50 protein-coding genes and 3 pseudogenes (1 of these 53 running past the window's edge) are annotated in these 57,671 nt (G+C 45.8%); 8 read left to right on the forward strand and 45 right to left on the reverse strand.

Annotated elements, in window-relative coordinates; all coding sequences use genetic code 11:
* Positions 1–204: 204 nt before the first annotated feature.
* The 3 genes from GOU96_RS05855 to GOU96_RS05865 all read right to left on the reverse strand — a co-directional run bounded on the left by GOU96_RS05855 (position 205) and on the right by GOU96_RS05865 (position 13,677).
* Positions 205–558: a type II toxin-antitoxin system PemK/MazF family toxin gene (locus GOU96_RS05855; RefSeq protein WP_000257156.1), complete on the reverse strand. Its 354-nt coding sequence runs from the start codon at positions 556–558 to the stop codon at positions 205–207.
* Complete coding sequence (locus tag GOU96_RS05860) at positions 558–812, reverse strand: AbrB/MazE/SpoVT family DNA-binding domain-containing protein (RefSeq protein WP_001260269.1); 255 nt, start codon at positions 810–812, stop codon at positions 558–560. The genes GOU96_RS05855 and GOU96_RS05860 overlap by 1 nt, the downstream gene beginning before the upstream one ends.
* Positions 813–966: 154 nt before the next feature.
* Entirely contained in the window at positions 967–13,677 is a 12,711-nt protein-coding gene (locus tag GOU96_RS05865; protein WP_324701948.1) for a PLxRFG domain-containing protein, read from the reverse strand.
* Positions 13,678–13,906: 229 nt separating this feature from the next.
* Here GOU96_RS05865 and GOU96_RS18610 point away from each other — a divergent pair, with 229 nt between their 5' ends.
* Entirely contained in the window at positions 13,907–14,143 is a 237-nt protein-coding gene (locus tag GOU96_RS18610) for a hypothetical protein (RefSeq protein WP_420719673.1), read from the forward strand.
* Between the two features lie 238 nt (positions 14,144–14,381).
* Positions 14,382–15,292: pseudogene (locus tag GOU96_RS05870) on the forward strand (IS5 family transposase).
* Positions 15,293–15,547: 255 nt separating this feature from the next.
* Here GOU96_RS05870 and GOU96_RS05875 read toward each other — a convergent pair.
* The 5 genes from GOU96_RS05875 to GOU96_RS05895 all read right to left on the reverse strand — a co-directional run bounded on the left by GOU96_RS05875 (position 15,548) and on the right by GOU96_RS05895 (position 21,068).
* Positions 15,548–16,174: a heme-binding beta-barrel domain-containing protein gene (locus tag GOU96_RS05875; RefSeq protein WP_267782650.1), complete on the reverse strand. Its 627-nt coding sequence runs from the start codon at positions 16,172–16,174 to the stop codon at positions 15,548–15,550.
* A 287-nt stretch (positions 16,175–16,461) separates the two neighbouring features.
* Positions 16,462–17,073, reverse strand: a complete 612-nt coding sequence (locus GOU96_RS05880; RefSeq protein WP_267782652.1) for a GGDEF domain-containing protein — start codon at positions 17,071–17,073, stop codon at positions 16,462–16,464.
* Between the two features lie 60 nt (positions 17,074–17,133).
* The gene (locus GOU96_RS05885) at positions 17,134–18,357 is read right to left on the reverse strand and encodes an EAL and HDOD domain-containing protein (RefSeq protein ID WP_267782655.1); all 1,224 of its coding nucleotides are present in this window, start codon (positions 18,355–18,357) and stop codon (positions 17,134–17,136) included.
* Positions 18,358–18,379: 22 nt separating this feature from the next.
* A complete protein-coding gene (locus tag GOU96_RS05890; protein WP_267782657.1) occupies positions 18,380–20,266 on the reverse strand; it encodes a methyl-accepting chemotaxis protein in 1,887 nt (628 codons plus the stop codon).
* 10 nt (positions 20,267–20,276) lie between these two features.
* The gene (locus tag GOU96_RS05895; RefSeq protein WP_267782659.1) at positions 20,277–21,068 is read right to left on the reverse strand and encodes an AraC family transcriptional regulator; all 792 of its coding nucleotides are present in this window, start codon (positions 21,066–21,068) and stop codon (positions 20,277–20,279) included.
* A 643-nt stretch (positions 21,069–21,711) separates the two neighbouring features.
* Between GOU96_RS05895 and GOU96_RS05900 the strand changes: the two are divergent.
* Positions 21,712–22,632, forward strand: a pseudogene (locus tag GOU96_RS05900) (IS5 family transposase).
* A 220-nt stretch (positions 22,633–22,852) separates the two neighbouring features.
* Here the strand turns inward: GOU96_RS05900 and GOU96_RS05905 are convergent.
* The 34 genes from GOU96_RS05905 to GOU96_RS06070 all read right to left on the reverse strand — a co-directional run bounded on the left by GOU96_RS05905 (position 22,853) and on the right by GOU96_RS06070 (position 52,712).
* Positions 22,853–24,307 (reverse strand): ATPase, encoded by a 1,455-nt coding sequence (locus GOU96_RS05905; protein WP_267782661.1) that lies wholly within the window; start codon positions 24,305–24,307, stop codon positions 22,853–22,855.
* Positions 24,307–24,567: a hypothetical protein gene (locus tag GOU96_RS05910; RefSeq protein WP_000331793.1), complete on the reverse strand. Its 261-nt coding sequence runs from the start codon at positions 24,565–24,567 to the stop codon at positions 24,307–24,309. The genes GOU96_RS05905 and GOU96_RS05910 overlap by 1 nt, the downstream gene beginning before the upstream one ends.
* Positions 24,568–24,569: 2 nt before the next feature.
* On the reverse strand, positions 24,570–24,947 hold the full coding sequence (locus GOU96_RS05915; RefSeq protein WP_267782663.1) for a hypothetical protein: 378 nt from the start codon (positions 24,945–24,947) through the stop codon (positions 24,570–24,572).
* 3 nt (positions 24,948–24,950) lie between these two features.
* The gene (locus GOU96_RS05920; protein ID WP_267782665.1) at positions 24,951–25,601 is read right to left on the reverse strand and encodes a hypothetical protein; all 651 of its coding nucleotides are present in this window, start codon (positions 25,599–25,601) and stop codon (positions 24,951–24,953) included.
* A complete protein-coding gene (locus tag GOU96_RS05925) occupies positions 25,601–25,942 on the reverse strand; it encodes a hypothetical protein (RefSeq protein WP_148518024.1) in 342 nt (113 codons plus the stop codon). The genes GOU96_RS05920 and GOU96_RS05925 overlap by 1 nt, the downstream gene beginning before the upstream one ends.
* A 40-nt stretch (positions 25,943–25,982) precedes the next feature.
* Positions 25,983–26,345: a hypothetical protein gene (locus GOU96_RS05930; RefSeq protein ID WP_054104109.1), complete on the reverse strand. Its 363-nt coding sequence runs from the start codon at positions 26,343–26,345 to the stop codon at positions 25,983–25,985.
* Positions 26,346–26,349: 4 nt separating this feature from the next.
* The gene (locus GOU96_RS05935; RefSeq protein ID WP_267782669.1) at positions 26,350–28,326 is read right to left on the reverse strand and encodes a phage tail tip fiber protein; all 1,977 of its coding nucleotides are present in this window, start codon (positions 28,324–28,326) and stop codon (positions 26,350–26,352) included.
* Positions 28,326–29,933 (reverse strand): hypothetical protein, encoded by a 1,608-nt coding sequence (locus tag GOU96_RS05940; protein WP_267782671.1) that lies wholly within the window; start codon positions 29,931–29,933, stop codon positions 28,326–28,328. Before GOU96_RS05940 ends, GOU96_RS05935 begins: the two co-directional genes overlap by 1 nt.
* Positions 29,934–30,005: 72 nt before the next feature.
* Positions 30,006–32,525, reverse strand: a complete 2,520-nt coding sequence (locus GOU96_RS05945; protein WP_267782674.1) for a right-handed parallel beta-helix repeat-containing protein — start codon at positions 32,523–32,525, stop codon at positions 30,006–30,008.
* Positions 32,525–33,154 (reverse strand): DUF6682 family protein, encoded by a 630-nt coding sequence (locus GOU96_RS05950; RefSeq protein WP_000117292.1) that lies wholly within the window; start codon positions 33,152–33,154, stop codon positions 32,525–32,527. The genes GOU96_RS05945 and GOU96_RS05950 overlap by 1 nt, the downstream gene beginning before the upstream one ends.
* Complete coding sequence (locus GOU96_RS05955) at positions 33,154–33,753, reverse strand: hypothetical protein (protein ID WP_148506732.1); 600 nt, start codon at positions 33,751–33,753, stop codon at positions 33,154–33,156. The genes GOU96_RS05950 and GOU96_RS05955 overlap by 1 nt, the downstream gene beginning before the upstream one ends.
* Positions 33,754–33,755: 2 nt before the next feature.
* The gene (locus GOU96_RS05960) at positions 33,756–34,220 is read right to left on the reverse strand and encodes a hypothetical protein (protein ID WP_267782678.1); all 465 of its coding nucleotides are present in this window, start codon (positions 34,218–34,220) and stop codon (positions 33,756–33,758) included.
* A gap of 57 nt (positions 34,221–34,277) precedes the next feature.
* On the reverse strand, positions 34,278–34,658 hold the full coding sequence (locus tag GOU96_RS05965; RefSeq protein WP_061050733.1) for a hypothetical protein: 381 nt from the start codon (positions 34,656–34,658) through the stop codon (positions 34,278–34,280).
* 14 nt (positions 34,659–34,672) lie between these two features.
* Positions 34,673–35,878, reverse strand: a complete 1,206-nt coding sequence (locus GOU96_RS05970; RefSeq protein WP_000207893.1) for a DUF4043 family protein — start codon at positions 35,876–35,878, stop codon at positions 34,673–34,675.
* A 62-nt stretch (positions 35,879–35,940) separates the two neighbouring features.
* Positions 35,941–36,945 (reverse strand): ATPase, encoded by a 1,005-nt coding sequence (locus GOU96_RS05975; protein ID WP_267782564.1) that lies wholly within the window; start codon positions 36,943–36,945, stop codon positions 35,941–35,943.
* A gap of 117 nt (positions 36,946–37,062) precedes the next feature.
* A complete protein-coding gene (locus GOU96_RS05980) occupies positions 37,063–37,323 on the reverse strand; it encodes a hypothetical protein (protein WP_071187004.1) in 261 nt (86 codons plus the stop codon).
* A gap of 11 nt (positions 37,324–37,334) precedes the next feature.
* Positions 37,335–37,913, reverse strand: coding sequence for a hypothetical protein (locus GOU96_RS05985; RefSeq protein ID WP_071186990.1), 579 nt, complete (start codon positions 37,911–37,913; stop codon positions 37,335–37,337).
* Between the two features lie 2 nt (positions 37,914–37,915).
* Positions 37,916–38,137: a hypothetical protein gene (locus tag GOU96_RS05990; protein WP_000835322.1), complete on the reverse strand. Its 222-nt coding sequence runs from the start codon at positions 38,135–38,137 to the stop codon at positions 37,916–37,918.
* A gap of 94 nt (positions 38,138–38,231) precedes the next feature.
* Positions 38,232–38,408 (reverse strand): hypothetical protein, encoded by a 177-nt coding sequence (locus tag GOU96_RS05995; RefSeq protein ID WP_001007095.1) that lies wholly within the window; start codon positions 38,406–38,408, stop codon positions 38,232–38,234.
* A gap of 4 nt (positions 38,409–38,412) precedes the next feature.
* Entirely contained in the window at positions 38,413–38,571 is a 159-nt protein-coding gene (locus GOU96_RS06000) for a hypothetical protein (protein ID WP_267782558.1), read from the reverse strand.
* Between the two features lie 9 nt (positions 38,572–38,580).
* Positions 38,581–39,099 (reverse strand): glycoside hydrolase family 108 protein, encoded by a 519-nt coding sequence (locus GOU96_RS06005; RefSeq protein WP_267782555.1) that lies wholly within the window; start codon positions 39,097–39,099, stop codon positions 38,581–38,583.
* A gap of 68 nt (positions 39,100–39,167) precedes the next feature.
* Positions 39,168–39,479 (reverse strand): phage holin family protein, encoded by a 312-nt coding sequence (locus GOU96_RS06010; protein ID WP_001128531.1) that lies wholly within the window; start codon positions 39,477–39,479, stop codon positions 39,168–39,170.
* Positions 39,480–39,610: 131 nt separating this feature from the next.
* Entirely contained in the window at positions 39,611–40,729 is a 1,119-nt protein-coding gene (locus tag GOU96_RS06015; protein ID WP_005524963.1) for an HNH endonuclease, read from the reverse strand.
* On the reverse strand, positions 40,726–41,433 hold the full coding sequence (locus GOU96_RS06020) for an OmpA family protein (protein ID WP_000413035.1): 708 nt from the start codon (positions 41,431–41,433) through the stop codon (positions 40,726–40,728). Before GOU96_RS06020 ends, GOU96_RS06015 begins: the two co-directional genes overlap by 4 nt.
* Positions 41,434–41,435: 2 nt before the next feature.
* On the reverse strand, positions 41,436–43,190 hold the full coding sequence (locus tag GOU96_RS06025) for a MotA/TolQ/ExbB proton channel family protein (RefSeq protein WP_032470221.1): 1,755 nt from the start codon (positions 43,188–43,190) through the stop codon (positions 41,436–41,438).
* 302 nt (positions 43,191–43,492) lie between these two features.
* Positions 43,493–44,749, reverse strand: coding sequence for a Y-family DNA polymerase (locus GOU96_RS06030; RefSeq protein WP_267782547.1), 1,257 nt, complete (start codon positions 44,747–44,749; stop codon positions 43,493–43,495).
* Positions 44,749–45,156, reverse strand: coding sequence for a LexA family protein (locus tag GOU96_RS06035; RefSeq protein ID WP_000864710.1), 408 nt, complete (start codon positions 45,154–45,156; stop codon positions 44,749–44,751). The genes GOU96_RS06030 and GOU96_RS06035 overlap by 1 nt, the downstream gene beginning before the upstream one ends.
* Before the next feature lie 160 nt (positions 45,157–45,316).
* Positions 45,317–47,404, reverse strand: a complete 2,088-nt coding sequence (locus tag GOU96_RS06040; protein WP_267782545.1) for a portal protein — start codon at positions 47,402–47,404, stop codon at positions 45,317–45,319.
* Positions 47,401–49,098 carry a terminase gene (locus GOU96_RS06045; RefSeq protein ID WP_267782542.1) on the reverse strand — a complete coding sequence of 566 codons (1,698 nt, stop codon included), beginning with the start codon at positions 49,096–49,098 and terminating at the stop codon, positions 47,401–47,403. Before GOU96_RS06045 ends, GOU96_RS06040 begins: the two co-directional genes overlap by 4 nt.
* On the reverse strand, positions 49,091–49,936 hold the full coding sequence (locus GOU96_RS06050) for a hypothetical protein (protein ID WP_095471535.1): 846 nt from the start codon (positions 49,934–49,936) through the stop codon (positions 49,091–49,093). The genes GOU96_RS06045 and GOU96_RS06050 overlap by 8 nt, the downstream gene beginning before the upstream one ends.
* Positions 49,937–50,049: 113 nt before the next feature.
* Positions 50,050–50,868 carry a TIGR02642 family protein gene (locus GOU96_RS06055; protein ID WP_267782538.1) on the reverse strand — a complete coding sequence of 273 codons (819 nt, stop codon included), beginning with the start codon at positions 50,866–50,868 and terminating at the stop codon, positions 50,050–50,052.
* A 63-nt stretch (positions 50,869–50,931) separates the two neighbouring features.
* On the reverse strand, positions 50,932–51,900 hold the full coding sequence (locus GOU96_RS06060; protein ID WP_267782537.1) for a helix-turn-helix domain-containing protein: 969 nt from the start codon (positions 51,898–51,900) through the stop codon (positions 50,932–50,934).
* A 165-nt stretch (positions 51,901–52,065) separates the two neighbouring features.
* The gene (locus GOU96_RS06065; RefSeq protein ID WP_000532438.1) at positions 52,066–52,230 is read right to left on the reverse strand and encodes a hypothetical protein; all 165 of its coding nucleotides are present in this window, start codon (positions 52,228–52,230) and stop codon (positions 52,066–52,068) included.
* Positions 52,231–52,517: 287 nt separating this feature from the next.
* Positions 52,518–52,712, reverse strand: coding sequence for a Cro/CI family transcriptional regulator (locus GOU96_RS06070; RefSeq protein ID WP_000844441.1), 195 nt, complete (start codon positions 52,710–52,712; stop codon positions 52,518–52,520).
* A gap of 75 nt (positions 52,713–52,787) precedes the next feature.
* Here GOU96_RS06070 and GOU96_RS06075 point away from each other — a divergent pair, with 75 nt between their 5' ends.
* From GOU96_RS06075 to GOU96_RS06095, 5 genes and pseudogenes are all read left to right on the forward strand, one after another.
* Complete coding sequence (locus GOU96_RS06075) at positions 52,788–53,501, forward strand: S24 family peptidase (protein ID WP_000196481.1); 714 nt, start codon at positions 52,788–52,790, stop codon at positions 53,499–53,501.
* A 251-nt stretch (positions 53,502–53,752) separates the two neighbouring features.
* Positions 53,753–54,016 (forward strand): hypothetical protein, encoded by a 264-nt coding sequence (locus GOU96_RS06080; protein WP_000741595.1) that lies wholly within the window; start codon positions 53,753–53,755, stop codon positions 54,014–54,016.
* 5 nt (positions 54,017–54,021) lie between these two features.
* A complete protein-coding gene (locus tag GOU96_RS06085; protein ID WP_000083583.1) occupies positions 54,022–54,204 on the forward strand; it encodes a hypothetical protein in 183 nt (60 codons plus the stop codon).
* Positions 54,186–55,409: a site-specific integrase gene (locus GOU96_RS06090; protein ID WP_267782534.1), complete on the forward strand. Its 1,224-nt coding sequence runs from the start codon at positions 54,186–54,188 to the stop codon at positions 55,407–55,409. Before GOU96_RS06085 ends, GOU96_RS06090 begins: the two co-directional genes overlap by 19 nt.
* Before the next feature lie 260 nt (positions 55,410–55,669).
* A pseudogene (locus GOU96_RS06095) lies at positions 55,670–55,981 on the forward strand (phage protein); the annotation flags it as partial.
* On the opposite strand, the gene GOU96_RS06100 reads toward GOU96_RS06095, so the two are convergent.
* The 3 genes in view from GOU96_RS06100 to GOU96_RS06110 are tightly spaced (at most 41 nt apart) and all read right to left on the reverse strand, a layout consistent with a single transcriptional unit that may run on beyond the window.
* Positions 55,978–56,625 (reverse strand): hypothetical protein, encoded by a 648-nt coding sequence (locus tag GOU96_RS06100; protein WP_141239455.1) that lies wholly within the window; start codon positions 56,623–56,625, stop codon positions 55,978–55,980. The pseudogene GOU96_RS06095 and the gene GOU96_RS06100 sit on opposite strands and share 4 nt — an antisense overlap.
* Before the next feature lie 41 nt (positions 56,626–56,666).
* Positions 56,667–57,125, reverse strand: a complete 459-nt coding sequence (locus GOU96_RS06105) for a hypothetical protein (protein ID WP_141239454.1) — start codon at positions 57,123–57,125, stop codon at positions 56,667–56,669.
* A gap of 10 nt (positions 57,126–57,135) precedes the next feature.
* Positions 57,136–57,671: the 3' portion of a hypothetical protein gene (locus tag GOU96_RS06110; protein WP_095463704.1), read on the reverse strand. Its footprint extends 526 nt past the window's final position; only the last 536 of its 1,062 coding nucleotides appear in the window; its start codon lies off the right edge, out of view — the gene reads right to left on this strand; its stop codon occupies positions 57,136–57,138.

The following is a 57,671-nucleotide window of genomic DNA, read 5'->3' on the forward strand; positions in this document are numbered from 1 at the left end:
ATTGCGCACCATTCATTTTTACTTTTTAAAATCAATGCAGTAGCGGCAAGCCCACCATAATTGGGGCTAAAATGGGGCGATTAAAAATATGACTTTTTGAACACAAATTCTGCCATATCAAGCAATACCAGATCTTGAAACTGACGAATAGCCCCCGGCCCTCACCTTCTCGTATTGTCCACTCTATCAACCCATATCACCATGTCAGTCTTCGAATAGCGACTCAGCACCAATCAGTGGAATAAGTCGGAGTAACACATCTTCCATCACGCCATGCTCGGCAGTGGTAATTTTTTTCGCGGCTCGATCTTTCCAAGATAAGGTTTGAATCAAACTCGCAGCCACTACACTCGGCTTATCAAGATTGTTCACTGGAACTTCGAGAGCTTGACCGCGAATACTGGTGCTAATCGGACAGCAAATGAGTAACCCTGTTTGCTGATTGTATTCTTTGCTAGAAAGCACAAGAGCTGGACGATATTTGCCGATCTCTTTCCCTTTCACGGGGTCGAAATCTAACCAGATAATGTCATTACGATGAGGTATGTATGTTGCCATTACTCACCTAGCTCTTTACCGGAAACTACAGCGATTTCATCAGCATGACCTGTGTGAGCGTTCAAACCTTTCAATAGATCTTTCTCACTGAACGGAAAGCGCGTTTTCTGACGTTCTACTGGCTCAATAATGATCCTCTTACCTTCAGTTTTCACTTCAATATCAGCACCTTCAACCAATCCAAGCTGACGAATAAACGTAGCTGGAATGATATTGCCAAGACTGTTACCAATTTTTCGTATTTGAGTACGCATACCTCACCTCTAGCGTAAGCACATTGTTATAACAATTTAGATTGTATAGGCTCCATTCGGAGTGTCAACATTGTTATAGCCTGAGTTCTTAATCTACTAAGCATGGCTCATTAGCATAAGCCCCTCGCAGCGGCATTTGCAGTGAGGTTTTTACTTAGAAGAAATCGTACTCAGCCACCAGCCTTTCAAGTTTCGGGTTCAGTCGAATACCGTTTTGAGTTTTCGATATATTACGCAATCTCATTTTAATGGACTGCTGTAAACCCTCTGTGGTGATGGGATTACGCTTACCATATTGCGATTGATTGAACTTGCGGATCTTCACCATCACCGACTTCATTGCTTCACCATCTTTCAGGCGATAGGCCGTGTAGTAGGCGTTCATCAAGCTTTGGCGGTGCTTAACGATAAAGGTTTCATAGTTCTTAATCGCATTGTTCTCATCATACTGAAGGTTCGCACGGCCAATCGCAAAACCAGACGCTTGGCCAAGCAGCTCAAAGGCCGTTAGATCACTCACAATCTCGTCGCCGTTCTTCGTGTTCACGCCACCTTCATTGATGTATCGAGCGGTTTTAAGCACGTCTTTAATCGCTTTAGGCGGGATACGCTCGATACCGCGAGCAAATTGGTCGTTAGAAATATCGGCCAAGCCTTGCGCCCATGAAACACCAATACCACCAATCACTGGTCCTAACGCTTGCTTCATGTATTCCACATACGCGGTGGAGGCATCCACATCACGGTTAATGCTGCGCACCCACAAATCATTGAGTGAGATACGGCCAGAAATACTTGGTAAAGCGCCATGCCAGATTAACGCCGCGTTCTCTTTACCAAACGCTTCGGCCAGCATACGTTTTAATTCAGTTTCAGTATCAAACGGCTCATCATCATCCCCCGCAATCTCTTGCGCCGCGTCAATCGCCGTGGTGATCGCCCACAATGGCAACGCACCCGCACCACCAATAAAGAAGGTCGAGGCCAGCGTTCCTAAAAGCTGTTTACGTGCCATCGATTTGACTTCGGGCGTCTCCCCTTTTAACGCTTTGGCTAGGTTCGCCCACAAGTAATAAGTCATGTTCTGGCTGTACTGCTTAAACTGTAGGGCGACTGCCGCCATATCGCTTTGCATAAAGCGCGCACGGTTAATCGATGAGTAGTCAAAATGGCTATCCCACGTATCTTTGATAGCATCTGCGATCGCCTTTTCATGGTCGCCGTGTTTCTTCATAGCAAGACGGTAGGCCGCAATATAGGTCACTTCGCGGTTAAACACTTCGGCATGGTGGAAAGCCCAACCAATGATGTTCATCGCTTTGTTCCAAGTCCCTGAATACTTCGCGTTGGGGTTCTCTGCCAAACCAGCTAAGTCTGCCGCTTGCGTAACATCAATCACGCCCTGCGCAACCGCACGGCGCATCGCCTCTTTCTCGCCACCGGTGAGCACGCTTCCCAATATCCCCTGACCTTTCGGGCGGTTTCTGGTAAATGCCGCTTTCAGGTATTGCGCCGTCGCTTGGCTCATCATTTTGGAAGACTCCGCCATACCGTAGCGGGAACCCAAAATAGGCAGGGCGACTTGAAGGTTTTGGGTTAAGTTCACAATTGCTGCGGCAGGCGTTAAACCCAACATCCACACAAAGCCCAAACTGGTAAGCTTTTGCGCCCAACCAGCGCGGGAAGGATTGCGCACCCATTCATGGCGCTTGTTCAGCTCTTCCACTACACGGTCGGCTTCCACATTGTTCGGCAGCTCATGCACGTACTTCTGAATGCTATCGAGGTGGTTATCCAAGATATCCATATGGTCGAGGCGAGCCTGCTGGCGCGATTGTCTAAAGCCTTGGTCAGCCAGTGCTCGCACCGCATCTTGGCTAAAACCGGCCACGCCTTTGCGGTGAATGAAGTTACGGCGCATCGAGCGAGCGGGCAAGGTGCGCAAATACATCTGGTAAATCTCATCACTCAGCGACTCTTTTGCCGGTGTGTGCATGTTCGCTTGCTCTACCAACTGCAACACATCGGCCACAAACGGCAGCGACGCCTTCTGCACCGCATTAAATTGCGCTTTCATACCAGAGTTGAGGGAAAAGCCCGCCTTACGCAGTTTCTCGGCGGCCAGTTCCATTTCGCCTTTGGTTTCAAACATCATAAATTGGCGTTCGCCGTTCTCATCGGCAAAATCAATCCAATAATCACCGTGGCGTGACAATGGGAAGTACAAACCTTTGGCGGCGCGCTCGTGACGTTGGCGCAACTCGGCCAGCATCGCTTTGCGGATCTTGGCATCAAACACCGCTCGTACAATGTTCTCTTCGAGCGCTTTATTCATCCGCTCAGATTGAGCACGATAGTGATCGCGCATTTGTCGATAACGGCGCTTCTGCTCAGCGTTAAGGCGGGCAAATTTGGGGCGTAACTCCACATGGCGCTTGCGGCGGTTTGGCTCTTGTTTCAAAAGCTCTCGCTCTTCTTGAAGGGTTTTCCAAGCCTTAGAGCCACGTTCACTGTTTAAGCCGCCCTCTTCTTTCAAAATCCGCTCTTGCTTAGCAATACTCTCTTTCAGCTCTTCCTCGCGGGATTGGAACGCCTCAGACGGGTCCACATCCGCCAAGGTCGCCTCATGCGCAAAAGCAAAGAGTTCATCCGCCTCTTTCGGGTTCGCCTTAGCCCAATCGCTAAGATCTTCGGCCATCTTAGCCGCCTCTTCGGCCAACATGTTCTGTGTCACCACCATAGAGTTGATTTCATCTTGGTAGGCGTCAATCATCTTGCCCAAAGGCTTATCAATAACGGTGGAGACTTCCCCCATCTGGCGCAGCGTCAACATCGCGTATTTGTTGCGGCCAAGCGCATCGAGCGATTGCCCAATCACCGGCGCACCATACAGCGCCTGTTTGATTTTACTCACCAAAGCGTTTTGCTTTTGAGCCAGCGCCTCATCGGCGCTCATCTGGTTTGACGTAGATGCCGTATACGCTGGCACGCCCAGCGTTCTTGAGCGAGAGAAAAACAGCGTATTATTCTCAGGTCTTGTCACCTTATCTTTTGGCGGCGGCGCTTTTAGCTGCTCCTTAGCTTTGAATACCAGGGTGAGTAATTCATTATTGTTAAACTCAGGAGAGTAAATAAAACCAAATAGCGAGCGCAGCATAGCGCGCACTTTCGCCAATAAACGTTGAATTGGGGTCGCAAACTTTTGCTGCTCAGCAAGATGCGCCACCAGCTCCTGTACCAGAATTTCCTCGGCATCTGCCTTAGTGAGCGTCTGCGCGGAATTTAAGTAAGGTGCTAAATCAACACCATTTTTCTCTGCAAGCCGTTGAATCCCTTTGAGGCCGCCTAACCTTAAGGCTAGGGTATTCATATCCGGTTGCGCCTTACCTTCTTTGAGCAATCGCGCTAATCCAACGTGACCAGCCACTTCGTGGAAAATCGTTTCTTCTACCTCTGAGGCATAATTATGTTTTTCAGCGACCAACCAGACTTTGTGCTCTTTGGTGTCATAAAGCCCGTACACTTCGCCTTGGGCATCATTCTTGGCTATGGCAGTTTTTACATAATCAGGAAGATCCGCCTCCGTATCCACCGTCTCAAAGCGGAGCGTGAAGTCTTTGAGGCCGAGCTTGCCGAGCGCCGTGCGAGTCACCGCATCAATGGCGCTCCGTTTCACAGTGATTCCACCGGCTATCTTTCCGGTTTTCACCCCAGTACGCCCTGCATTCGTACTGGTACGACTAAACAAAACGACGCCATCACTCGCCGCTGAATCCCCCGACGGCTCATCCACTGGCGAGCTAATCTCGCGTTTGGCCTCTTCAATTTGGCGCGCTTCATGGCGCGCTTTAGCCTCAGCTAAAAACGCATACTCCGCTTTGGGCGTTTGAGTCGGTTGCGGTATCACCTCAGACAGTACCGGTGCTTCCCCCACTTTTGAGTTGTGTGAAAGAAGAAGATGCACATAATCCCCGTTAGCATCGAGCGCCGGCATGACTGAATCGTATTGCCAGCCGGGATAAGGAATGCGCACACCCACTGTCTGGTAACGCTGGCCGTTATGCTCAACCGTTTCAGGGCGGATAGAGTTCGGATCAAAGGTAGAGCGCTTCACCTTGCGCAGCGTTTCACGGTCAACAAACTTGTTGGGCGTTTCACTGCGGCGTAGCTCTTCTTTGATATCGGCCATCGAGGCTTCTACCGACAACCACAGGTTGCGGCTTTTCGCCTCATCCAGCTCTTGTTTAAGCGCGGTGATATCCATCTTGGCAATCTGGCGCGAATCCTTGAGCGTACTTTGCAAGCTTTGCAGCTTTCTCTCGAAGCGCTCTTGCTCGCCATTTAACGCCGTGGCAATCGCATTAAGGTGCAGCGCATTCATCAGCTTAGGCGACTGCACAATCGAACTGCTTTGCATCCCTCGCGCCATATAGTCGATGGTCTTACCCTTGCCATCCACCAAGCGCACGTCAATCAGAGGCGTTTTCGTTCCCTCGTGGGTGAAATAATCCACGTCCATCACCAAGCCCAATTGCTTACCCAGCTTGATTTCCCCTTGCCAACGCCGAGATTGCTCGATCGCTGCAATCGCGGGCTGAATGATGGCCTTATTCAGCTCGATAGAATACTCATCATCCAGTTCATGGATCATTGGGCGCTTAGGCTTTTGCGGTTTCTTCAAGCCACGCTCTTTGCGGGTTTTCGCATCCAGCTCAGAGTAAATCGCCATCGCCGCATCGTATTCATTATCCGCCGCTAAATAATCGGCTTGTGCATCACGGTACAGCTCTGTGAACGCTTGTGCATCAAACTCCGTGATATCAGCCTGACGTAGCGTTTCAAGGCGCAATTCAATCGCGGCTTTCTCATCGTCAAAACGCTCAACAAAACGCTTGGCCGCGCCAATCGAGCTGGCTTGCGCCGTGTAAGAGCTGTCTAAATCCAAAAGCTTAGCGTCCGATTCCAGTTTCAAACGGTAAATAGGGTTGCCGGTTGACGCGGCTTTAAACTCCGCGTAGCTATCCGCATCCGAATTGCTGTTTTCAACAAACTCATCTAACTCGCCGTTACGGAACTGCTCAATCGCGCCCGCTTTACGCTCTAGGATTTGCCACATCACAGGGTCACTCGAACCTTGAGTGGTATAAGCAATCAACTCAACCTCAAAGTCTTCCGGTTTACCCGCGTTCGCGGCACGTTGGTAAAACTCATTGCCCTGACGCACAATTCGCCCTTCACGCTGCTCCATATCAGACGGACGCCAAGGCGCATCCATATGATGCAAGGCCACCAAACGATTTTGCACGTTGGTTCCCGCGCCCATCTTCATCGATGAGCCAATCAATACCCGTACCTCACCACGGCGAACGCGATCAAACAGCGCCTCTTTTTTCAACGTAGTGTTGTAGTCGTGGATAAACGCAATCTCATCGTCGGGAATGCCCTTTTCCATCAGCGAGGCTTTCAGGTCATCGTACACACTAAAGCCGGTATCCGCCGTCATGGTAGAGGCGGTCAGTTCGCGGATCTGCTCTTCCAGCTTCTCGTACTGGTCCGCATCAATCTCGCCGGTTTCCGCTTGAGCGTTCACCTTATCAACCAACTCTTTTAGCGTTTGCGAGTAAGGCATTTCCCCCTCGTAGATTTCCAAACGACTGGAAATAAACGCTGCCGCTTTGCCCTTACCTAAGACCGTTTCCGCCAAGCTTTTCAGGTCTGATTTCACCGTTGCAATCGCGTACTTCGCGGGCGTCCCCATATCAGAGAACACCAGTTGTGTACCTTTATCGTCCTGCCACTGGTCGTAAATCGATTTGATCCGCTCGGCGGCGCGAGCCACTTTCCCTGTTGGATCACGCTGTGCGGTCGGGTCCACCAAGCGCACATCGAGCGAGGCTTTTTTCGCATCGGTCAGTACCCACAGTGGGTTATCAATCTTAGCGTAAGCGATTCGCTCCTCTTTGGTTTTGAGCTGGTTAAACGCTTCCATACGGGCAATCAGATAGTCGTTGTACTCGCGCTGAGCTTCGGTCGCTGGTGCGATGTTAAGCTGACGTTTACCGCCTTTGATATTAGGGATAGGGAATCGGGTCGCTTTATTCTCGCCCGTCGCCTTGTTCTTGGCCTCCACATCCTGACGGAAGATGTTCACCATATCTTTTTGGGTGATCACATCGGCAAACTGACGATACAGGGTCGAAAGTTGCTGCATGTTATTGAGTCCCTTCAACACACTGCGCTCTTTCACCGTGCCGGTGGGCGTATATTCCAAGGTGATTTCGGTATTGAAGAACGAGCCGGCGAACGCATCATAGAAAGACATTTTCAGCTCTTTCAGCGTGTCGTGGCCAAGGTAATACATCATGGTGTACACCTCGACCAAGCTGTTAGAAATCGGCGTACCGGTCATAAAGGTCACGCCACCGTTCTCTAAGCCCTGAATGCTGCGGGTTTTGATGAGCAAATCGAGCGCCTTTTCGGAGCCTTTCGGATCGTTCATCCCTACCACACGGTCAGTGCGTGTCGCGTAAGTCAGGTTTTTAAACTCGTGCGCCTCATCGACCACCAAGTAATCCACGCCCAAATCCCCAAAACTAAACCCGATTTGGTCAGCGTTCTTACTCAGCGCTTCCTCTTTCTCTTTGATTTTGTCTTGCAGACGAGAAATCGAGTCCTCAATCTGTTTGACCGTCGCCCCACGCTGCCCAGACTGCTTAGCTTCGGCTTTCGCTTCTTCCAGTGCGCTGCGCAGCTCGTCAATTTTTTCGTTAATCACCGTGCGGAAATGCTCAATATCATTGGGCATGGCACGCAAATGGCTATGCCCCATCAGCACCACATCGTAATCGCCGGTCGCAATGCGTGAGAAAAACTGCTTACGCTTCTTGGCGGTAAAGGCTTTATCATCCGCGACCAGCACCTTAGCCGACGGGTAGAGCTTCAAAATATCTTTATGGAAGGAGCCAAGAATATGGTTCGGAACCACCGCCATCGGCTTTTTGCTTAGGCCAAGACGCTTACGCTCCATCATGCCAGTAATGGCCGTAAAGGTTTTACCCGCCCCCACGGTATGATCGAGTAAGGTATTTTTACTCTGGATCATGCGAAGCGCGCCATCGAGCTGGGTTTTACGCATATCGACCGCAGGGTTCATCCCGACGGTTTGCAGGTACAAACGCCCGTTGTATTTACGGTTAACGTGAGTATTAATCCGCTCGTTAAAGTTATCGGCGATTTGCTTAGCAATCTGCGCATCACTTTTCGCCCACGTCACAAACGTCGAAGCGAGCTTATTGGCCAGCGCGTTAACTTCCTTGGTCGCTTTCTCGTTTTTGGTGCGCTCTTTGCCATTGGTGTCGTAAATCACCAGCGATTTACCATTGGCCGCAGAGTTCAATAAATCCGCCAGTGTGGCACGGTCATGCTTAAACTGTGAGCCTAATGCACTCAGTGAGCCGCCCGCCTCGCCCAACACTGAAATAGCACCGATATGACGGTTAACATTCACCTTAGCCTTATAACCTAGCGCTTCGGCAAAGCGTTCAAATACATCAGAGTCAATCCATGTTGCACGGATAGAGGGCTTCACTTGCTCTGGCGTTTTGTCTTCAGGAATCACTGCTTCCAAAAGCTTCACGTTAGTGTCTAGCCCTGCGCTCTTCGCCGCTTGGTACTTCGCCTTCACATTGCCCGATAAGTAGTCGTCGATGAACTCATACTTTTGCGTTTCAGGGTTCATCAACAAATACGGCTTTTCACCTTCGGTCAGCTTCGCCAGCACCTCATCATAGCCAAGACCGAGCAAACCGCTCACGTACTCGATATCGACCTTACCGCGTTCACGCATCGAGTAGTTCACCGCATCCGACACATTACTGGCTGATTCAGGGCGCTTGTAAGGGAAGAGCAAACGTTTTGAGAAGAGATCACTCTTAGTGACTTCGCCGCTGTCACTGACGTTATCTAAGCCCGCTTCAATCCCTGTATCGCCATCGAGAAGATTCAAGCTCTCAGTCAGCGTCGCGGGCTTACTGTTTTTGCCTTTGGTCGCAAACGCCTGAGCAAATTCATCGTATTGCACGTTCAGGCGCTGACGCAGACGCTCGATATCCCCCGCACCGGTTTTCTCGGCGCGCAGCAGTGCCAGTGCGCTATTGCGAATGGTCAGCATCGCTTTCAGTTTGCGAAACTTATTAGGACCAAGGCGCGTGTTATCAATGGCGTCATCAAGCGCGTTCAAAGCTTGGTTTTGGGACTGCTGTCCGGTGAGGTAAGCCAGCACCGCCTTGACCGCGCTCTCTTTGAGTTTTGAGCTGGTAAAATCACTTTTGATTTTGCCTTTATTCAGAAACTCATTGTCCGCGAACTGTTGTAGGCGCGCTTTATCGCCCTGCTCGACAAAATGGCGCACTCGACTCATCAACCAGCCATCATCACTCCAAATCGAATCGGGCGTCACTTCATACACCTGAGCACCCTTCGTCGGGTGATCGTCGCCACGGCGCATCACCTTGCCGTCGGCGTTCACCATCATGCCGCCAATCGCAAGGTCGGATTCCGCCAACATCACCTCACCGGCAATCGCATCTTTGGTTTCAGGGGTTAACGCTAAATCTTGCCCTTGTGCGAGTGAGGCCAGCGCTTTGCTGATTGACTGCTCAAGGTTCGCATGTTGCGAAACAGGGTTAACCGTCGATTCGTTCTCATCCCCACGGTACATCGTGCCTTGCGCGACTTCGCCCAGGATGTATTGCGGGTTTTGCGCAAACCACTGGTTAACACGAAAACCGCTCACCTCGCCGTCTACGTCCGTCCAAACCGTATTCTTGGCCGTCTCCCCCTGCTTAAGCTTGCGAAACACCACGATATCCGTGGTCACTTCCGTACCGGCATTGCTCTTAAACGCCGTATTAGGCAGGCGCACCGCGCCGACAAAATCCAGCTCTTGGCTCAGTTGTTTGTGGTTTTTGTTCAGCGTATCGAGGAAGCGGTTTGTCACCACCATCATCAGCAAACCGTTTTCATGCAAAAGCTTGCTTGATTTAGCGATGAAATAGTTATGGATCGCCATACCTGAAATATCAGGGTTCTTGTTGTCACGGATAGACTGACTGCCAAAAGGCGGGTTGCCAATCGCCAAAGAAAAAACGCCGTTTTTAAACGGCGTTTCTTGGAATCCTTTTACCTGAACATCGGCTTCAGGGTAGATAAGCTTGGCAATATTGCCGGTGACAGGATCGAGTTCGGAGGCAAACCAGCGCGATTGATCGCGCATGTCGGACGGTTGCCAACCAATAAAGTTACCGGAACCCAGCGATGGCTCGACCACATTCATCGGACTGTTGCCAAGGCCCAACGCTTTCACACCACTCCACATGCCTTTCACTACGGCCTCTGAGGTATAGAAGGCGTTACGGGTACTCATCCGAACGTTGTTGTATTCCTCTTCGGTCAGCAGCGTTTTTAGCTCTTGGTGCGCGGCTTGCTGTGCTTTGGAAGTGTTCGTGTTATCAAACACAGAAGCGAGGCCGCCCCATCCCACATACTGTGCCAGTACCTTTTTCTGCTCAAGCGTCGCGGGCATTCCTGACTGAGTGAGATCCTTCATTAAGCGAATCGCCGCGATATTCGCGGCGATCCTTTGTGTAGCAGTTCCATTGGCGAGGTTATCCACCTCATCGAGCGCTAGGCGTTCAATAGCGTCTCTCGATACGCTTCGCTCTGTGCTGTCAGGTAATGTACGCCTAGACTCATTAGCTCGTCCTCCCGCGCTCGCGTCTTCTTCGCTAACGCTTGAGCGATTGGCGTCAGTTCCTCGTTGCTCATTTTCTTGTACTTCGGATTGCGGCGAAGATCTTTCATCAAGTCTTGCTGTATTTGAGGTTTCGTTGCCATGGTCGATATCTCCTTTTGATTGTAGTGGTACTTCTTGGCCAGAATGAATTGAAGGTTCAGATAAGGCAGATAACCTTTCGGTATAGCTCTCTTTTTGCTCACGCTCGAAATCCGCAAGGGACTTATCGCCTAGCGCTTCTTGTAGCGCCTTTGCGGTAAAACCTTTATCTCGATAAGCTTCGCGTACGCCTTTAAGCTTGGGTTTGGCTCCACCATTGTTATCAATGACCTCGCGGATCACCGCTTTTGCTTGTCGAATGATATCGGGCTCGTCCAAGCTTCCTACGGACTGTGTACTGGCCTCCTTTTTAAGTGCGGCGGCGTTCATCATCGCGGCAGTTTTACCCACAAACTGATTCGCCAAATTACGCACACTGTGTGCCATCTGCTTTTTAATAACCGGTAATGAGCTGGTTTGCCCGTCCAGCTCTAATACCGAACCTTGTGGCGAGGCATCAACTAACGCATTAATTCGTTTGATTGTCTGAGTGATTTCGTTCTCAGCAAAGGTACGCGCCTCAGTGTCGCTAACAAACTCTTTAAACAGCGCTTCGGCATTCTTACGACGCTCGATATTCTCAGGCAGATTCGCCTCATAGTCAGCACGGCGACGGGCGGCTTCTTCATAGGCGGCGAGGCGCTTCTCATGGTTTTGAAATTCCGCTAAAACCGCATCGGTATCAAAGCCTTTCGCACGACTTAAGCGCTTGCGTAAACGCTTCGACATTCTTGACGTTTTTCCCGCAATCCCCGCAAAATCACGGATAGGCTTCTTGCCTTGTTCACGCATTTTCATCGAGTTTGGGCGTTCCACAAAGCTCGATACCTGCTGACCTAAACGCTCACGGCGCGCATCGAGATCGGCTTGGCGCTCAGAAGCTTGTGCCTGTCCTTTCTGGTTGGCCAAGTCACGCATAAAAGCGCGTGTCGTGCGCTCACCCGATTCAGGATGCACACCAAACCATGCTGGATTCTCATCCGGTGAAGCAGGGCGGCTGTCTCTTTCGCGCTGTGCGGCGGCCAATTGCGCGGCATTCTTACTCTCCTGCGCCTTAGCTTCAATCGCCGCGAGCGCCGTATCACGGTCAAAACGGGCAGACTTAAACTGCGCTAAGCCATCATCCTGATCGCCGGTCGCTTTTTCCTTCTCAGGCTGTGGGTAGCGGCGGGCGTATTCCAGCTCCACCATGCGCTCTAGAAGCTCAGGCTTATTACGGTCTTCCTTGAGTAACTGAGGTTCCATTTCTGCGCGAATCGCTGCTTTACGTGAGCTTACCGTATCATCGAGCTGGTACTCATTCTGCTTGCGCTCGATACGCTGGTGCGGTTTCTCACGCTTGGCCATATCCAAACGGTTTTGGTTTTGGCGGTGTTCAATTTGGGTTAACGTCGGGTCGATATCGAGATCACGCCCTTTTTGCGCAAGAGACTCGTACTCTCGTTCTAGCTGTGCGGTCAACTCTGGATTTTGGTCAGCCTCTTCACTTTTCAAGAATTGCTCAATCTCCGCAGCCCGCGTGGGGTCTACGGCGCGAGCCATCTCAATCGTTTCTTGGTAAGCGTTGCGCTCTGGCAACACACCACGCTCCGTCAACGCTTGGCGACTTTGCGCAAAGCGAGAGCGGATTGCCGCATCCCTGCCATTATCCGCTTGTCTTTGCTGCGCACCTTGCAGCAACTCATCGTATTGCCCTTGTGGGTTCAACACCGGCTCATCGGCATTCATCGCCGCCGTTTGCGCGGGCGCATCACCATTGTGAGGCATTGCTTGCGCATCCTCTGCGGCTTGCTCTGCAATCTCTTGCTCTTGAGTATCGCTAACATTCTGTGGGTTCGTTTGCGCGGGCGCATTCTCAGTCGGTTGCCCTTTAGCTCGATACCCACCGACAGCACCAATGGGGCCACCAAGCGCAGCACCGATCACCGCACCTTCCAAGCCATCCACCAAAGCACCGGTCGTAGGGTCAATCTCTTGTCCCGTCACCTCATTGGTTACTTGGTTTCGGGCATAAGTCTGACCATAGCCCTCAATAAACTCCGTACCGCCTTCGGTAATTGCACCTTTCGCTGCGCCAGCAACCACAGCCTTTTTACCCATCTTGCCGAGTAAAGCGTCAAACAAATACTTATCACCCATTGCACCGGCGACAGAGGCCGCCACGGCGGTCGGGTCGGTAGACATTTGCAAGCTGGCATAACTGGCCGTCTCTTCTTTAGCAAGGTCGAATAACTCCGTTGCGCTCATCCCCTGATATTGCGGATCATCCGCAAGGCGGAGCAAGGATTGCTGAAAATACTTCGAGTTATCCGCAAGCCATGAGCTATCCATCTGCATTACCGCGTCACGCGCATCCATGCTTGCGCCACCGAGCGACGTCCCTACACCCGTTGCACCCGCGCCGGTAGCCGCCATTCGAGAGATCGCTTTATCAGCCACGGCTTGCGCCGCCTTTTCTGTCATGCCCTTTTTCAGCATCGATTTAGTAATGGTTGAGCGCAGTGCCACTTTTGCACCCGCACCGGCAAAACCACCACCGGCAAAGTTGGCCGCCAGCGAACCTAGCCCGTCAGCGATTTTCATCGCCCACACATCGATATCCGCCGCACCTTCGGCAAACGTCGGATTGCCATTTTCGTTTTCTTCAAAAATACGAGAGTTCAGGGCGTCACGGCCATCTTGAGTCATACTCTCTTGCAGATAATCAGAGCCAGACGACATCAAATCTCGAAAGCTCTCACCCACACCAAGGAAGTTCTCCGAAAGTTCACCAAGGCCGGCCAGTGAGCGCAGAGCGCCACTACCGACGGCTTTAGCGGTATCCCCTAACGTCACATCGTAGTTACGTTGCGGCGCTTTAGGGGCTTCAAACTGAAAGCCTTTCGGTAAAAAGGCAGACTGACTCATATCCGTAGAGGCATTAATGGTCGATTTTGGTGAGAGTTCATCGCCCAATAACTTCTTGTCTTGCATGTGCGGCTCCAAATTTCAGGCATAAAAAAACCGCCACCCCGAAGGGCAGCGGTTTAATTAATAGACTGGTGTTAGTGTGGGAAACGCTACCACAATTTATTGGATACGACTATATCACTGGCGGATTGATAAACGATGTAATAACGCGGTTCGCTATCAAAGAACTGATGGCTAATACCGACTTTGAACTACAAGGACATAGAGGAGTATATAGCCTCATTTCGTACTAGTGATCTCCAACGATGAGTTTAACGAATCCGAAATGGAAATGGTCTGCTCCATAACGCAGGAGCCTATCACTCGAATGAGACTTCATAACATCGCTTATGAGTACAGGTACAAAAACCAAGGCGTTGTCGTAGTTGACACAACACAAACTCTTGATATGAAAGCAAGCACAACGATATTAAAGCTCTCATTCACTGCAATGAAATCGCACGAAAGTTCACCAAGTTCAGTTAAGTAGTTGTTCATTAAGACCGGCAGCTTTGATAATAGTTATATGGTAGTGTGCTGTAGTATTTGAGGCGTTTCAAACTGAAAACCCTTTGTTAAAAAGATAAACTGGCTCATATCTGTAGAAGTAAGGATGGTCGACTTTGGTGACTATTTTTACTCAATAGCACGGCTTTGTTGCGTAAATCGATGGAACTAAATCAATAGCTTACGATCTGATCGGCTACATTCATTCACTCTGTAGCCTCATGCCGAAACCACGTTACAAAACAAACAACTGGAAACAATACAATCAAGCTCTCATCAATCGTGGTTCTCTGACTTTTTGGATTGACGAAGAAGCGATAAGTGAGTGGAAACAAGAGAAGCAAAACAAGCGTGGGAGACCTCATGTTTTCAGTGAATTAGCCATCACTACTGCTTTGATGGTAAAGCGTATCTTTTCCATGCCACTGCGTGCTTCGCAAGGCTTTATGGATTCCGTTTTTCAACTTGCCCAACTCCCACTGCGCTGCCCACACTACAGTTGTATCAGTCGTCGAGCCAAAGACGTTAACGTGAGTTTCAAAACAAAACGATTCAGCACCTTGCTATCGATGCTACTGGCCTCAAGGTTTATGGTGAGGGTGAGTGGAAAGTCAAAAAACATGGCACGGATGGTAAACGCAGAGTGTGGCGAAAATTACATCTCGCAGTAGATACGAGTACACACGAAATTATTGCCGCAGAGTTGAGCTTATCTTCGGTCACTGATGCAGAGGTGCAGCCTAACTTGCTCAAGCAAACACGGCGAAAAATCCTTGAGATATCAGGCGATGGTGCTTATGACACAAGGGGTTGCCACTCAGCAATCCGCATTAAACGAGCGATAGCGCTCATCCCTCCACGAGAAGGCGCAGCATTCTGGGAACGAGGTCATCCAAGAAACTTAGCGGTGGGTTGTCAAAAGTTATACGGTTCGAATAAACATTGGAAAGAGCGGTATGGCTACCACAAGCGTTCACTATCCGAGACGGCGATGTATCGCGTGAAACAGTTGCTTGGTGGACGATTAAGTCTAAGAAATTACAACGCACAAGTTGGTGAAACTTACGCGATGATCAAAGCGTTAAATAAGATAACAGGGCTTGGTATGCCTAAAACTTGCCGTATTGGCTAACTATCAATCTAAGTAGGGCTACTCGGCTTCGAAAACGAATTACGCAACAAAGCCCAATAGCACCTCATTTTACATATACAGATACATAATTTAGGCATAGAAACCGCTACCCAAAGGGCAGCGGCTAACATGACAGACTGATGTTAGTATGATAAATACGATCATACTTTTAAAACATAGCTTATAGACCTAAAGAATATATATTCTACAGTATATGCTTATAGATTAAAATATAAAAAATTCACGTAATAAATATTATTTCACTCTAATAAGAGTACTTGAATCCGTGTGTGAAAAAGGTTTATCATACACATGCAAAGAGGTTGTTTGAGAATATTTTATCATATCTTTTTCGCTAATGTCCAATATCATTGAAAAATCTGTTGTTGTGTCATTTTTTGTCATGTATTCACTTTCCGCAATGCCTCGCTTTTGAGTATTAAATTGGATCTTTTTACCTACTTTACCCTCAGTCACAACACAGACAGCTCTTGGTATACAGTATGAGTTGTATACCATTTGATTTTCTTTATCGTAAATTAAATACCCTCTTTGATCATGGAACTTACCATTATCACGCTTCCTAAATACTTCTTGCTTATAATAGAGTGCAACAAGATATTGTTGACTAGCATTTTTAGCATCAGCAGCGGGTTCGAATGTAATCGTTTCATAATAGGGCTCTACAGCAGGTCCGCCTTTACCAACTTTGCTGCCATCTTGGCCGGGGGCGACATCAACACCACCCGATTCTGCAGTCTTCCATTCACCAATGAGGTTTGCTAAAGGTCCAAAATCCATACCATCAACAATAGATGATTGTTGAGCATATAAACTAGAAGATGCTGTTAACATAATAGATAGAATTAAAAATTTTTTCATGTGACTTTCCTTTTGTTTATTGACAGAGATTATATTGATTGAGCCAGAACATAATATATTTAAAATATATAACAACATTGATCCACATCAATTTAAATTATCAATCAGTTTAAATTTATATCGTTTAATTGACAGCTATCACAATAGATAAAAAATATAAAAACACTCTATAGAGTATTTATCCATAAATATCTCAAACTTAATACAAGCCTATAATCAGATATAATACAAACAATGGATGGTTGTTATAAATTTTTGAATAATTCAATTACTACATAGTCAAAACATTATATCTTAATACATGTAGCATTCTTATGCTTATACATTGCGATATCTGCCGACGATAATAGTTCATCTCTTGAGTACCCATTAAATGGATAAATCGAGACTCCAATGCTTTCAGTAATACTGATAGTTTTTCCATTTATAGAAAACTTCTTCACACCATTACCTTTTATTCTTTTTATCAAAGAATTCATATAATGCTGATCTTTATACAAATCGGACAAAAATAAAAACTCATCACCACCTAATCGTGAAACAAATTCATTACCACAAATTATTGACAAATACTTCAGACCAATACACTTTAATAGATTATCTCCATACTCATGACCATATTTATCATTTATATCTTTAAACCCATCAAGATCTATAAATACTAAAGCAAAATTACACTCAAATTTCTTTGCATCTCTTATTCTACTTTCTAATACTTTGTATGCTAAATTTCTATTTGGTAAGCTTGTCAAAAAATCATGATTTGCTTCATATTCATAAATATTGCTAATTTCTTTTATGGATAAAATCTTTTTACATAAAAAAATTACACATAACAGCAAAATAAAAACAAGTAAAATTGAAAAAACCAAAAAATACATATTACAAAAATAAAACACATCAATAGCCTTCTTAATTAAATTAAATTAAAAATCCATGCAAACAATAGGAGATGGATTTCAAAAAATCAAATCAACACATTGCACATTCCATTCCACTGCATTTTTATAAGACTGAATAATATCTATCAGTTTAATTTCCAATCTATTTTTATTTAAAATCTTCTCAACTTTATCCAACTCTCCATCTTGATATAAATTAGCTAAATTTAACACCAACCCTAATTCACCCTTGAATTGTAATATAGCATCTTTTATAACATTCGATATTGGCAATTGATTTATTATATCTTTAATATCCCTAGAAAAATAAACATTACTAAGAGATAACATTCCACATAAAAATGCAGATGTTTTATCCTTTACACTTATTAATCCCATCATCTCTTCACAAAACTTAGCCTTATTTAAAACTTGTGCATATACATCATAATTCAATTTATTATTCAAATTAGATGAACATAAGATCAGAATAAATTTCTTTAGATCATTTAACCCTAGATATACCAGCGCATGCTTTATAGAGCTAATCGGAGAAGATGTTTTTCCTAAAATGTTTACATATCGCAAAAGTCCTAAGGCTAGCTGAGGATTTCTATTAAAAAAACCTTCAATTCTATATAAATCGGAATCATTTTTAATTACTTCTAATAAAATCTCAAAAACCTCAGTGTTGGCATATTCAATTTTATTAGATTTTATTACTTTGGGTTTTTCGAAAAAAAAACCTTGAAATAACTCAAAACCAAATTTTAAGTACAAATCAAATTCTAATTCTGTTTCAACTTTCTCTGCAAGCAAGACACAATCATCAGACTTTAGATTAAGTAAAACGTTTAAGTGTTCATTTTTAAAATCTCTGATATCAACTTTAATGTAGTCAAATAACCAAATATAGTCGAACCAAATATTCATTACTGATTCATCCACATCATCTAATGCAAATGAATACCCAGATTTTTTTAATGTGATTAATGATGATATCAATTCTGCATCTGGCTTAGAATCTTCTAAAACTTCTATTATAAATTTTTCTTTAGGGAGTACTTCAACATATCCATTAATAATTAACTCAGAGGGGAAATTAATAAATACCGTTTTATCTTTTTCCACCCACCTACTGATATCTCCATCAATAAATTGCTCAAGGATCAAACGCTTTGTTGCACTACAACTAGAAACGTTGGGAAACGTATTATCTTCACTATTTCTAAACAACAGTTCATAACCATAGACCCTATGGTTGACATCCATTATAGGCTGTCTTGCAAAAAAACTATGCATTATAACCTCATTCATCAAATGATTATACTTTGAACCTATTTAGTAAAATATATTGCTCATTTACATTTTCTATCTGAATAAGCATTTCATTATTTGATTTGTTAGCTGCATCTGATAAATTTATTGACTGATCTTTTATTTTAACTGTATTTCTGTTAATTTCTCCCGCTACTACACTCTGTTCATTTGCTGCAGATGCAATTTGGATATTCATATCAGATATTTGGCTAATTAATGAGCTAATCATACTTAAATTACTATTAACTTGATTCGCCATATCAACAACATTATTTGTTTTTTCTCTACTTTCTTGCATTGCATAGGATACAGAATTTGTACCTTGTTGTAGTTGCTCAATCATGCTACTAATCTGCGTAATTGAATCTTGCGTTTTTTTAGCTAGAGTCCTTACTTCATCAGCAACAACTGCAAATCCTCTACCCGACTCTCCTGCTCTAGCAGCTTCTATAGCTGCATTTAGCGCTAATAAATTTGTTTGATCAGCTATACTATTAATGAGCTCTAATACTTTTTCGATATTATTAGTTGCAGCTTCTAAAGCTTTAACATGGTTAACAGTATCACCAATTTTTTCAGATAACTCTTCAATAACTTTTGTTGTTTCATTAACGACGTTACTACTATCTTGCGTAGCTTGATCTGCTTCCATCGTAGCATCTGCTGCAACTTGTGCATTATTTGAAACCTCTATCGCTGCTGCTGCCATCTCATTCATCGCTGTAGCAAGTTGTTCTAATTCGCCGAGTTGTTCATTGGCAACCTGAAATGCGATCTGCGAGCTACTTGATGTCTGTTGAGTCCCAGACATAACAATTGTTGAAATTTCTTTTAACTTACTTATCTGTCCACTAAGATTTTCAGTAAAATGATTGAAGTTATTAGCTAGGCTCGAAAATTCCACCTCTACGTTTGTATCTAGTTTTCTAGTTAAATCACCATCACCAAACGCGATGTCTTTAATTGCTGCATCCAAATTTCTTAGTGGTTTCATTAATCTCTTCGAGAAGAAGCTTAAGCTTATTACCCCTATAATTAAACCAAAACATGCATAAATAAACAATTCTGTTTTCAGAGTTGATATACTTTTCATTACATTATTTTCATCAATAACTGAAACTAAAAACCAGTCCTGACCTGAGATCTGATTTACATACACCCATTCTGTTTTCTCATCATTATAATCAATATACTTACTCTCTTTACTAATATCTAATCCAGGGTGAATTCCTTTAACATTCCTTCCTATAAAATCCATATCTGGATGTATAATTATATCTCCATTTTTATTTATTAAAAACATATATCCAGAATCAAATAGTGATACAGACTTTATATATTCAGATATTTTTAAAACATTTAAATCAAAATACATAGCCCCCCAGAAAACATTATTAACATCATCATACAAGGGGATACCTATCGAAATTAACATATTCTTACCTGAATAATCCAAATATGGTTCTGTTAAATATGCAGTCCCTTTAGCTCTAGCATTCTTATACCAATCTCTAGATCTTGGATCATATTTTTCATCAGGTATCCATTCTGGATCATTTTCAATAATTTCACCATTTGATTCAATACCCATTCCAACTGATATAAATGATGATCTAATTTCATTTTTATTTATCAATTCTTTAATTCTTTCAAGATCTTTAGTATCGTTTTCTACAATTTCAACAATCATCTTTGCCGTGTTTATATCATTATTTATTTTATCAGAAATAAACTTTTCTGCTCCGATGGATATTTCATTCAGACCATTATCGATTGAAAACTCCAATTCTTTCTTTGCTGTATAATATGCTTCAAAAGCAATAAATATCACAGTTAACATTAATATAATTGATGAAATTATTATAACTTTACTTAAAAAACCAAATCGCATATATTCCCTCTTATTTCTCTTCTTTAATTTCCAGTCTCAGTCTTGATGTTTCGATACCATATCTTTCAAAAAAATACTCGTTAAATAGTTTTGTTGACTGATAACCAACAAGCATAGATACATATTCTGTGTTTATATTTTTAGTCTCTAGAAGCTCTCGTGCCATGTCCATTCTTGATTCTCGAACTAACTGTTTGAATGTAGAATCTGATTTTCTCAACCTCCTAATTATTGTGGATCTGCTTAAACCAAATAAATCGGATACATTTTTAATTGTTTGTTGTTCTGGTTTTATATTAACCAAATAATCATATACAATATCATCGAAACCATTTTTTATACTTTCCATGGGCTCATGATCAAACATAAAATGTAAAAGACCTAATTCAGACAAAAAATCATAAAATGCATTTAGTATAAATACCTGACCATCAGATTCAGAACTAAGGTTATTAATACAATTCAAAGCATTTACTGTACTGCTAAACTTAATATTGTTATCTAAAATAAAGAAAGGCTTATAAATCTTTTTTTTACTTTCATTAAATGATTTAGATACCAAACCAATTTTAGGAGGGTGAATCAATGATATTAATGCGAGTTGACATTCACAATCTAGAACTTTTATTCTAATTCTTCTATTTTTTTTAATGAAAACATACATGCCTTTATTTAAATTTTCAGCACAGTTTCTATATGTAACTTCGCAATTGCCATCATTAACACATATGATTGATGCTTCAGATAATGATAGATATTTACTTTCATTTTTACCGTATGTAAACTTAACCGCACTGTACATAGGCATCCCCAATAAAAAACTAACTGATTGTTATTTTACATCATCTAATATTAAGCAACCATACGCCAAAGTGTCATCATATATTTTTTTCTATCACCTCTGACACTTTCGCTTGTGATCAACCACTAATTTTAATAATTCAATTATAATCGCCACTACTAAACGCCTATCCCGCCACCCAAAAATTAAACTTTAGTTTACCACCCACAAAAAAACTTTAATTATAAAGTTTTATTTGTAACATTATGGATGACTTATGAGAAATACGTGTTTATCAGATTTATTAAATCAAGAAATAAATATTTTTCACTTTGGTTATAACAAAAACGCATAAAATCATTTGGTTATTTAAATTTAATTTTTACATTATAATTAAAACTTAATTATAAAAGGGCTTTCTTGCGTAATTCGAGGGAACTAAATCAGAAGGTTACGATGCTCTTGTTGCGTAATAGTGAATTCACAAAGAATCGGAGCCAAAATTCAGAACAAAATTCTTCGGTGATTCCTGCTATCTACCAAGTGATAAGGCATTAATGGGCATGTTCCCGCTTGAGGAATCCCAGATGAAGTAGATTATTCTTTTACGCAACAAAGCCGGTTACGATCTGATCGGCTAAGTAAGTTAATTCCCCCTAGTCTCATGCCGAAACCTCGCTACAAAACAACGAACTGGAAACAGTACAACAAAACCTTAATCAACCGTGGTTCACTCACTTTCTGGATTGATGAAGAAGCCATTCGCCAATGGAAGCAGAGCAAACAAGATAAACGAGGTAGACCTCGTCAGTTCAGCGACTTAGCCATTATCACTGCGCTTATGGTGAAACGAGTTTTCTCAATGCCGTTGAGAGCATTGCAAGGGTTTATCGATTCTGTTTTTTCATTGGCTAACGTCCCTATAGTCTGCCCACATTACAGTTGTATCAGTCGAAGAGCTAAGCAAGTCGAGGTTTCATTTAAACCAAAGACTAGAGGTGCAGTACAGCATCTAGCCATTGATGCAACAGGTCTCAACGCTTATGGCGAAGGTGAATGGAAGGTCAAGATGCATGGTACTGACGGGAAGCATAAAGTCTGGAGAAAGTTGCATTTAGTGGTAGACACCAGCACTCACGAAATCGTTGCGGCAGAACTGAGTTTATCTAATGCTACCGATGCAGAAGTCCTTCCTAATTTGCTCAAGCAAACACTCCGAAGAATAATCGAGATATCTGGTGATGGATGACACAAGGGGTTGCCACGATGCCATACGGTTCAAGCGAGCTATTCCACTCATCCCTCCAAGAGAAGGGGGTAGCCTTCTGGGAGAATGGTCGCCCTAGGAATTTAGCGGTAGGTTGCCAGAAGCTCTACGGCTCCAACAATAAATGGAAAAAGCGGTACGGCTATTATAAACGCTCACTATCAGACAGAGACAGCAATGTATCGAGTGAAGCAGTTGTTAGGTGGGCGGTTAAGTCTGAGAAACTACAATGCTCAGGTTGGTGAAACTTACGCCATGATTAAAGCGCTGAACAAGCTTACAGGGCTTGGTATGCCTGAAACACAGTGTGTTGTATAAGAATTAATCAATTACAGGCAGTTTGGTTCTCTGACCGAATTACGCAACAAAGCCTCTAATAATTTGAAAAATCACTATCAATCAAAAAATCACTTTATACGCTAGAGTTTTTAAGATGTATTAATTGAAATGATCTTTAGGACAATTAATTTTCATAAATAGAACCACTATAAGAATTAATTTGATAATAATCTGATACATAACTTATTTATCCCAAACACTATGCCTTAAAAGCATCATTCGGAGCTGTATATAATTCATGATGATTGAGTAGACTGTAACTACCATTGGTTGGCTGAGCAGCACCATACACCCCTGAATCCTCATAAATTTTTTGAGATTGCTGGCTTTGGCGTAATCGTTCTAACTGTTGCTGCTTCTTCAATTCGGCTTCGTGATTCGCTTTTATTGTCAGAACTCGCTGATAGTTATGCTCCAACGCTTCGGGTGTCAGTTCTGCGAGATTCATGGATTGACTGAGCTCAGTGATGAATTGGCGCTTTTGTGGGTCTTCGCCTGCCCATTTCTGCGCGGCATTTCCGACTTCACGATTGGATTGATTGTCACCTAATCGTCCATACACTTGATTAATCATCGATTTTCTTTCATCAAAGCGAGCATTAACCACGGAAATTTGCTCTGGTGTGGGATCCAACAAATCATTCAGCGCTGCAGTACGGTCTTTTTCAAGCTCTGTCACCGCCTCTCGCCACTGCTTATCCATTTCGGTGCGTGATTTTGTCTCTGCCACATTGAAAAGGTTGGCATAGTGCTCGTTGGTAAAAAACTGCTTAGCCATATGGATTTGGCCCGTCACGTCTTTCATTAACGCATCGAGCGGGATCACTTTTACAGCTTCTTGGCTACCTGCCAAACGGCTTTCGGTTACTGGCGCGGTTTTGGTCGTGCCATCCTCATAAGTGACTTTCAAACCGACCACCAAGCCCGGCTGATCGCCTTCGCGATTTGGGTCAATATCGGCAACAAAATCATGACGCAGATACTCTTTATCCTTAATCACCTTACCCGATTCAGGATCTTTATCGCCAATCCCTTGCTTAACATTACGCTCAAGCAACACGCCCATCGATTTGGTGAATTGTGAGTCTTGGTAAGAAATAGAGCCATCAAGCACTTTAGGCATAGTCGATTCGACATCAAAGGCCGCCTGTACCACACGAGGTGTATACCGGCGCGGGTCGTAAGCACTGCCCTTAATGTGTTCCTGCTCAAACAAGGGATCAAGTTCTCCGGTTTCCATGTAACGTTTGAGGCCAGATTGAATTAGCGGCAAATTCTCCTGCATGTAAGCCATTTTCTTTTGCTGATTGAGCTGGTATTGGCTCAATACTTTTGCACTTTTCTGCGCATCAACCTGTACATCAAGTAGTCGATCACGCTGGATGCGATCCTCATTTTCTCGTTTAAGGCTATCTTGATAACGTTTATCGGCTTTTTCCGTTTCAGCCTGACGAAAAGCCTTCTCGTCTTGATAACGTTGCTCGTTCTTGGCTTCAATCTGAGAGAGTCTAGACCGCTCATCTTGATAGCGAGCCTCGTTACGCTCATCCAATTTCGCTTGGCGTTCATTATCCGCTTTACGCTGGTAGTAACCTTCTGCGACCTGAAATCCGCGGATTGCACCATCAATAGCGCTGCGTGTATCTAACTGCATTAGAAAAGCTCCCCTAAAATCAAACCGGCTGCCGCACCCATCGCCGCGCCCATGGGTCCACCCACACTACCCGCTTGCATGCCCGCCATCATGCCCATGCCAGCACCCGTGGTGACACTGGATAAACGCTTGGTACGCTGCGCGTCTTTGAGGCTTTGATTGGTTTGATTACGCTGCTCTTCACGCTGCGCCGATTCTTGCATCCCTGCCAATGCACGTTTGCGGGTATCTGCACCTAAATTCAATAAACTGTATGCCATGATTACCCCACTTTAAGCTGTGATAATTTCCCCTTTGCGCCACCACTGAGCACGCTCATCGCACGCTCTTGCTCGTTCTCACGCAAACTGTTCTTGGCCGTCACCTGCGCTAGAGAGAGCTTGGCGTCATCGTTAAGGTTAGTATCTGCCCCAACCCCAAAACGTGCCATTTGGTTAACATTCGCAAGCCGCGCACTCTGTTGCGCGCTCGAAAAATTGGCTCCCACGCGGCCAAATTGCTGTGTCAGTAACTCGCCATTTTGTGTTTGCTCTAAAAGCTGTTTTTGCTGAGGATAAAATCGCTCTAACCAGTCTTGATACATAGCATGAGTGATATTCGCGTAGTTATTGGCCGCCGAACCTGAAACATTAATGCTCATCACTTACCCTCTGTTGAGTACATAGTTCTGATCCATGCCCGCTTGACCTTTCAGTGTCTTGGTATCGACATTGACAAAGCTCGTATCTGGCTTGGCACGGTTCATGTACATACTGGTTCCAATCCCAGCCAACGTCCCTACAGCCTGAGCATTCGCACTACGTCGGTTAAACGCTGTGGCGGCATCGCTTGTGGCTTTTTTCAAAGAGAGCCGCGCGGTCTCTTCCATACCAGCCAAGCCTTCGGCTTTCTGACCAGCACCGAGAGCGACGATATCTTGCTTACCCACCACATACTTGTCCTGCTCATTGACTTGAGCGCGGTTTACGGTATCGCCCTGAGCGAGAGTTTGGTCTGTCGCCAAACGGCTTAACGTTGCTTTAAATGTTCCGGAGCTCGGATCAACACCGGAGGCAACAAGATTCTCAGTGGCCGTCTTTCGCGCTTGGCCGTACTCGCTTTGATAATTTAAATCTGCCGCCTGTTTCACGTCGGCCATATTGGCCTCTGAGTTAAGGTTGTTCACTCGCCGTATGAAGATATCTTCAAACGCTTTGAGCTCTGTGTTGTATAAGTTCCACTCTTTCACCGCAACTTGGGAAGCGGCGATTTCCGCCGCGGTTTCCTGAACGCGGCCATCTTTTTTCCCACCCATTAGATCTCCTTGCACCAAGTCTCAACATCACCGGTTTCGATACAACAAAACCCACCGTCAATAAGGCTTACTTGCAAAGCTTTCACGGCAGTATTCAGCAGTAACCTCTTGGCCTTTACCCGCTTAGCTAACTGCTCTACGGTCGGTAAATGGCGCTTAAACGCACCTTTTCTATTGCTCCAAGCAAACAGTACCCATACCTGCATTTCACCATTGTCCAAACTGGGCTCAAGGACGAAGAATCCCTCCTCCACCAAAAACAGCGAAGCCCTACCATTGAGTAGGGCTTCATCCACTTGTTTGGCGAACCAGTGCTGGTTGCGCTTCTCGGTCTGTTCCATCAACGGCAATACTCGAGAACGCCACGATTCGTATGACAGTTTATAAAGACTCATCGACAAACCATGTTGGTCTCAATGGGCGAGACTCTTCACGTAAATCGTAACGTCGCACCGCTTCGCGATAGGCCAACATTTCAGCAAGTTTTGGCGATGTCACTAACCGCTCTCCTTGATAGGTCGCCGTTGGCAACTCCATAAAATCGGTAGCCGCAAGTTCAGCGCGCGCCCAAGCCCTTTCATTGATCTCATGACCGTCAAGCCACGTTTGCCGCAGTGCCAATCGCTCATAATAAAGTTCATCGGAGATGTTTCCGGCATCATAAGCCGCCTTGAACGTGTGCCAGTCGGTCACTTCGCCTTGGAAGTAAAAGCGATATGGCTCTTTTTCAGTTGTCACCATCATGCCATCACCTTGGGTCAATACTATTATTGATAGAGGCCGACATGTTGACGATCACCGCACCATCGTGCAGCGATGTTAAACGCAGCCGAAAGCGTAAAGATTGAGAAGCAGAGTAAGTCCAGCCCGAACCCAACAGCGAACGACGACTCGCAATGTGCGCCTCTTCGACAGCATAACCGCTGCTTCCTCCTCGGTAATAAGTCAGCGCAAAACTCACCCCAGCCACATTTACGGTTGTACCTACCGCATTGGCGGTATCGGTTCCGACAATCCTTGCCTCGGCAACGACTCCACCACTGAGATTAATGGCCTGTACAAAGATTTGTAAAAAACCAGAGCCCCCCACTCTTGGCCGCCTCACCGTAAAGTTAAATACTCCATCTGGAATAGTGCGGTAACGTGCTCGGTTCATGGTGTTAATGGACACATCCCCTGCTGGAAAAAAATCCACCGGAGCGGTCGCGCCATCACTGTAGTAGCTGGTTTCCGGCAAGGTCACACGAACCGATTCAGAGGTGACCACTAACCCGCCCCCTAACGCAGAAGGGTAAGAGAGGCTGGTCGTCGCGTTATCCCCAAATGTGGTATAGAGCACTACCGATTGATAAAAGGTGCTGGCGATAATTGTCGCCCCTTTGATCACACCACCATTAATGGTGGTTCCTTCGATGTTGCCACGAAAATAACCATTATTGGCCTGTAAATTGTTGGTTTGTAAGAGGCCGTTTGAGTGAATAAAGGTGTGATAGCCGTTATAAGGACCACCCGCACCGAATCCTGCGTCACCACCTCGCAATTGACCGGTATGAATAACAGGCGAAGCGATTTCGATTCCCACCTTCACTTCATCGGCCACAATGGTTTGTGCTTGCAGGATCTGAATAGTCGCTTTTTCAATGATCGCTTTGGGGATCACGACTGCGCCATTATCAATCGCGAATGTCGGCACTAAGGCTCCGGGCCGATTGGGATCGTAGACAAAGAATTGACTGGCACTGACTGCAACTTGGCTGGTGCCATCGCTCTTAGCAATCAAACCAATCCCAGCGCTAATCTCGCCCGCTTGCGCTTTCGCTCCCCACATTGCCTTAAATGCCACGCTCCCATCTTGATTGATGGTCGCTATCGCTTGGGCATTGGTTTGCGCGGCGGCCTTGGCGTTACCTGCGGTGGTCTCAACCGTATTCACTCGCTCGGCTAATGCTTGATCTGCATTTGCAAACACCGTTGAGACATCAAGAAGTTTCGCTTCATTCAACGCGGCTTGCGCCTCATCTCTTGCCACTGAAGATGCATGAAGCTGAGTCACTTGAGCCGCGAAGGTTTCTGTCGCACTTTTCAATTGGCGCTGGATTTGCGCGATCAGCTCTCCAGAAGCCGCCAGCTCACTATCCAGTTGTTCCAGCAAAGTCTGTGGCGCTTTAGCGCTTATCTCTTGTTGCAAGAGTTGAATAAGCTCGGATTGTTTTAGCTGCTCGGCCAGCTCATCAATCACTTGACCAATGTTTTGCGAGGTTTCACCCAGTATCCCGTTTACACCATGGTAAGGTCCCGCAAAATTCTTCGTATTGATGAAGCGAACCCAGTAATAGAATCGGCTCCCTGCATTGACCACATCAGAAAACACATTAGCCGGCGTTGTCGCCACGACTACCGCTTGAGAAAAGTCATTGTGATTTGCCCGCCATACTTCAGCGTATGCAAATCCTCTAAATTGTGGCGTATCCCATTGTACTAAGATGGCAGTAAACCCACCAAAGGCTTGCACGTGGTGGGGTGCATGCGGGACTTGAACCAAACTCGATGAAGATTCGCTATTTTGACTCACATTCGATTGCGCGTTTTTCGCATTGAGCGTAACTACCTCTTTTTCGGTCACCGCTCGGTAACGACCATCGCCACGTTGCCCAGTTAAAATTTCGACGTTTTCGTACAACGCCTCCAGTGAACGTCCTGCCCGAAAAGGCGATCGCTTTGCCATCAGTACAACTCCGAGAGGCTATCTGCCATGACAATCCGCTCGACCTGACTGGTCCCTTCTACCTTGATTTGCCATCGGCTGCCGCGTACTGCTGGCAACCGAAATGGCGCGTGAGTGAGCTCGCCCTGTTCCAGCCTGAAAATCACCTCACCATCGACGATGACCGTTACCCTTAAACGTTCAGGCGCTTTCGCTTCAAGGCGAGCGCAAGTCAAAAAGGCGTGCTGAGGAATAAGGAAAGCTTTGGTTTGCCATGTCATGGTGACCGGTTGATGGCCTCGTTGCCAAGCGTTAAGCGTATTGCCCTTAGCAATGAATAACGTATCGTCATGCAAGTAGTGAAATGCACTATCCCAAGTATTCGATAAACGTGTCAGGCTGTGCGTACTTGGGTCAAAAATAAACGCTCCGCCTTGGTATTGAGCGATATATTGACCTTCAGCAACCCACGCTTTGATCGTCGTTGGCATGAAATTCTGCCAACTCTCTCTATCCATAATGCCTTCGGTGATGACAGTCGCACTCGTTCCCGAAATCGCGACTAGGCCATCCGACGAGGCATACATCGCCATCCCGTTTATAACGACCAAGGAGGGGGCACTCACACACGCTTGCTCAACATTAAGGCGCATGCTGGTAACCATACTCGGTGTGACACCAGAAAAGAGGTATGGTTTGCCTTTAGTGACTACAACCAGTGACGTTTCAATCGGAGCGATGGCCACAATATCGTCATCCGTAACACCACGATGACTCTTACTCCACGCATAGGGCAAATAGGCTTCAGAGAACATCACCTCGTTACCCGCAAAGCCGGCGCAAATGCCATTCGCCATTGTGCACAGTCCCTGCATATTGGCATCGGGCATATCGTAGTCCCATGTTTCAAGCGGTGGTCCATTGACATTGCGTGCCGAATCTAAGTACTCGGTTTGGCTGATGGGAAGCTCAGCGACCAGTAAATAATCCCCAACTCCGCTTGCAGATACCGAACGATACAAGCGAGTGTGAGTGATATTGTGTGTGTTGACAGACATTGGCGCGAGTTGCACCGTCACCGTCGAGCCGGGTTTCTCAATCAGTACAGGGACACTCGGCAAACCCGGTGCCCCTTCTTCCCCAAAGCGTGTCACGTAGGTTTGAATATAGAGTCTGTCTTCATCATCGTAGGCGGGTAACTCGCCCTCAGGGGGATTGTCGCCGGTCGTCGCATCGACCTTAATCACAACGGGCTTACCCATAGGTCTTGGCACACCTAAGTCATACCACGCGGCTGGCATTTGACCTTGTGTAACCGCAATATCTTGTGCGGTCACCTTGGGTTTACCTTGCCCTGTCCAATAGACTCGTTGATAAGCATCTTGCGCCATCGGATTAGCAATCACACTCACGCGTTGAGTGAAGGTAAACCAATGTGAGTGTGCATAATAAAACAGCGTGACCGGTGACAGAGTCGCCAAGGTGCCATGCTCTTGATCTGAGCGCATCGGCGCAACCACGCCACGCTCATAAGTGCAGTCAAACGCCAGAGAAGCCGCTTCGTTTGGCAATAGATGAGACTCAAGGCGAGGTATTTCACCTTTCATTGTCGAGATCTCAATACGCATACGCTCCCCTTAAAAAAACAAACCCTACGGCCACAGACCGCATCGGAAAATGACTCAATCTCTCTTTCTGCATTAACTGCCGCCGGTCCAGTTCGCGAGCTCATTCAGACTCACCTTGTATTCCACCGAATAACGAAACCATGGCGAAACGCCTTGACCCGCTAAATTCATAAATCTGACGACCAACCCATTACTGATCGGCTGCACAAAATAAGGTAAGCAAGGCTCTTCAGGGATGATCTGCGGCGCGAATGGCTCAGCCAGTAAAGTCGACCCAGAAAAGGGAAAGTAAAGGTTAAAATCATTGGAGGTTTGGTTTTGGTGCCGGCCATGGCTTCTCACCACGCCATCGCTGTACACCTCAACGACTCGCCAAGCACCACTGACGCCTGCGATGTTTTCCGCAAAGACTCTTTTCAGTAATCGGCGGCTCGACTCTTTACCCACCCAGAGGTACTCAAATTCAATCACCGAAAAACTGAGGCCACTGGCCGTTTCCGCCCTGAGTTTGCGCCCCTCTCCAAACACATAACTTGGGTAACATTGTAAAACGCCCTGCCAACCTATCCCCGATCCAGCACTGACATACACTGGTCTTGGCAGCGTACCTTCTGCCCCCAAGGCAGGTAGATAAAGCTTATTCCCTCCCATTTTCAGGGTGCATCCCGAAGTGCTGGGCTGGGCAAATGAGGCGCAAACAGGTCGCCAATACTGGGAAACATCTAGCTCGTTTTCGGTCAATTCCAAGGCAAACGCGAAGAACGCCATATCAAAGAAGGCAAAACTGTTGCCCTCATTCGAGCTGCATTCCAAGCGATTACGATGAACTTTGAGTAATCGCCCCAAAGCAGCACGAGCGATACTGTGGGACCCTAGACGAACTTTGCCGCGGTTATTGGAGAGATCGATGGACCAAGCTCCACCGCTTCTCAATTCGGCCACCAACACGCGATTCACCTCATCCCACTGGTTATTCGCTATCTCTAGCGACCACTCATCCACCACGCTGTGACTCACACTGACCAATCCATCACCAAGAAAGTTATTCAGTTGGCATCCATCCACGCGAATATTGGGATGCATTGAGGCCGTGACCGAAGGATTGGTGTGTGCACGCAGCAATCGAGCTTGAGGATTTAACGACGTGAGCTTCGCACCTAAAATGGCTACTGAGCCGTAGTTAACCACTCTTTCCCCACTGGGAGAGTCGAGGGTTTCCAGATAACAGGCGTTCCCAGAGGGGCAGCTCAATACAAAGCTGCCCCCGCGAATTTGGATATTGCCGTAAGGAATAGGTTGTCCCGTCACAAAGGTGGAAGCGTTTGGGTAAGCGGCAATCAGCATTTCTGCTGTCCCAGAGCAATTGACTATCTCTACATTGCCCCCACCCTGTACCTCGACAATTTTTGACACATCATCAAATAAGCAGCCGATGAGCAGACTGGGTTTGCCTTTGACTAAATTTCTTTGTGTGAACTTCACCGAGCCAATGCGCCGCAGCACACTGCCACTGAAAATCACACTCTGCGCACCCGTGTTATTGGTGGTTACCTGCGTACAATCTTCAAAGACGCAACCAATCAACTGAACCCCGTCGGTTCGCGACTCTAAAGCGCCCTCCACCGTATGGCTAGAGAGAGACGCGGCCAGTCGAATTGCGGCATCCCCCACTTTTTTAAACTGACAGCCGATAAACGCCGTATTGGTGGCCCGACGAATATATACCCCTTGCTTACCCCACTGCGGATTGCTGTCCTCTCGCTCACCTGTCAAGGAAAGACCAATAAAAGTGACTCCGTCGACTTGGGTATCTGCGCGACCAACCCAAAATGGGTATTCGGTCGCGCCAAGCGTTCGAGTCAGGGCTCCACCAATCACTTTGACCTGATTTTTGTCGATGATGAGTGCAGAACTCGGCGCAACCATCGGCCTATCCAGATAAATGATTGAGCCGTGGGTCACCTGCTTATTGAGCCTATCGAGTCCTCGATAGACAGAGACGGGATCATTGGGATCTGTCACAAACTGGCTGGCATACAGCGTTTGCGTACCGATTTGCACAAAGCAACCTTGACCTACACCCGACCAACTTAAAAATGTGTTTACCGTCTGCTCTTCGCCATCCCAAGCTTTTAGTGCATCCAGTGCTATGACCTCTGCGCCATTATGATCCGAGAAATCTCGCTCACTATCGAACACAAAGAAGCCGCCACCGGCATAACTCCCCGCATAAAACCCCGCGACAGAAAACTGTTTCCCGTCAGTCAGCTCATAGGTCGGCAGCGCTTTTAAGTGCGAAACATGAATCACCGCAATCTGCGACGCCGCTTCAGAGCGGTCGGCATGCAGCGCAGAGCGTGAAGCTTGTTCGGTGGCAATGTGCGCCGATAGCGCCGCTTCTCTTGCTTTCGCCGTCGTGATGAGAGCATTCTCAGCCACTTGCAGCGCTTTCGCGTTGACGTTACTACTGAGCACATGGGCACTCGAATCCACACCAAAGAGCGCTTGAGTGTATAGATCCACCAGCTCTGCGGTGGATTTCTCGAGCGCATCAATCGTTTTCACCAGTGCTTCCATCGACGGCGAACTCATTAACGTGCCCCTTCACTGCTCAGGATCATCTGCGCCTTAGCATTATCGGTGGCCGTCTTATCGCCCAACGCGGTGGCAAAGGCTTGTAAATGCAACTGAGCTTTTTGGCCTTCCGCGGGATTTTGCGAATCTTTGTTATAGGCTCGGTACATCACAAAATCCGACACTACCCCTAAATAGATCTCAGGCAGTGGAAAGGCATCGCTTTCGCTCGCCACTTGTAACGTGCGTGAGTAAACCAGCTCTACATTGACTGGTGCTTGAGGCGACGGGTATAAAAACAGGGTGGTTTCATCAAGCTCATTACGCGTCCAACAAACAGGTACCCCTGCGGTTTTACGCCACTCTGGATAGAGTTGATTGAGTTTATGAATATTCACAAACTGCGCTGCCTGTTGATTGATGTGGTTGACCGCCAAAATTTGATAGGCATCCGCCGGTAGACTGACCTGATAAGAACTTGATTCGATCATCGCCGTTGTTCGAGATAAATCAGGCCGGCGAATCACCATGGCTGAAATGGCATCATTCACAAAGTCCATCAACTCAGGGCGCGACCAGCGCACATGTCGAACATCGATGAGATCGCGCGCAACGCGATCAATAAGCCCTTTAATGGTGACGCTCATCAGAAGAACTCCCGTTGACGTACCGGATTGGTAAAGACCTGTTGTTGACCCGTTTCTAAGCCAAAACGCTTAGCGCAGCGGATCGCCTCAACAAACCACGTTCGATACTCACGACCCAGCGATGGATTGTGCCAATCACTATCGGGTTGCAACATCAGACAATGGGCTGCGCCATAACAGATCGCTTGGCCATACTCATCCCAAAGCACTTTGGGTAAGGTCTGTGAGTCACGTTGCGGCTCTATCGCACAGTGGATGAAAAGATCTTTCCCCTCCCTTAGAAAGCGCAGCTCATCACGACTGGTTTGCAGATAATCAATACCTTTGATTAATGCCAAGCCTTTATCATCCACCACCGCCATCAACTCAGCGGTGGTGTACCGACCAACACTCGGTGAATTCAACTCAGAGCTACCCACAATCGCGACCACTTGGTGCGCACTAACCCTGTCGATTGTTCTCGTGTAACGCACAAGACCACTTTCTCGGCAAAACTCTTGCCCAGCTTGCAGCAAAGCACTGTGCAGTAATGGCGCAAGTGCGACATTGACCAATTGCCGAAGGGTAGGCACAAACTGTTCGATAGCGACGGTTTCCATAATCACTCCGCGAGGTTTGTCGGTTCACTCTCTTCACTCATGCGACGCAGATAATCGCGCACTCGTACTCGAAACTCTGTCACCTCTTCCTGCGCGCCTTTGGGTGCTATATCGAGTTCATTAGCAGCGATCAGCGTCTTTAACTTGGCTGAGTTGAGCTTATCGAGATCCAACTCCTCACCATTTAGCATGACAACCATGGACGCCGCTTTTTCTTCCGCCTCCTGCATTGCTTCTTGCGCTGCCCGTTGATGAGCCATCGCTTGGGCCTTTTCATCCAGAAGCTTCAGATGACCCTCTAACTCCTCTTCCGTTATCCATACGCTCGGAAAATCCAGTAGCTGATAAGCCAAATCTTGTTCAACCAACACCGGCTTATGGCGCGGAAACACCAGCCTAGAGCCAGCGACCGTGTCTTTTTTCTTTGGCTTAGGCCCGATATAGACCACAGCAATTTTATGCGTCATCACTCTCTCCCAAAAATCAAAGGAGGCTCTTGGCCTCCCTCTCTACAGTGGCTGGGCTTAATACCCAACGTTGACGTACTCCGGCAAGATGAGAAGCTCACCTGTGGCGACACCACCTTTAATGGTGACATTCAGGATGCCCTTTTCTTTGAGGTACACGGGCTTGATAGGGATCTGCTTCGCGACTTTATTGGCGACCGCTTCCCCAAGCGCTAGGGCGATATCGTTGACTTTGATATCGACGCTGACCGAGGCTCCAAGCCCATTGGTCACCAGACGTACCCCCGTCAGCTTTAAGCCAATCGGCAGCTCCAAGACGGCAAATATCGTGTCGATAGGCGTGTTTTTGGCGCTGAGTTTTCCTTCTTCAAGCGATAAATTGCCATGCGCCCCAACGTAGACGCGGTTGTTAAAGGTTTCACTTTGTCGATGAGTCATTCACATTTACTCCACTACAGGTTCACAGCCGTATCGAGCGCAATCACCCCGTGATCGTTCACGCGCCCCGTTTTGTCTTTAAAGCGAATTTTCTTGGAGCCATTCATCCAATACACCGTGACTTCGGTACGGTTACCCGCATCCACATCTTCCTCGTGATAACGGAAGGATTGGCCACCTTGCGTTTTTCCCCATGCGTATGCCAACGCCTGCCCGCCGAGTAACATGGCGCGATCTATGGTGGTGGCCGCATTGACTTGACGCACACTGGCTGCTTTATCGTTATTGGAAATCGAGACAACAGAACCAGGATTAAAACGGATCGGCATGCCTTTGTATTTGCGTACCAAGATATTGCCCCGCATCAGACAGTCGCCACGAAACACCGGATGATTAAAGTTACGCGATCGGGAAATCGCATTCGCAGTGAGGTTTTGCCAATCTTTACCTGAGGTTGAGGTATAGAAGTCACTCCATTGACGTGGGGTAACACTCAGTAAATAGAAGGGCTCATCGCCCGCCATCTTGTCGTCATTAAAACGGATTGGCTGCAGTGGATGAGGCATCTCTTCAAGGTAGAGACCGATATTATCCAATGTTTCAATCGAGAAAATATCCGCCGCATCGAGCCCTTCAAAGGAGGTCGCATCGCCCCCAAAGAAGTGGCGATCATACGTTGGCGGCAAGACATCATTGACCATGATCTCGGCAAACTCAGTATCACTTTCTAAAGGCACAATGATGTCATCGGTCGCATAATCCCCCCGCGCTCCGGCAAGGTGCACTGTCGTAACCTGATCTTGCAGCGTATTCACGTAATCCGGCAGTAAAGCTCGAGTGAGTTTACGCAGTGGATGGCGAGTCTTTTGCTGCGTCATCTTACCGCCAGAATCCACTTGATGGCGGCCTTGGTTGATTTTCAGTGAGAAGTCCGCGAACTCTAAACTTTCACCCCGTCCGGCAATTCGGCGATCGCCCATGGTCGGCTTTTTCGTCAAACCATGCACAATCTGCATTTCTACCTCATCCCCTGCCGATTTACTTAAGTCGGCGCAGCGGACAATCGGAGCATGAGGTGAGGTTTGCTCATTGCCTTTTTTATTACTGGTTACACTCTGCGGCGCATCTTCGGTCAACATATTGGTAAACGAGCGATTGCGCAGGGTCGCTTTGAACAGCGCGGTTTCCTGTAACTTCACGCCGTCAGTAATGGTTGTCATACTTTCACTCCAATAAAAAAGCCCCAGCGTGTCAGCTGAGGCTTAGTGTTTGAAAAACGGGTTTAGAATCCAGCGTTATAAAGCAGTTGCTCGATTTGCGCTTCACTGAGAGAGTCAAACAATTTACCCAACTCTTCGTGATTAGCACTCTGTACCCGGTTCATCAGATCGGAATCCCCCGTGCGATGAGTATTGCCAAGCTCACTCGGTGACGCAGGCAAAGCGTTTTTCGCTTTACGGCTTGCTTCTTGCGCCGCGCTCAGAGCCTCTTGGGCTGACAATTTAGGTTCATCACCAAATGCCTGTCGTACCCGCTTACTGACCTCTTCAAATCGCTCGGCGTAGCTTCGATTCGTCCATTCAGAACTTGAAGCCAAATGGTCATCAATTTGCTGCGCGGCATTCCAACGCGCCCCACCTTCACTCATCCACAACTGCAGATCCGCGTTTGCTTGTAGCGCCGTCGTCAACTCAGCGTTGTCCACTGGCGCGGCGCTTTCAGTCTCCGGTGATGTGGTCGAGGCCGCCACCGTGCCGCTAGAAACCAACGCCTCAATTTTGTTATTCATAGCCAAAAAGAAAGGGGCGAGCTCGGGGTAATCCTCCTGTAACGCAGCAAGTTTTTTTTCATCAATGGTGACATCTTCAGGTAAGTCAGCCGGCGCAACGCCCAATTCCTCGAGTTGTTTGTTACGCACATCAATCATGCGCTGCGCTTTTTCAAGCTGCGCTGAATGCGCTTTTAACTCTTCAAGCTCTTGGCGAAGCTGAGCTTTTTCTTGCCGCTCTCGCTCGAGCACCTCCATCGGGATAATGTGCTTTTGGTCTTTGGCGAGAATACCGTCTGGCTTTGCGTTAGGCTCTGCAGTTGGCGAGGCTGCATCGGTATCGCCGTCTAAACCTTCCACACTTTGCGATTGTGAAGAGGGAACAAGGCGCTCGTCAGCGCCTTGTTCCTTCTCGACTGTTGGGCGACTTTCTTCCGCTTCCATCGATTCCAACAAAGCTTCCAGCTCTTCCAATGTTTCATTACCAGTGACGGCAATCGTGTCTTGATGGGTATTCATGGTGACTCCTTTGATTAGACGTGTCGCTGTCTGTGCGGTTAAGCGCTCTCGAAAAAACGCTTAGCGACAAAAACAACAAAGCCGAGCACAAGGCTCGGCACTGAATACTCATGGGGACTATTGCTCGCTGGACTCGAAATGCTGGCAAACCTGCATGGCGGCAGCGTAATCACAGATCATGCAGGCGTGATTTTGTGTGGCCAGTGCGGTGATAATGGCGCTCGCTTCCAGTTCGACTACTTGGCTCGCCTGAAGCATCAGCACCTCCTTTTCTGTATTTAAAAACACCGCCAGCTTATAGCCCTGAACCTCAACCGCATCAGGAAATCGGGATATAAAACGCATTTGCCACTCGGGCAGCGAAAGAAAAGCATACATCTGATAGAGGCTCACACCCGTCTCCACATCGCTTTGGTATGGTTGATAATGGTCAGCGAATTGCCGTTATCTGGCTGGCTTCTTTGAATGGCACTCTCTTTCTGATCCAAGGGATACACCGCCCCTTGAATGATGAGCTCGCGGATCTGCCCTCTTGTGAAAAGTGAGGTGGTCCAAGAGCGCATCATACGAGTGACGGTGAGCGGCGTTTGAATACCTTCACGGCTGACTTTCCATTCGCCATCAACCCCAATGGAGGCCACTGACCCCACCCGTTTCAGCCGGTAATGGTGAGGCTGAGACGCATCAAACTGATTGGTCAACCAAGAGACAATTGCGCCACCGATATAGCACTGGATCCCACTGCCACCTTGAAGCAATCGAAAGAAATTATCGACCGTCTCTCCAGAAAAGAGCGCTTGAAAACTGTCGTTTCTTAACCCTTCGGCCTCAATAGAAATATCAAAATCACCAGTGAAAACCATAGGATTATCCAATACGGCATATTGCGTTAAACCATCAAAATATGGGGCGTAGCGTTCGCGGCTCACCAAGACTCGGCGTACCCAAAGTGGCTGTTGATCGACCATGCTTACACCAAGGAAAAGAGGGCATTATTTGGAACAAGGTACCCGCTACGCAAGATCACCAGCTCATAGTGACCTGTCGCAGTGAAGGTTTGTGCGGTGATCCGCTCACCATCGAGCTCATATTGCAGTTCGACGGAGCCACCCACCTCAGCTTTTACCAATAACGAACGAAACGGCTTGGATTTATCCACCAAGACTGTAAGTTCATGCGCGATACTTTTCATCAATACTCCCGCTTACAACGACTCTAATTCCGCTTTAAATGCGGCAAGCTTTTCTGCCGAAGCTCGGTCAAGGCAAAGTCCGCCATCAGCGAGCTCAATCACGGTCAGGTTGGTTGGCCACATCGGCGAAGGTTTTCTCACTGCGCTGCACGAGACCACCATTAGCAATATGCTCACTAGGAGAATCGGTTGCCGCTTGTTTACGCGACCGATTAATTGAATCCAAAATCGCATTCACTAGCCTCATCAAAAGGGATAACCACTCGTTCATGGTGTTACTCGATACACACCATCACTTCACATACCGCCTGTGACACCAGCGACTGAAACTCCGGCGATATCTGGTAGCCCAATGACAGCATCAGTGCCGCCAATAACGCCACCAACGCTCGGATCACTTTGCGGCTTTTCAAAATAAGACCTAGCTTATCCATAAGTTCCCCTTAAAGGTCATTATCCACTGCGGCGAACAGCAAGCACTGCGCGACTCGGCGCATCCACCCTCGTCCGTATTCGTTGAAGGTCGAGACTTTGGTGTAAAACGTGATGCGATAGACGATGTAGCGCATTAGTAAATCATTGAGATCCATCGTTTGTGTCGCCGACAGCGTCTTCGGGCCGATAATCCCGTCAGGCTTTTCACCCACTGCGTTTTGCAGCATTTTCACGGCACGATGCCAACCATGCTGCACCGCAGCATCAAAAAGTTGGTATTGCATCGCCGGACGAAAACGCGCCATACCGAGTGCTTGCCACCAATCCTCGAAGTAAATCGCCTTCACCTGCTCATAAGAGAGGTTTTTGATATCAAGATGTGGGTAAGTCATCGCGGCAATACCACGATTGGTGCCCTTAAGCTCACCAACGCCGACACGTCCTCCCGTCCAGTTGCCGCGATCTTTGGGGTCACATTGAAAGCCACCTTCGTGGGGCATGAGACGTTCGAACACCACATCAAACATGACGTTTCTCCAATAAAAAGCCCCCACATCCAACCAAGCATGTGAGGGCAATACAAAGCATTCGGCGTTTAAGGCTGATTTGAGATAGAGCTAATAAATTTGCGCTCAAAAATGGCAAGGATCCGCGAGCCAGCGTAACCACTGATACCACAAGCAAACCCCGCCAATTCTTGCGGCCATTCAAAGTACATTGCGGCCAAAGCACACAATGCGCCCGCAAATCCAGAGACGATGATTTGCATCAGCGCTTCTACCCAACGAAAGGGACGATTCTTTTTGCGAATATCGATGATGTAAGTCACCAGCCCTCCCCAAATCGCCATCAGCGCAAGGCCTATGGATTGGAGTTGGGTCCAGCTCTCCGGCTCTTTCAATGGCATCTCAACTCCCGACAGCCAATAAAAAACCCCGCCAATGGCAGGGCCCAGAAACAAAAAAGCTGCCCGGAGGCAGCTTTGGTATTGTTGGAAAATCTACCGCAAATTGGAGGGAAACTCAAGAGTTACCATCTTTAGAATTTGAGGTTATAAGACTGTAACTTGTAGCCATCTAAAAACTCATTCATTCCAACAACACTCCAACCATTACTCCTAGCATCATTAATATCATTTTCTGATATAGCAATACCAAACTTATGTTTCGGCCATGCTAACTCCAGATGAGCGGCTAATTTACCAGAGCTATCTTTTACTAAATAATTAACCACAGGTAATTTTAAACCAGCATCTCTACATGCATGTATAACGCCGTGTAAACCGGGATCAGCATAATCGAACAATTCTTTCCATGTCATTAATCTATCTAAAAGGCCTTGTTGCTTACGCAAATCATTAATAGTTTGGCGCTCACGATGACTCAGAGTCATATGTTCATGCATAGGCTGTTTACTATGACAATCAATACAAAGTGCTTTTAAATTCGAAGGCCTATTGTCAGATTTAACACCATTTATATGATGAACATGTAAAAGTGCTCTATGAGAACGCATGTTCACGCCGCATTGTTCACATTCAAAATTTTTCTCAACTCTATAATGAGAAGATATTTTGGCCCAATCACTTGGGTAGCCGCTTTCCGCTGTTTCAGCAATCCTTGAAGGCATGTGAGGAAAAAAGGAACTGTAGGTTGAAAAGAACTCTGTCATGCTAAAATTATTCAGTATTTTGTTACGTTCTTCACCTGTAGACCACCCTCTATAGTTCAAAGCACTGAGACAACTTTTGCAGACTCTCAATATCGCTTTTCCTTCAATTCCATCTCCAGAAATCAAAAACTCTCCTGAGGTATCATTAGTTGCAACGTACCTTTCAAATCGTCCTTTAGATCTCATTTTCTTCAAGGCTGAACAATCTGCAACATGGAATTTATTACCTGAATATGGAATATTAATTGCAGATTGAGTCATTGAACCATGATCCTTTATATATAAAAGAACCTGTCTACCTTTGTAACTGAGCAGCCCCGAATCAATATCAACATCTTTGAGTTCGACATCCTTACCTTGTGCTAACTCATAATCAATCTTATTTATCGGTGTGACTTCGCGTACCCACGCGAATATGCCTTTTTCATCAGGCTTCATTTCGGCGATAGCATTTTTCAGAGAGAGTAGATTGAGAATTAACTTCATTCTGCCCCCAGTATTTTCAAGATCTGTGCCTCCGCATTTGTGATCACTCGAAACGATACTCTACGGGAGCGTTTTTCATCTTCTAAACCATTTTTAATAACTGCTTTCGATGATGAATAACCAACAGCAGCAACGTTATTCTTTACCCATCCGTAATGATTTATTCTCACTTTATCAATAGCCATAACATAGCTAAGAACAGCACGCGTACGTGACTGAGACAATCCCATATTATTGAAATAGGCTTCATAATCGCTTGAATCATGGTTCCAACGACTAGAGGTATGCCCTTCAATCTTAATTTCTTGAATTGTTGGCTTATACTGTTCAAGGACTTCAAGATAACGAGGAAAAAAGTCATTGAGAATGATTTGAAATTGCTGCGTCAAATCAGCTTTACCATTAGCAAAAAGCACTTCAGGAGCTGTAAAATTTACACTTAGCGTATCTCTATCTATCTCCGCTCCCCACTTTTCAAGATCTTTGGAAAATTCGTCTAATAGTGAAACATAAATCGCATGTTGAGTTTTTTGATAAGCTTCAGCAACATCTTTTATTTTGTCACGTTCAACCACTGCATCTCGCATTAAAGCTACAGATATAAAGAGGAAAACCATCATCAAACCAGCCATGAGATCTGATACTGACATCCAATGTTCACCACCTTGTTCGGCAGTTTTAGAAACACCAAATAATTTTTCCATGATTACACTGCAGCTCTACTTGCATTGACCACGTTTGACATTTCTCTGACCAGCTTTTGGTAATCTCTAGTAAATTGCTGGGTGATTGTTGCCAGAGCCTCTCCCATTTCATTCATGGTTCTATTAATTTCTTGTTGCATCTGTAGATCTAGAATTTCAACCTGCTTTTCGACTGCACTGCCTGTTTTACTTACCGATTGTGTAATCTGATCTTCAAGACTATCGAATGTTCTACGCACTGCTTGAGCTTGTACCTTGAATATTTCATCCAACGTTGTTTCCAAGCGTTCATGTAGCTTAGTGGTAGCCGAAGTCATTTCAGATTGAACCTCTTTCGTACTAATGATTAGTTCTTGATTCGCATCCTTCAAAACTTTACCTGTTTCACGAGCATCATCTTTGATGTCCGCAACAAGTACACGTAATTGACCATTTAGCTCAGTGATGGAATCTTCAAGATGTTGGCGGATCTGTTCTGTTGTATCAGTCAAGTGACTCGTAACATTGCTTAAACCACCAGTGGCAGTACCGACTTGTTCCTGAATATCTAATGACGCTTCTGCTAGTTTGCCACTTAAAGTATGTGAGCTTTCAATTAGCTGTTGGGATACCTTTTCAGCACCAGTTTCTAAATTCATGCGTAGATGTTCAACACTTTGATTCGCAGTTGAAGTAAATTGCTCGATTATGTTTTGCGACTCATGCAGCATTGCTACGTAGTGGCTTGATGCGGCTTGAACAGATTCAGAGATAACCGACATGGTATTATCCATCTGTTCACGAATTTGAGGCATTGCTTCAATCGCTTTATCACGAAGATCTTTGAAAGCTTCTAATCTATGTTCAAGCTCAATAACTTGCTCGTGACCAAACTCCATCACTTGTTGTAGTTTTTCCATCGTTGCTGGGATCGCTTCTGTACGTTCACTAATACTTGCAACCGATTTTTCAGTAAATGAAATGGCATCAACTCCCATCTGATATTTGATTGCCATATCTGCTAGCTGTGCTTTGTAATTTTCTTGCCAGTCAACTAGCTTCTTGACGGACTCATCTAAACGCTTGAAGTTTTCACCAAACTGTTCTGTCAATTTGTCATTAAACTCAACTATTACTTCTTTCAAAGCGTTAATAACTTGTTCTGTTGCTGATTTTGATAAAAGGTCACCAAACTCATCCATCTTCTGCCACAGTTTGCTTTGAAAATTGCTACTGTCTATGGCTGCTTGCTCCAAATAACGATTCATAGACTTTTGTCCATCATTAATGTCAATCCGGAGATTTTTTATCTGCGATGTCAATGATGAGTCCTCATCCCCTTTTATCGCTGTCAACAGTTCTTGTGACGAGTTCAGTTGTGCAGACATAACGGAATAGATTTCCTCAGGCCCAACACTTTTTATAACTTCTTTCTCTTTCTGTGAAATCAAGCCTAAGAAAGCTTTGTATAGTATTGAAGCCGCCATGCCCACGAGGCTTGTCAAGAAAGCAGTTTTAAGACCTGCTAATAGAGACTCTATGCTTTCATCAATATTCGACGGATTGAACTCCATTAAGCCGACAACTATTCCAGCAAAAGTACCAAGGATACCAAGTGATGTTAAAATGTTTGTCGTACTTGAGGTAAATCTTGGTGCTTTCCCTTTGTAAGCCAATGCCGTCGACAAAACCAAAAGAAGTACAATGAGAATAATAAATGCGTCTGAAATTGCTGCTGCGGAGTATGATGCTATAAAGCTTGCCAATGCGTTTGTCATTGCTTAAAAACTTGTTGTATATGGTGACGAGGAACAAAATTCTAAATCAAAGATATGTGGCACGCTATACCTTAAATGCTTAGATCGTGAAGTAGGCAATAGTTATGAAAACCTTAGATTATAGGATCGGCGCCATGTATACACACAACAATCACATATGCATTTAATCGCGATTCACTTTTTAAATCGCCGAGATTGAGAATCGTAATTATTGAGTCATTTGTTTGAAATTGACGACCAGTTCAAACGAAACGATGCTTTTTTACAAAGTCTTAGCCACTTACTCTCAAGATTTTGCTAATTCAACATCTTATCTTGGGGATATCTTGCCAACGCGTTGTGTACTGTGGGGTCAACATATCACGCCGCATTGCCCATTTCTGAGTAATACCCTGTGCCGCCAAAAAAAGAGTATCACTCCCATACCGACCATTTAGAGTATCGTAAACATGCATCAACGCAGGGTTGTTCGGATTAGGATTGAATAAATCTGGTTGTTCATGTTGCCCATCAACAAGGTCAAGCAAACCCACGCCAATCTTATAAAACCGAATATCCTCCTGAAACAATTGCTCAGCCAATAAAGAGGCAATCTGGGTCAATTGCGTCACATCAGATGTCGGATAAGCAAATCTATGAATCGCTCTACGTACAACCGAATACTCGTCAAACGGAGAGCTATTTGCAAAACAGAGCATGACTCGGCAGAGTGATTTTTGTTGACGGGCCTTATAAGAGGCAATATTGGCATGTTTACACAAGGCTTGCTTCAACGACTCAATATCTGTGATTCGCTGCCCTGCACTACGCGTAGAAAAAATTTGTTTCTTATCGGCTCGAGCTACATCCCATCCTTTGCATTTTTGTCCATTCAGCTCACGAACGGTACGTTCAACCTCAACGTTAAACTCTTTCCTAATGAGGGCGGGAGGATAGTTAGCCAGTTGTAAAGCGGTTTTAATGCCCATTAGCTGTAGGCGCTGTCCAAGTTTACGGCCGATGCCCCACACATCAACTGCTCGTAATTGAGATAACACTATTTGATGCTCTTTTTCATTATCAAGTACACAAACACCCTGATAAGCATCCAATTTTTTTGCGGCATGGTTAGCCACTTTCGCGAGTGTTAATGTACTCCCAAAGCCAACACTTACAGGAAGACGGCACTCACGCCAGACGGCTCGTCGTAATTTCATACCATGCTCTTTGAGAGAACGAATGGCAGGAAAGCTATGCTCAAATGAAAGGAAAGACTCATCGATACTGTATATGTGTTGCTCGGGCGCGAATCTCCCGATCACCTGCATCATCTTTGACGATAAGTCGGCATACAATTCATAGTTTGATGAAAGTGCAATAACGCCTTTTTGCTCACAAAGCGCTTTAACCTGAAAGTAGGGTTTAAACTTCTCAACACCCGCTTCCTTTGCTTGGCGGTTCGCAGCCACAACACAACCATCATTGTTTGATAACACTATGATGGGCTTTCCTCGCCAATCCGGACGAAAGACTTGTTCAGCACTACAGTAAAACGAGTTCGCATCAACTAAAGCAAACATCACTGATCACTCAATATCTGATTACTTCGATGGAAACGAATGGAGCTAACCACAACGCCTTCTAAAGAGAAGGTATCAAAATCGTGGATAGCGACAGGCTGCATTTTTTCATTTGCAGAGAGCAATAATCGACGACGAATATCGAGGATCTTACATACAAACTCTCCATTAAAATTCGCAACAATCACATCGTGATTCATCGCTTCAAGATGACGATCAACAATCAGCAAATCGCCATCAAATATCCCCACTCCTTGCATAGAATCGCCACTCGCTTTACCAATAAAAGTGGCGCTCGGATGCTGGATAAGTAAACCATCAAGATCAATGGAGAGTTGTTTGTATTCAGTTGCAGGACTTTCAAAACCTGTGATGCCCGCACTAGCGTAAATAGGTATGACTTTCATATAACTTTACTGTATTTATATACAGTATTATTTTTATATTGAAATCGCGAAAAAGCAATTTAAAAACGATACTAAGTTACAAATTTCCTATCCTCTCAGCGATCATTTGAGAGGCGTTTGTCCAACTGTCTGTAATCAATACACTTTCAAATCGAACCCTCTACATCTGTTCAATCATGGCTTCCACGGTTTGCAGCATCTGGCTTTGCATTTGACTCATTTCGAGATTGAGGTTTTCGATTTCTTGCAAAATCCGCTTGGTTTCGGCTTGGGTTTTGGCATTGCCGTAGCGCTGGCTATCGGTTAAACCTTCTTCGCGCTGCGCCTTGGCCATGATGTTCTTTGCTTCGCTTTCCAGTTTGAGGACCTTGGCCTCCATTTCCCGCATCTGCAACTCAAGCTGCTTTTGCTGAAGCTGTTGCTCCTGCTGCTTTTGCGCGGCTAACTCGGCCTGCTCTTCCTCAGTCATATCCTCCGGCTCTTTTTCAATATTCAGCGCCGCTCGGACACGCTCCATAAACTCTTGCTTATTCGGCACATCGGTAAGCTCAAGCACTAAATCAATCACGGTGATTTGTACCTCTGGCGGCAACTGTGCGGTGATCATCATCATTCGTTCTGCTAACTGCGATTTGTAAGCAGCGGTTTGCTGAATGGGAGCGAGCGCAATATGGGCGCGTAAGCGGGTCAAATCATTGGTCAGTAACCCTTGTTCATCGACATGGTTCATTACCACGGTTTTGCGCTTTCGCTTGTCATTGCGGTTGATCACAATCGCTTTATTGTGCTGCTCACGCATATCCTCAAGGATGTACCCCAGTAGCAGCTCACCCAATAGCTGCGATCCAAAGTTGTAGTTATCGTTGATTTCGGCAAGCGTTGTCGCCCCTTGCTCCACCAGATTGGCAATCGCAATCCCACTGGTCGCGTTGGATTCTTGCCCCAAGAAGGCTCCATAAACGCCCATGGTATCTTGGATAAGCTTCATCGAATCCTGCATCACATTAAATTGCTGCGCGGCGATATTGAAATCTTGTTGAACCTGAAACACTTCGCTGATGGATTTTTGGTTTTTCCGCTGTGGGTTGAGCTTAATCAGGCCATCGGGTCGTTCAACCTCTTCTAAAATCTGTTGTTGGCTCATATTGGTGGCATCTTCATCCATTAAGACTCGTTTGGCCTGCAGTAACCACGTCAATTTAATGCGCCTAAAGTTGACTTCATCTTGCGCAGGAATGGCTCGAGCAATCAAACCATAGGGCTCACCACTGGCGTCTTTGCGAAATCCCCAGAACGGCACAATAGGAAACAGGCCATTAGGCGCAGCACAATCACGACTCAATAAGTGATACATCCCAGCGTACCACTCTTCTTTAATCCGACTGACTTGAGCCTGCCGCAGTGTGGCTCTCTCCATCGCCAGTGCCATCGCATGAGTTAGATCGTTCGGGTCAAACTCCATCACTCGTCCATCTTGGGTTTCAAGCACGGCTTTGCGCTCTATATGACGCACATACACAATCTGCAAACGAATACGCTCACGGTTATGGGATAAGTACTCCGAATGATCCCGTGACCAGTGATTAAATGCCTCATGCGCACTGGTCAACAGTGGGTCGAGCCCTTCGAGATTTTCAACATCAACAAATCCACGCCAATCCTTTTTCGCGTATTCCAGTACCTTCGCTTTGTGGGGAACCAAAGTCGCGAGCTCATCAATATCGATCCAGCGCATACGCATCACCCAGCGACAATCGCTCCAGTCGGGTTCAGTGGAGAACCAGTCCCAAAACACTTCATCACGAGGGATAAGCTTGATTTTGTATTTAGGCCCGAACGGGTTCGGATTTCGGTATGCCTCAACAAAACCCACGCCCGCTTTGATTTGCGACCCATACGCCTCTGAGCGTGCTTTATCGAGTCGACCTAGCCGAACCGCATCCGCAAACTCGGCATTCACGGCTTCCGCCATCAGTTCCATTTGTTCATCGGGATCATCTGCGCACACCAAAAGGTCGGTGCGTGTTTTGGCTTCCATCCCGAGCACACCATCAATGGTCGGCGCAATCAGGTTATGGATTGTGGTGGGCTGGCCACGCTGTTTAAGCTTATCTTTGACTCTCGGATCAAGCTGATCGCCATCGTAGTACGCGGTGGCAACTTTGGCAGCGCTGCGCCAGTCAGGTTGGCCATCAATATCGGAGAGAATACGCAGCATAAAAGTATCGAGTTTTGCGTGTTGCATCATTTGGTCTGCCAATGATTGTTAGAAGGATCGCGTTTGAGGTCTTCTGACTTCACACGCTTTGGCATACGTGCACGGGCTTCTTGGGCGAGCATATGACTCATCACTTGGTCATCAAAACACCCTTCCTGAGCGTTCATCGCTCCCTTTTTGTCGTACACATAGCTGTGGTATTCCGAAATAGTCCCCATCCAACGAATGCCAGAGACGCCGTTTTGAAAGAGCATCTTCATGCCTTCCGTGAGGATAGGTTTGGATTGTTTGGTGGTTAACCAGCCGAGCTTGACCGTCTCATCATCGTTGTCGCGATCTAGGTATTGCTCTGAATAGATGTAAGGTGTGGGGTAGATTTCTCGAAGCTTTTGAATAAAGGCATGGCCGTGGTTATTGCGCTCAGGCATCACGTAAGCGTTGCCGTATAAAATCGCGATATGTTTAACCAGATAAGCCAATAACTCAGCATCGATATAGCCAAACCAGTGGGCCACTTGCTCACCATCGGATTTTTTCACAACATCGATACTACTGCGGTCGCCATGCTCTAGCCCTTCGGCAATATCCACACCCAGCGCATACTCTTCATCCTCATCAAACATTTCCCACATCAGCAAAAGGTTCATCGCGTTGCGCTGCATGCGAAGCGGATCGTGACTCTCTATCGAGTGCACCCGAGTTAGGTTTCCCGTCATAGGCTCAAGGTCATAGACCAAGAACGGGGCAAGAACATCCGCTTCCGCGGCCATAATATGGACAGGATTAAACACCCGACGCCCTGAGGTTAAAAACGCCTCCAGCGGCGTGGACGGGAATTCCTGTTTCATCTCCTCGCCCTGCATGGCTTCTTTCTCGAGATACCACTGCTTTTGCTCATCATCGAGCTGGCAGCCCATCGATTTTTCGACTCCGGTAAAGTACTCAGCCATCACTTTCGGCACTACGAGCCCATTCATCGGCACTTTTGAGCGGTATTTCGGATCTTGCCACCATGCGAAAAAATGAAACTGATAATCCTCGCGGCTCAGCTCTACTCCACTTTTGGTTTGCTCCATAGCGCGCATGCACATGGTATAGAAATCGCCCCCGACACCTTCTGCCGTGGACTCAATAAAACAGATCGCATTCTGGTGAATCGCGTTAAGCGTACCCGTTTTCACCTCTTTGGCTTTGTGTGGGTACTTCGCACAAATTTTGCCATGCTCAGAAATATGCAAGCGCTGCACAGTACCGGAGCGAAAGGAGGTGGCGACCTGAATACTTGAGCCGTTCTTAAACACCATGCGCCCACCGTTGGCTCCACTCTTACGCTCTTCGGTTGGGATTGCCGCCTTGAGCCATGCCGGAAGGTTGTCGTAAGGCACTTCCACTTTGGTTCTGAAAATCTCCCCCGCGGCTTGTTTGTCCTGCGCGACGATGCCGCACTTAAGCCGTTTATTGAATAGCGCTTCATCGAGTAGGTAGATATCAATGGCGGTCGAAAAACCAAGCTGGCGCGCTTTTAGGATAATGTTGCGATGGCCCATCATCTTAAACAACAATGCTTGGGCAGGGCGAAGCTTGAACGTCACCAGCTCGCCATCTTCATTCTCTATCTTGTAAAGATGATTGAGCCGCCACCACTTATTGCTCAGCCGAGAAAAAATAAAAGCGCGATCCTGCGCGCTTATCTTCTCTTGGGGGACGGAACCAAGGTTAATCATTCAGTACGAACCCGTCCGATCCCATCTCTTGAATTTCTTGCACAATGTCGGCAATTGCAGTTCCAAGCCCGGCAGACTCTTGTGCAATCCGCTCAGCTTCCAATTCTGTTTTCTTTACCTGTGCTTTGGTTCGTAGTAGAGATTCCACGCGCGCCATGTTTCTATCAACAATGTTGTCGGTGCTGACGTAGAGCTCATACAGTTTGACGCGTTCAGCCAGCGCCAAGCCTTCCTTACCAAGCTCGGCTCCTATCTTCTGGTAGGTTTCCATGGCTTTCAGCACCCGCGCCCGACAAAACACAATCTCGTGGTCAATGTCCGAGTTCGCTGCATCAAAAATGGCATCTGGATCATTTAAGCGCTGTGCATAGCCATTGTGTTTGGTTGAGCACTGGTTGCCATGAATAAACCGCCCACTTTCATCGCGTTGATGAGTCGTATCTAGATGCAAAACACGCTGTAAAAATTGCGCATGGGTCGGTTTCGGTGAGTGTTGATCAGTAATGTGATCAGTGAACTGATCACTTTCACTGATCACTGATGCTTTTTCACCCTTACCTTTTGATTTAGAAACTTTTTCTTCCCTACCTTCTCCTAACTGATCACATTGAGCGAGCCGTTCCACATCGGGCGAAGAAGTGATAGCACGTGGGGATTGAACGTTTTTTGCTGGGTTTTCGCTGTTTTCGAGTGGCGAATTCAACACCTGCAGATATCGACGCGCCGTGTTGTAATTGATTTGGTTTTGATCACACCACGCTTTGATTGTGATGCCTGTTTGTTCAAACGCGAGTTTGTACTCTTGTTGCAGCGCTTTCCAATCTCGTTTTGCCATCATTAAGGCTCCGAATTGCGAGCAATAAAAAAGGCCGCATCAAAAGATGCAGCCTCGCTATTGTTGGAAAATCTACCGCAATTACCTTGTCATATCAATGAGCGACTCGAGTTTACTCAATCTTCAAATTCAGCAGATAAGCGCTTTTCAAGCGTCGAAAGTGCCTCGGCTTCATGCCGATACAATTGCGTTCTCCACTCTTGAAGTAGGCGAACAATCGCAGACCAATGACGAATGATAAGTTCTTTGTGAGTCGGCAAAGCTGCACCCAAAAATGAGGCTTTCCAATCCGCTTCCGTCGTTCGAAACTCACCTACACCATCACAACTCTCACAAGGTCGCTGCGTTTTGGGAATAACGCCTGTTGCTTTGCAACGCGGACATTTTGCTGATTCTGCGGCCTTTTTCTGCGCGTAATCGGCCAGTAGCTGTTTCTGCGCGTCAATACGCGTTTGGTGTGACGCAATGTTGGCCTGCAAACGACTGCTCTCAAATGGATTGGTTTTGATCTCAATTGCTCGCTCCATCGAGCGCATGGCTTTGCTAAGTGCTTCAATCGATTTCTGGGTCCTCGCTGCATAGGCGCTGTATCGACGCCAAACCGAAGCCAGACGAGCTTGCTGACTGTCTATCGGAACATTCAACACATCCGCCATGACCAGATAATGCAAATGTTTAAGCTCATTCGAAGCCAAACTGATCTCTAAGCGATGAACCTCCAGTGATCCAAGAAAATCCCTCAATACCACCAACGAATAAGCACAATGCAAGTATTTGGCATTAAGGATTGCCATACCGATAGGATTATCGCGCTGCGCTAAGCCCATCGCACCGAGAAGCTGCTCTTTGGTCGGTCCATTTTTACTGACAGACTCTTCCCATTTCATGGTTCTTGCGGCGCTTAATAGTGTTAAAAGCTCAAGCTTTTTACTCACTTTCGTGACTCCTTACTCTGAGAATATGGTCTAAAAATGGCAAAACGGTATGGGCTCATTACATCAAGACTCATCCGCTCGCACCGAAAGCTCTCGAAGCCAACTTTCTCGTTGAGCCATCATGGCCTTGATTTTGCGCTCAGCCGATTGCGCAGCCTGCTCTGATACCGCGGACTTTCGCTGTTTAAATGAAATCAGCGCGACGTTCTCGTTATTAATATCGATTTCAATTTGCTGGATCTTTCGCTTCAACAACTGCGCATCATCAATGGGTTTCGCCGCAGCTTGAGACACCGCGACAATTCGCCCCTTGTCTTGCTCTTTGCAAAGCCAAGCGTGGATAAATCGCTGGATCCCTTGCGCGGTTTTCTGGCGTGTTGGGTTTGCCTGACACCAACCGATCATGTTGCGAAGCTGTTGGTGAATATCAACGGCAGGATAGAGCGAGCGCCACTCCACCAACTGAGATTGGGTCACCGGATACGAAACGTTTTTACCTTTGAGTGGGATCTCAAACACAACCGGATCCAAAATAGGATCCGTTTGAACACTGAAAAGCGGCGCATCGCCTTCTGGTGGATCTATTAATGGATCTATTGATGGTTTATAGCCGAAATCCGACCTACCCCCAGCCGAAATCTGACCTACCCCCTCGGGTAAATTCGTCTGTTCGTATTTCGAATGTTCGAGTTTTGAATGGACGAAATCCGTCTGTTCGAAATCCGACTGTTCATCAGCAGTAGATTTCAATCGCTTCACGGGCAGTTGATACTGGTTATTGGAACGCACTAATCGACCTGAATCGGCTTTCTTGAACTGGTTTCGCTTCACAATCCAGCCCCCCGCTTCCAACTTCTTTAAGGTTGCTTTGACTGTGGTTGGAGATACTCCACTTTTACGAGCGATGGTTTCAATCGAAGGCCAGCACACGCCGGCATCATCAGCATGATCTGCCAGACAAAGCATAATGAGTTTGTCAGAGCCTTTGAAAAGAGAAATATCCCATACGTAGCTCATTACCTTAACGGACATCGTATTACCTCAATGATCAATCTATCCAAAGCTACTGGCCGTCTACGAATAGTTACCCATGGCCAATAGAAAGCCCGTTCCCTCGCAATCAGAAAGTGATGAAGTAAGCTTGCCACCAACCATATCCACTCACCGAGCATTCGGTACGGAAAACATGGCATCTTTCTAACCACGAACCAATCCCTCATAGACAGCCTTGACATACAGACGCTTAGCTTCATAAAGGTCAGCCATTTCGTCGTAAGTAATCTCGGTTTGCTGACCTTTCTCAACCTTGAACAGACGCCATTGAAGATTCTCAATCCGAGCTCTTAATGCTATTCTTCCCATCACTGCTTCTCCGAAGTGGTATGTGAAATTTCCTCGCAAGACTTTTCACTCGGCTTTAAACCGTTGCCGCGGTTTAAAGCCAACTCTCTTTCCTCATCCAATACCCGAGGGTAATGCTCACACTTATCCTTCAATCGCTGAATTTGATCTCTTTCGAAAGTTAATGTCTCCTGCCCCTGCGATAACGCTACGCGACAGGTATTCACCGTGATACAGGCAAGCTGCTCCACCGTGGTCCAAAATGAGTTTGTTCTCATAAAATCACCATAAATCAGAATGATAGAAATTTAGCTGTTACAGCTTCGCTTCCACTCTTTGGTTTTCATCAAAAAATGAAATTCGAATACTCGGCTATCAGGTACAAATTCTCCCCACTGGCTAACAGCTGAATGCGTGGTCTGGACTGCTTCAGCAACTTTTTGTTTAGAACCAAAGAACTTAATGACATCTGCGGTCTTAATGGGTGGTAAATAGGATTTCATACTTCACTCGTTATTAGTTTTCTAACATTAAATATCATTAGAAAACTTAACGCAAGTGAATGTAAGATATCTAACATGACGAGAGAAACGATTGGCGAGCGTATTCGCCGAGTTCGAAAAGAACTCAAACTCACCCAACAACAAGTGGCCTCCAGTATTGGAGTCTCACCCACGTCTCTTGTTTTCTGGGAGAGAAATGAAACTACACCTAAAGGCTCGAACCTAATTGCTCTGTGCAAAAAGTTACGAGTTGACCCCCTTTGGCTACAAACTGGCAAGGGAACTCAAGACTCAACCGCGGGTAATGCTGAACTGCTTGGTAACATGCAAGTTTGGGATAGTAATACTCCCCTTGGTGATGACGAGGTTGCGGTTCCCTTCTTATCGGATGTGCGTTTATCGGCAGGAAATGGCTTCGTCAGTGATAGTGAATCAGATAATGGCTTTCGATTAAGATTCGCCAAGTCCACCTTACGCCGATATAACGTTGACCCTGAAAATGCAGTTTGTGTGGCCATCACAGGTGATAGCATGGAACCCGTTTTGCCAAATGGCTCCACGGTAGGTATTGATTGTGGGGATAAAACGCTCATTGATGGGAAGATTTACGCCATTAACCACAACGGCGAACTCTTTATCAAAAAGCTCTATCGCCTGCCCGGTGGTGGACTAAGAATTTATAGTTTTAATGAAATTGAATACCCTCCGAGAGAGTATTCACAAGAGCAAGTTGCTGAACAACAAATCTCTATTGTAGGTAGGGTTTTCTGGTATTCAGTCCTGTTGTAATTCCTTATTTCTTTCCCAATTCGTCATACTACATACTCAACAATGAATGGTGATTCATCACCGTTCCTTTCTACTACTCCATAAGCCAAATCTTAGAAATGTTTGACCTAACACATTAAAGTTAGTTTTCTTACATTAACACTTGCAATATCAAGGTTAGATAACTAACATAAAATATAAGTTATCTAATCATAGCTATTCCAATAGCGCGTGATTCCTGATTCACAGTCACTTATTGCGAGGAAATATCCATGGCGGCAACCATTGATACCCAATACGGAACAGTAACCACTTCACCGCCTTACTTTAGCCAACGCTTACATCGTTCAGTAATCGCGCTAACACTTTATCCCACTGACGATAGCTGGGGGCTAAGTCGAGAATGCCCAGCAGAAATCACGATTACACCATTATTTCTCAACATGTTTGCCAATGATGCCGCTCCACTCGCTAAAAAGCTTGGCGCGATGCACTCCATCAAAAAGGTTGGTGAACAAGATGGCATCGAAAGGTAGGCAATATGAGTCAATCACAAATTTCCATCATCACTCTTAAAAAAGCTGCAGAAGTGATTGGCCTGAGCACTAAAACGCTGAGGCATAAAGCACGCGAAGGATTTTATCCATCAACAATCGTGAAAAAAATTTGCGGTACTTGGATGGTTGATATTGAGGAATGGAACAAATGGCATCGAATGCAGTAACCGACAATCTCCCATCAGGCGTAGAAATCCGCGGCAATTCTCTGAGAATTTCATTTTATTACATGGGCAAACGTCGTAGAGAATCATTAGGCTTACCTCCAACAAAACAAAACATAAATTTTGCTAAACAGAAGCGGGAAGCAATTCAATATGAAATCAAGATCGGTACTTTCAATTATGCCGCCCACTTTCCGGAGTCAAAACATGCATCAGGTGTACCGCAAGCAAAGAACTTGCTACAACTTACTAAGCAGTTCCTTGCCTCTAAAGATCATGATATCCGCCGATCCACGTTGCAAAGATATGATTGGGTGTTAAGAGATTTTATTGAAATATATGGAAAAACCAGAAGTAGCGACACTCTTTCACCACGGACTTTGACGGAGTTTCGCCAAGAGCTCGTTAAAGGAAAAACGGGTCGCACCATTAATCGAAATCTGGTGACAATCAACGCATTCCTTGCTTGGCTCTATAAAATGGAATATGTCAGCCGGGATTTGTCCAAGGTTTTGCAAAGGGTGAAAGAAAGCGAAGTCGATATTCAGCCCTTTTCAATGGGCGAGATCGACAGCATTTTGAAACACTGCCACCAACTGCAGCACCGCAATATCGTGACCTTGCTTGTCTATAGCGGCATACGTAGTGGCGAGCTTTGTGCGCTCGCATGGGAGGATGTGGATTTTGAGAATAAAACGATCCATATCCGCCGTTCGACTTATGATATGCGCGGATTAAAAACCACCAAAACAGACAAAGAGCGGTTTGTTGACTTACTGCCACCCGCTTTAGATGCTTTAAAAGCTCAACAATATTTAACCTACTCGTTCGAGCCTAAAGAGTACGATGTCGAATTACCCGGTCAGGCCTACAGAAAAGAGTCTCTACGATTTGTGTTTAATCCTAAGGTCGTTCGGGAGCAGAAGGTCAGTGGCTATGACTATTACGGCAAACGTGCACTAGGCCGAATGTGGACGGCACTGTGTAAAAAAGGAGGTGTCCGTTACCGTAACCAGTATCAACTTCGACATACCTACGCTAGTTGGATGATCACTCACGCTAACGTCAACGTGAGTTACTTGGCACAACAAATGGGCCACGCTGATATCACCATGGTCGCAAGGGTCTACGGTAAATGGCTGATTGAGTCGAACAAGAAAGAATCCGAACGGGTATGGCAAGAGCTAGAAAAAGTGAGGAATCAATAACAGCCGATTAGGCGGTTTTTTGATCCTACCGAACGGAATCCCCATAACTCCTACAATCAACTAGGTCGACATGACAACAAACTTTTGCCCCATTTCGCGTTAGAACCTTTACTCATTCACACCCTATTCATGTGCTTTTGCCTTACTAAAAGTGATCAATTATTCCAATGCTGTTTGTTGTGAATCCCTGTGATGTATCACGGGGGTAAATTCCCCCGCACAATCAACTCTCACCGAACAAATGACAGTTTCACGCTGGCGTGCCTGTGAATCCTCTGGCTGAAAAACTGCTACTGATTAAAGCGCTTGGCTACTTACCTAATGATATTCGTTGGACAGATTTTCGTGTCTGTGAGGAGCGAGCTGTGATTATCACGCCCTCTGGCCGTGAGTTTAGCCCTAAGGAATTGGAGAGTTTCGTGCATTGGCGGGATTAACACCGCCAATTTGAGGAAACTTACGGCCACATTGAGTAGCCGAAAGTTTACCCTGCTAAAGATAACTTATTGCCCTTTAGAGGGGGTCACCGAATAAAAGTGGCAACTTGGGTACCTAGTAAAATGAAAAGTTAAGCACTCAACGTTATTTCATTACCATTTTCATCATATTCTGGAGTGGAACCACTTGCATGATAAAGAGATACAAAATAGTTTTTTAATCTATAATCTAACCCAGTTGCTTCAGCTTTCTGAACTGAATTAAATTCAAGAGATGTAATGTTTCCATCCAAAGAATCAAGAGATACAGTACTTGGATGAGCCGCAAGAGTATCTCGCCAAGTCTTCATTTTTTCAACAGCTTGTGGTTGTTTAACGTACACTAACAAACCGCCACAGTTTTCTCCCTCTACTGCTGTTGCATATCTTGTTAGAAGTTGTTCTAAGCCATCCGCAATATACTTTTGTCCTTTCCATAACTTAGCTTCACCAATCCACTCAAAGCCAAGAGTTTGGTGTTTAACCAAAATATCACAGTGCCCACCATGTTGTGTGTCATGCTCAGCGTCATAATTAAGAGTTTTAAGACACTTAATTATGACTGAACTAATAGCGTCTTCACCAAATGCCTCGCTTTGAAATTGGTGTCTGTCATGTTGAAGATCTCTTATGATTTTCTTAAGATCTTTATTTAAAACATTTACAAAACTGTCATAGTCACTGACGGTTTTGCGTTCAAAAAAGTCTCTAGTAGAAGAGTCTGTAACTAACAGAGCCATTACCAGCTCTAGATTATATCCGTGTATAGTATTGGGCTGATTCATTGGCCCTCCGACATAACACGTCTATATGTACGTAGCATTGTTGAAGGCCTGAAAACGGGATATATATACTTGTTAAAATCTACTACCGTTGTTCCTGTATGCGGATGATAAAAAGTACCCTCCGTCAATGCCACATGAACATCTTTCGGATTTATGGGTTCCGGTTCTTCCATGAACTCATCCAAGAATTCAAAGTGCATTTCCAAAAGATATGCCTTTGGTGTAGTAAGAAAATCTGTTGCTTTCACTAACAAAGGGAACTGTTCATTCGAGTATTGTGTTACTTGCATCAAAGTCCCGTAAGTAACATAGTTTAATGTAAATGACCTTCTATCTGTTAGATAATCAAAAACAATTAAACATGTGCTCAGTTCATCGCTATTTACGTTAAAATGATCAATAATGTAGAGTCTATAGTCATCAAACTGCTCTCTTACTCTTTCCATTGATTCCATAATTAGTAACCTAAATGTGAGTTAGAACTTTATCTAACACATATATGATTTCACTAAGTTTAGTACCGTTGTGAATTATAACTTTCTCTAGCCGACCATTATTTAACAGCATAGCCCTCTTGCCATGAAGCTCAGCTGCCACTGTCATATCACCAATATCCCATAGTTTGATAATACGAAACTTAGCCAGAGTCGATGCAGCATTCTCGCCCGCTGCATGATAGTTATCATTTTTTATACAGCCACCTGAGGCTAAGCTTGGTAATTTGATACTATCAGTGTTTCCATCTTCGGTCACAAAAGAAACAGAGTGAATCCTACCATCACTTTCATCATACAAACTCGAAATAGCACGAAATAAATTTTCGCCTTGAACTAAGTTTACGGATGCTTGACCAAGCAAATAACTACGAAGTTTATGGAACTCCAATGAGCCTTCAGCACTAGGGAGTGCACTAATATCGATAGCTATATATACATTATTGTTCTGACTATCCAAAATCACGGCGTGGAAGCACTGTGTAGACACTCTCCGTTTACAGAATA

The sequence above is a fragment of the Vibrio sp. R-1 genome (assembly GCF_035615595.1).
Classification (GTDB): Bacteria; Pseudomonadota; Gammaproteobacteria; order Enterobacterales; family Vibrionaceae; genus Vibrio; species Vibrio cholerae.

Excerpts from the sequence above, each read along its gene's own strand:
- GOU96_RS05855 (WP_000257156.1), bottom strand. The coding sequence starts at position 558 with ATGGCAACATACATACCTCATCGTAATGACATTATCTGGTTAGATTTC.
- GOU96_RS05860 (WP_001260269.1), bottom strand. The coding sequence starts at position 812 with ATGCGTACTCAAATACGAAAAATTGGTAACAGTCTTGGCAATATCATT.
- GOU96_RS05865 (WP_324701948.1), bottom strand. The coding sequence starts at position 13,677 with ATGCAAGACAAGAAGTTATTGGGCGATGAACTCTCACCAAAATCGACC.
- GOU96_RS05875 (WP_267782650.1), bottom strand. The coding sequence starts at position 16,174 with ATGAAAAAATTTTTAATTCTATCTATTATGTTAACAGCATCTTCTAGT.
- GOU96_RS05885 (WP_267782655.1), bottom strand. The coding sequence starts at position 18,357 with ATGCATAGTTTTTTTGCAAGACAGCCTATAATGGATGTCAACCATAGG.
- GOU96_RS05890 (WP_267782657.1), bottom strand. The coding sequence starts at position 20,266 with ATGCGATTTGGTTTTTTAAGTAAAGTTATAATAATTTCATCAATTATA.
- GOU96_RS05895 (WP_267782659.1), bottom strand. The coding sequence starts at position 21,068 with ATGTACAGTGCGGTTAAGTTTACATACGGTAAAAATGAAAGTAAATAT.
- GOU96_RS05905 (WP_267782661.1), bottom strand. The coding sequence starts at position 24,307 with ATGCAGTTAGATACACGCAGCGCTATTGATGGTGCAATCCGCGGATTT.
- GOU96_RS05910 (WP_000331793.1), bottom strand. The coding sequence starts at position 24,567 with ATGGCATACAGTTTATTGAATTTAGGTGCAGATACCCGCAAACGTGCA.
- GOU96_RS05915 (WP_267782663.1), bottom strand. The coding sequence starts at position 24,947 with ATGAGCATTAATGTTTCAGGTTCGGCGGCCAATAACTACGCGAATATC.
- GOU96_RS05920 (WP_267782665.1), bottom strand. The coding sequence starts at position 25,601 with ATGGGTGGGAAAAAAGATGGCCGCGTTCAGGAAACCGCGGCGGAAATC.
- GOU96_RS05925 (WP_148518024.1), bottom strand. The coding sequence starts at position 25,942 with ATGGAACAGACCGAGAAGCGCAACCAGCACTGGTTCGCCAAACAAGTG.
- GOU96_RS05930 (WP_054104109.1), bottom strand. The coding sequence starts at position 26,345 with ATGATGGTGACAACTGAAAAAGAGCCATATCGCTTTTACTTCCAAGGC.
- GOU96_RS05935 (WP_267782669.1), bottom strand. The coding sequence starts at position 28,326 with ATGGCAAAGCGATCGCCTTTTCGGGCAGGACGTTCACTGGAGGCGTTG.
- GOU96_RS05940 (WP_267782671.1), bottom strand. The coding sequence starts at position 29,933 with ATGCGTATTGAGATCTCGACAATGAAAGGTGAAATACCTCGCCTTGAG.
- GOU96_RS05945 (WP_267782674.1), bottom strand. The coding sequence starts at position 32,525 with ATGAGTTCGCCGTCGATGGAAGCACTGGTGAAAACGATTGATGCGCTC.
- GOU96_RS05950 (WP_000117292.1), bottom strand. The coding sequence starts at position 33,154 with ATGAGCGTCACCATTAAAGGGCTTATTGATCGCGTTGCGCGCGATCTC.
- GOU96_RS05955 (WP_148506732.1), bottom strand. The coding sequence starts at position 33,753 with ATGGAAACCGTCGCTATCGAACAGTTTGTGCCTACCCTTCGGCAATTG.
- GOU96_RS05960 (WP_267782678.1), bottom strand. The coding sequence starts at position 34,220 with ATGACGCATAAAATTGCTGTGGTCTATATCGGGCCTAAGCCAAAGAAA.
- GOU96_RS05965 (WP_061050733.1), bottom strand. The coding sequence starts at position 34,658 with ATGACTCATCGACAAAGTGAAACCTTTAACAACCGCGTCTACGTTGGG.
- GOU96_RS05970 (WP_000207893.1), bottom strand. The coding sequence starts at position 35,878 with ATGACAACCATTACTGACGGCGTGAAGTTACAGGAAACCGCGCTGTTC.
- GOU96_RS05975 (WP_267782564.1), bottom strand. The coding sequence starts at position 36,945 with ATGAATACCCATCAAGACACGATTGCCGTCACTGGTAATGAAACATTG.
- GOU96_RS05980 (WP_071187004.1), bottom strand. The coding sequence starts at position 37,323 with ATGTATGCTTTTCTTTCGCTGCCCGAGTGGCAAATGCGTTTTATATCC.
- GOU96_RS05985 (WP_071186990.1), bottom strand. The coding sequence starts at position 37,913 with ATGGTCGATCAACAGCCACTTTGGGTACGCCGAGTCTTGGTGAGCCGC.
- GOU96_RS05990 (WP_000835322.1), bottom strand. The coding sequence starts at position 38,137 with ATGAAAAGTATCGCGCATGAACTTACAGTCTTGGTGGATAAATCCAAG.
- GOU96_RS05995 (WP_001007095.1), bottom strand. The coding sequence starts at position 38,408 with ATGAACGAGTGGTTATCCCTTTTGATGAGGCTAGTGAATGCGATTTTG.
- GOU96_RS06000 (WP_267782558.1), bottom strand. The coding sequence starts at position 38,571 with ATGGATAAGCTAGGTCTTATTTTGAAAAGCCGCAAAGTGATCCGAGCG.
- GOU96_RS06005 (WP_267782555.1), bottom strand. The coding sequence starts at position 39,099 with ATGTTTGATGTGGTGTTCGAACGTCTCATGCCCCACGAAGGTGGCTTT.
- GOU96_RS06010 (WP_001128531.1), bottom strand. The coding sequence starts at position 39,479 with ATGCCATTGAAAGAGCCGGAGAGCTGGACCCAACTCCAATCCATAGGC.
- GOU96_RS06015 (WP_005524963.1), bottom strand. The coding sequence starts at position 40,729 with ATGAAGTTAATTCTCAATCTACTCTCTCTGAAAAATGCTATCGCCGAA.
- GOU96_RS06020 (WP_000413035.1), bottom strand. The coding sequence starts at position 41,433 with ATGGAAAAATTATTTGGTGTTTCTAAAACTGCCGAACAAGGTGGTGAA.
- GOU96_RS06025 (WP_032470221.1), bottom strand. The coding sequence starts at position 43,190 with ATGACAAACGCATTGGCAAGCTTTATAGCATCATACTCCGCAGCAGCA.
- GOU96_RS06030 (WP_267782547.1), bottom strand. The coding sequence starts at position 44,749 with ATGTTTGCTTTAGTTGATGCGAACTCGTTTTACTGTAGTGCTGAACAA.
- GOU96_RS06035 (WP_000864710.1), bottom strand. The coding sequence starts at position 45,156 with ATGAAAGTCATACCTATTTACGCTAGTGCGGGCATCACAGGTTTTGAA.
- GOU96_RS06040 (WP_267782545.1), bottom strand. The coding sequence starts at position 47,404 with ATGATGCAACACGCAAAACTCGATACTTTTATGCTGCGTATTCTCTCC.
- GOU96_RS06045 (WP_267782542.1), bottom strand. The coding sequence starts at position 49,098 with ATGATTAACCTTGGTTCCGTCCCCCAAGAGAAGATAAGCGCGCAGGAT.
- GOU96_RS06050 (WP_095471535.1), bottom strand. The coding sequence starts at position 49,936 with ATGATGGCAAAACGAGATTGGAAAGCGCTGCAACAAGAGTACAAACTC.
- GOU96_RS06060 (WP_267782537.1), bottom strand. The coding sequence starts at position 51,900 with ATGTCCGTTAAGGTAATGAGCTACGTATGGGATATTTCTCTTTTCAAA.
- GOU96_RS06065 (WP_000532438.1), bottom strand. The coding sequence starts at position 52,230 with ATGGGAAGAATAGCATTAAGAGCTCGGATTGAGAATCTTCAATGGCGT.
- GOU96_RS06070 (WP_000844441.1), bottom strand. The coding sequence starts at position 52,712 with ATGAAATCCTATTTACCACCCATTAAGACCGCAGATGTCATTAAGTTC.
- GOU96_RS06075 (WP_000196481.1), top strand. The coding sequence starts at position 52,788 with ATGACGAGAGAAACGATTGGCGAGCGTATTCGCCGAGTTCGAAAAGAA.
- GOU96_RS06080 (WP_000741595.1), top strand. The coding sequence starts at position 53,753 with ATGGCGGCAACCATTGATACCCAATACGGAACAGTAACCACTTCACCG.
- GOU96_RS06085 (WP_000083583.1), top strand. The coding sequence starts at position 54,022 with ATGAGTCAATCACAAATTTCCATCATCACTCTTAAAAAAGCTGCAGAA.
- GOU96_RS06090 (WP_267782534.1), top strand. The coding sequence starts at position 54,186 with ATGGCATCGAATGCAGTAACCGACAATCTCCCATCAGGCGTAGAAATC.
- GOU96_RS06100 (WP_141239455.1), bottom strand. The coding sequence starts at position 56,625 with ATGGCTCTGTTAGTTACAGACTCTTCTACTAGAGACTTTTTTGAACGC.
- GOU96_RS06105 (WP_141239454.1), bottom strand. The coding sequence starts at position 57,125 with ATGGAATCAATGGAAAGAGTAAGAGAGCAGTTTGATGACTATAGACTC.